This is a genomic window from Thermoproteota archaeon, from assembly GCA_030130125.1.
Lineage (GTDB): Archaea > Korarchaeota > Korarchaeia > Korarchaeales > Korarchaeaceae > Korarchaeum.
Window position 1 is genome coordinate 1 of sequence record JARZZM010000025.1, and the last position, 55,302, is coordinate 55,302.

At 52.5% G+C, this 55,302-nt stretch carries 57 protein-coding genes and 2 tRNA genes; 37 read left to right on the forward strand and 22 right to left on the reverse strand.

Annotated elements, in window-relative coordinates:
• The 3 genes from QI197_04940 to QI197_04950 all read left to right on the forward strand — a co-directional run.
• Positions 1–362, forward strand: a 362-nt coding sequence (locus QI197_04940; protein ID MDK2372705.1) for a hypothetical protein, incomplete at its 5' end; no start/stop codon positions are given.
• A 21-nt stretch (positions 363–383) separates the two neighbouring features.
• Positions 384–1,775: an FAD-dependent oxidoreductase gene (locus QI197_04945; protein MDK2372706.1), complete on the forward strand. Its 1,392-nt coding sequence runs from the start codon at positions 384–386 to the stop codon at positions 1,773–1,775.
• Positions 1,753–2,538, forward strand: a complete 786-nt coding sequence (locus tag QI197_04950) for a radical SAM protein (protein ID MDK2372707.1) — start codon at positions 1,753–1,755, stop codon at positions 2,536–2,538. The genes QI197_04945 and QI197_04950 overlap by 23 nt, the downstream gene beginning before the upstream one ends.
• A 214-nt stretch (positions 2,539–2,752) precedes the next feature.
• Here the strand turns inward: QI197_04950 and QI197_04955 are convergent, their stop codons facing one another.
• The 6 genes from QI197_04955 to QI197_04980 all read right to left on the reverse strand — a co-directional run bounded on the left by QI197_04955 (position 2,753) and on the right by QI197_04980 (position 8,242).
• The gene (locus tag QI197_04955; protein ID MDK2372708.1) at positions 2,753–3,046 is read right to left on the reverse strand and encodes a hypothetical protein; all 294 of its coding nucleotides are present in this window, start codon (positions 3,044–3,046) and stop codon (positions 2,753–2,755) included.
• Between the two features lie 116 nt (positions 3,047–3,162).
• Entirely contained in the window at positions 3,163–3,762 is a 600-nt protein-coding gene (locus QI197_04960; protein ID MDK2372709.1) for a FumA C-terminus/TtdB family hydratase beta subunit, read from the reverse strand.
• A 12-nt stretch (positions 3,763–3,774) separates the two neighbouring features.
• Entirely contained in the window at positions 3,775–4,653 is an 879-nt protein-coding gene (locus QI197_04965) for a fumarate hydratase (GenBank protein ID MDK2372710.1), read from the reverse strand.
• 99 nt (positions 4,654–4,752) lie between these two features.
• Positions 4,753–6,042 carry a PLP-dependent aminotransferase family protein gene (locus QI197_04970; GenBank protein MDK2372711.1) on the reverse strand — a complete coding sequence of 430 codons (1,290 nt, stop codon included), beginning with the start codon at positions 6,040–6,042 and terminating at the stop codon, positions 4,753–4,755.
• A gap of 134 nt (positions 6,043–6,176) precedes the next feature.
• The gene (locus tag QI197_04975; GenBank protein ID MDK2372712.1) at positions 6,177–7,292 is read right to left on the reverse strand and encodes a hypothetical protein; all 1,116 of its coding nucleotides are present in this window, start codon (positions 7,290–7,292) and stop codon (positions 6,177–6,179) included.
• 515 nt (positions 7,293–7,807) lie between these two features.
• Positions 7,808–8,242, reverse strand: coding sequence for a single-stranded DNA-binding protein (locus tag QI197_04980; GenBank protein ID MDK2372713.1), 435 nt, complete (start codon positions 8,240–8,242; stop codon positions 7,808–7,810).
• A gap of 261 nt (positions 8,243–8,503) precedes the next feature.
• Here QI197_04980 and QI197_04985 point away from each other — a divergent pair, with 261 nt between their 5' ends.
• The gene (locus tag QI197_04985) at positions 8,504–9,967 is read left to right on the forward strand and encodes a radical SAM protein (protein ID MDK2372714.1); all 1,464 of its coding nucleotides are present in this window, start codon (positions 8,504–8,506) and stop codon (positions 9,965–9,967) included.
• Between the two features lie 120 nt (positions 9,968–10,087).
• On the opposite strand, the gene QI197_04990 is transcribed toward QI197_04985, so the two are convergent.
• Positions 10,088–11,356 carry a Glu/Leu/Phe/Val dehydrogenase gene (locus tag QI197_04990; protein MDK2372715.1) on the reverse strand — a complete coding sequence of 423 codons (1,269 nt, stop codon included), beginning with the start codon at positions 11,354–11,356 and terminating at the stop codon, positions 10,088–10,090.
• Positions 11,357–11,503: 147 nt separating this feature from the next.
• On the opposite strand from QI197_04990, the gene QI197_04995 reads away from it, so the two are divergent.
• A complete protein-coding gene (locus QI197_04995; protein ID MDK2372716.1) occupies positions 11,504–11,932 on the forward strand; it encodes a hypothetical protein in 429 nt (142 codons plus the stop codon).
• Between the two features lie 9 nt (positions 11,933–11,941).
• Entirely contained in the window at positions 11,942–12,982 is a 1,041-nt protein-coding gene (locus tag QI197_05000) for a Mur ligase family protein (GenBank protein ID MDK2372717.1), read from the forward strand.
• Here QI197_05000 and QI197_05005 read toward each other — a convergent pair.
• Positions 12,969–14,048: a branched-chain amino acid ABC transporter permease gene (locus tag QI197_05005; protein MDK2372718.1), complete on the reverse strand. Its 1,080-nt coding sequence runs from the start codon at positions 14,046–14,048 to the stop codon at positions 12,969–12,971. The two genes, QI197_05000 and QI197_05005, sit on opposite strands and share 14 nt — an antisense overlap.
• 5 nt (positions 14,049–14,053) lie before the next feature.
• A complete protein-coding gene (locus QI197_05010; protein MDK2372719.1) occupies positions 14,054–15,019 on the reverse strand; it encodes a branched-chain amino acid ABC transporter permease in 966 nt (321 codons plus the stop codon).
• A gap of 298 nt (positions 15,020–15,317) precedes the next feature.
• Here QI197_05010 and QI197_05015 point away from each other — a divergent pair, with 298 nt between their 5' ends.
• The 8 genes from QI197_05015 (at position 15,318) to speD (QI197_05050) (ending at position 23,986) form a co-directional block, all read left to right on the forward strand.
• A complete protein-coding gene (locus QI197_05015) occupies positions 15,318–16,709 on the forward strand; it encodes an ABC transporter substrate-binding protein (protein MDK2372720.1) in 1,392 nt (463 codons plus the stop codon).
• Between the two features lie 102 nt (positions 16,710–16,811).
• Entirely contained in the window at positions 16,812–17,579 is a 768-nt protein-coding gene (locus QI197_05020; GenBank protein MDK2372721.1) for an ABC transporter ATP-binding protein, read from the forward strand.
• A 15-nt stretch (positions 17,580–17,594) separates the two neighbouring features.
• Positions 17,595–18,311, forward strand: a complete 717-nt coding sequence (locus QI197_05025; protein ID MDK2372722.1) for an ABC transporter ATP-binding protein — start codon at positions 17,595–17,597, stop codon at positions 18,309–18,311.
• Between the two features lie 91 nt (positions 18,312–18,402).
• Positions 18,403–19,680: an aspartate aminotransferase family protein gene (locus QI197_05030; GenBank protein MDK2372723.1), complete on the forward strand. Its 1,278-nt coding sequence runs from the start codon at positions 18,403–18,405 to the stop codon at positions 19,678–19,680.
• Positions 19,681–19,730: 50 nt separating this feature from the next.
• Positions 19,731–20,657, forward strand: a complete 927-nt coding sequence (locus QI197_05035; GenBank protein MDK2372724.1) for an NAD-dependent epimerase/dehydratase family protein — start codon at positions 19,731–19,733, stop codon at positions 20,655–20,657.
• Positions 20,658–20,831: 174 nt separating this feature from the next.
• Positions 20,832–22,076: a histidinol dehydrogenase gene (hisD, locus tag QI197_05040; protein ID MDK2372725.1), complete on the forward strand. Its 1,245-nt coding sequence runs from the start codon at positions 20,832–20,834 to the stop codon at positions 22,074–22,076.
• Between the two features lie 75 nt (positions 22,077–22,151).
• A complete protein-coding gene (locus tag QI197_05045) occupies positions 22,152–23,186 on the forward strand; it encodes a hypothetical protein (GenBank protein MDK2372726.1) in 1,035 nt (344 codons plus the stop codon).
• 407 nt (positions 23,187–23,593) lie between these two features.
• Positions 23,594–23,986, forward strand: a complete 393-nt coding sequence (gene speD, locus QI197_05050) for an adenosylmethionine decarboxylase (GenBank protein ID MDK2372727.1) — start codon at positions 23,594–23,596, stop codon at positions 23,984–23,986.
• A 4-nt stretch (positions 23,987–23,990) separates the two neighbouring features.
• On the opposite strand, the gene cas6 is transcribed toward speD (QI197_05050), so the two are convergent.
• Entirely contained in the window at positions 23,991–24,806 is an 816-nt protein-coding gene (gene cas6 / locus QI197_05055) for a CRISPR-associated endoribonuclease Cas6 (protein ID MDK2372728.1), read from the reverse strand.
• A gap of 112 nt (positions 24,807–24,918) precedes the next feature.
• On the opposite strand from cas6, the gene QI197_05060 reads away from it, so the two are divergent.
• The gene (locus QI197_05060) at positions 24,919–25,488 is read left to right on the forward strand and encodes an AAA family ATPase (GenBank protein MDK2372729.1); all 570 of its coding nucleotides are present in this window, start codon (positions 24,919–24,921) and stop codon (positions 25,486–25,488) included.
• On the opposite strand, the gene QI197_05065 is transcribed toward QI197_05060, so the two are convergent.
• On the reverse strand, positions 25,481–26,548 hold the full coding sequence (locus QI197_05065) for a radical SAM protein (protein ID MDK2372730.1): 1,068 nt from the start codon (positions 26,546–26,548) through the stop codon (positions 25,481–25,483). The two genes, QI197_05060 and QI197_05065, sit on opposite strands and share 8 nt — an antisense overlap.
• Positions 26,549–26,829: 281 nt before the next feature.
• On the opposite strand from QI197_05065, the gene QI197_05070 reads away from it, so the two are divergent.
• From QI197_05070 to QI197_05105, 8 genes are all read left to right on the forward strand, one after another.
• A complete protein-coding gene (locus QI197_05070) occupies positions 26,830–27,672 on the forward strand; it encodes a TIM barrel protein (GenBank protein ID MDK2372731.1) in 843 nt (280 codons plus the stop codon).
• Positions 27,673–27,708: 36 nt separating this feature from the next.
• Positions 27,709–27,785 (forward strand) — tRNA-Asp (locus QI197_05075).
• A 19-nt stretch (positions 27,786–27,804) separates the two neighbouring features.
• Entirely contained in the window at positions 27,805–28,329 is a 525-nt protein-coding gene (locus QI197_05080; protein MDK2372732.1) for an RNA-binding protein, read from the forward strand.
• A 17-nt stretch (positions 28,330–28,346) separates the two neighbouring features.
• The gene (locus QI197_05085) at positions 28,347–29,645 is read left to right on the forward strand and encodes a CoA-binding protein (GenBank protein MDK2372733.1); all 1,299 of its coding nucleotides are present in this window, start codon (positions 28,347–28,349) and stop codon (positions 29,643–29,645) included.
• A gap of 151 nt (positions 29,646–29,796) precedes the next feature.
• A complete protein-coding gene (iorA, locus tag QI197_05090; GenBank protein MDK2372734.1) occupies positions 29,797–31,692 on the forward strand; it encodes an indolepyruvate ferredoxin oxidoreductase subunit alpha in 1,896 nt (631 codons plus the stop codon).
• A gap of 4 nt (positions 31,693–31,696) precedes the next feature.
• Positions 31,697–32,305, forward strand: a complete 609-nt coding sequence (locus QI197_05095; protein ID MDK2372735.1) for an indolepyruvate oxidoreductase subunit beta — start codon at positions 31,697–31,699, stop codon at positions 32,303–32,305.
• A 4-nt stretch (positions 32,306–32,309) separates the two neighbouring features.
• Positions 32,310–34,088 (forward strand): ribosome biogenesis/translation initiation ATPase RLI, encoded by a 1,779-nt coding sequence (locus tag QI197_05100; protein ID MDK2372736.1) that lies wholly within the window; start codon positions 32,310–32,312, stop codon positions 34,086–34,088.
• Positions 34,085–34,762, forward strand: a complete 678-nt coding sequence (locus QI197_05105; protein MDK2372737.1) for a hypothetical protein — start codon at positions 34,085–34,087, stop codon at positions 34,760–34,762. The genes QI197_05100 and QI197_05105 overlap by 4 nt, the downstream gene beginning before the upstream one ends.
• Here the strand turns inward: QI197_05105 and QI197_05110 are convergent.
• A complete protein-coding gene (locus tag QI197_05110; protein ID MDK2372738.1) occupies positions 34,737–35,834 on the reverse strand; it encodes a sn-glycerol-1-phosphate dehydrogenase in 1,098 nt (365 codons plus the stop codon). The genes QI197_05105 and QI197_05110 overlap by 26 nt on opposite strands.
• A gap of 86 nt (positions 35,835–35,920) precedes the next feature.
• Between QI197_05110 and QI197_05115 the strand changes: the two genes are divergently transcribed.
• Positions 35,921–36,625, forward strand: a complete 705-nt coding sequence (locus QI197_05115; protein ID MDK2372739.1) for a hypothetical protein — start codon at positions 35,921–35,923, stop codon at positions 36,623–36,625.
• On the opposite strand, the gene metG is transcribed toward QI197_05115, so the two are convergent.
• Positions 36,626–38,305 (reverse strand): methionine--tRNA ligase, encoded by a 1,680-nt coding sequence (metG, locus tag QI197_05120; GenBank protein MDK2372740.1) that lies wholly within the window; start codon positions 38,303–38,305, stop codon positions 36,626–36,628. It lies immediately after the preceding gene.
• 64 nt (positions 38,306–38,369) lie between these two features.
• On the opposite strand from metG, the gene QI197_05125 reads away from it, so the two are divergent.
• Positions 38,370–38,834, forward strand: coding sequence for a hypothetical protein (locus QI197_05125; protein MDK2372741.1), 465 nt, complete (start codon positions 38,370–38,372; stop codon positions 38,832–38,834).
• Here the strand turns inward: QI197_05125 and QI197_05130 are convergent.
• Entirely contained in the window at positions 38,790–39,257 is a 468-nt protein-coding gene (locus QI197_05130; GenBank protein MDK2372742.1) for an FAD synthase, read from the reverse strand. The genes QI197_05125 and QI197_05130 overlap by 45 nt on opposite strands.
• Positions 39,258–39,334: 77 nt before the next feature.
• Here QI197_05130 and QI197_05135 point away from each other — a divergent pair, with 77 nt between their 5' ends.
• The 3 genes from QI197_05135 (at position 39,335) to thpR (ending at position 41,281) form a co-directional block, all read left to right on the forward strand.
• Complete coding sequence (locus tag QI197_05135; GenBank protein ID MDK2372743.1) at positions 39,335–40,222, forward strand: DHHA1 domain-containing protein; 888 nt, start codon at positions 39,335–39,337, stop codon at positions 40,220–40,222.
• Between the two features lie 104 nt (positions 40,223–40,326).
• On the forward strand, positions 40,327–40,683 hold the full coding sequence (locus tag QI197_05140; protein MDK2372744.1) for a cupin domain-containing protein: 357 nt from the start codon (positions 40,327–40,329) through the stop codon (positions 40,681–40,683).
• 13 nt (positions 40,684–40,696) lie between these two features.
• Positions 40,697–41,281: an RNA 2',3'-cyclic phosphodiesterase gene (thpR, locus tag QI197_05145; protein ID MDK2372745.1), complete on the forward strand. Its 585-nt coding sequence runs from the start codon at positions 40,697–40,699 to the stop codon at positions 41,279–41,281.
• Here thpR and QI197_05150 read toward each other — a convergent pair.
• Positions 41,250–41,450 (reverse strand): hypothetical protein, encoded by a 201-nt coding sequence (locus QI197_05150; GenBank protein ID MDK2372746.1) that lies wholly within the window; start codon positions 41,448–41,450, stop codon positions 41,250–41,252. The genes thpR and QI197_05150 overlap by 32 nt on opposite strands.
• A 53-nt stretch (positions 41,451–41,503) precedes the next feature.
• Between QI197_05150 and QI197_05155 the strand changes: the two genes are divergently transcribed.
• The 3 genes from QI197_05155 to QI197_05165 are packed head-to-tail and all read left to right on the forward strand — an operon-like array spanning position 41,504 to position 45,040.
• On the forward strand, positions 41,504–42,274 hold the full coding sequence (locus tag QI197_05155) for an SAM-dependent chlorinase/fluorinase (protein ID MDK2372747.1): 771 nt from the start codon (positions 41,504–41,506) through the stop codon (positions 42,272–42,274).
• Positions 42,275–42,278: 4 nt separating this feature from the next.
• A complete protein-coding gene (locus QI197_05160) occupies positions 42,279–43,943 on the forward strand; it encodes a PEP/pyruvate-binding domain-containing protein (GenBank protein ID MDK2372748.1) in 1,665 nt (554 codons plus the stop codon).
• A complete protein-coding gene (locus QI197_05165) occupies positions 43,940–45,040 on the forward strand; it encodes a hypothetical protein (GenBank protein MDK2372749.1) in 1,101 nt (366 codons plus the stop codon). Before QI197_05160 ends, QI197_05165 begins: the two co-directional genes overlap by 4 nt.
• Here QI197_05165 and QI197_05170 read toward each other — a convergent pair.
• Together QI197_05170 and QI197_05175 are read right to left on the reverse strand one after the other, a co-directional pair.
• A complete protein-coding gene (locus QI197_05170) occupies positions 44,973–46,121 on the reverse strand; it encodes an NAD(P)/FAD-dependent oxidoreductase (GenBank protein MDK2372750.1) in 1,149 nt (382 codons plus the stop codon). The two genes, QI197_05165 and QI197_05170, sit on opposite strands and share 68 nt — an antisense overlap.
• A 15-nt stretch (positions 46,122–46,136) precedes the next feature.
• The gene (locus tag QI197_05175; protein ID MDK2372751.1) at positions 46,137–47,879 is read right to left on the reverse strand and encodes a radical SAM protein; all 1,743 of its coding nucleotides are present in this window, start codon (positions 47,877–47,879) and stop codon (positions 46,137–46,139) included.
• 146 nt (positions 47,880–48,025) lie between these two features.
• On the opposite strand from QI197_05175, the gene QI197_05180 reads away from it, so the two are divergent.
• The 3 genes from QI197_05180 to speD (QI197_05190) are packed head-to-tail and all read left to right on the forward strand — an operon-like array spanning position 48,026 to position 49,668.
• Positions 48,026–48,598 carry a HEAT repeat domain-containing protein gene (locus QI197_05180; GenBank protein MDK2372752.1) on the forward strand — a complete coding sequence of 191 codons (573 nt, stop codon included), beginning with the start codon at positions 48,026–48,028 and terminating at the stop codon, positions 48,596–48,598.
• Positions 48,599–48,638: 40 nt separating this feature from the next.
• Positions 48,639–49,310, forward strand: a complete 672-nt coding sequence (locus QI197_05185; GenBank protein MDK2372753.1) for a metal-dependent hydrolase — start codon at positions 48,639–48,641, stop codon at positions 49,308–49,310.
• Positions 49,300–49,668: an adenosylmethionine decarboxylase gene (gene speD / locus QI197_05190; GenBank protein ID MDK2372754.1), complete on the forward strand. Its 369-nt coding sequence runs from the start codon at positions 49,300–49,302 to the stop codon at positions 49,666–49,668. Before QI197_05185 ends, speD (QI197_05190) begins: the two co-directional genes overlap by 11 nt.
• Positions 49,669–49,695: 27 nt before the next feature.
• On the opposite strand, the gene QI197_05195 is transcribed toward speD (QI197_05190), so the two are convergent.
• Genes QI197_05195 through QI197_05210 form a run of 4 tightly spaced genes read right to left on the reverse strand, consistent with a single transcriptional unit; the run spans position 49,696 to position 52,539 of the window.
• Entirely contained in the window at positions 49,696–51,048 is a 1,353-nt protein-coding gene (locus QI197_05195; protein ID MDK2372755.1) for a tRNA (N(6)-L-threonylcarbamoyladenosine(37)-C(2))-methylthiotransferase, read from the reverse strand.
• Positions 51,011–51,325 carry a DUF211 domain-containing protein gene (locus tag QI197_05200; protein ID MDK2372756.1) on the reverse strand — a complete coding sequence of 105 codons (315 nt, stop codon included), beginning with the start codon at positions 51,323–51,325 and terminating at the stop codon, positions 51,011–51,013. The genes QI197_05195 and QI197_05200 overlap by 38 nt, the downstream gene beginning before the upstream one ends.
• Positions 51,326–51,365: 40 nt before the next feature.
• Entirely contained in the window at positions 51,366–51,728 is a 363-nt protein-coding gene (locus QI197_05205; GenBank protein MDK2372757.1) for a hypothetical protein, read from the reverse strand.
• Positions 51,685–52,539, reverse strand: a complete 855-nt coding sequence (locus QI197_05210; protein MDK2372758.1) for a D-aminoacyl-tRNA deacylase — start codon at positions 52,537–52,539, stop codon at positions 51,685–51,687. Before QI197_05210 ends, QI197_05205 begins: the two co-directional genes overlap by 44 nt.
• Before the next feature lie 51 nt (positions 52,540–52,590).
• Between QI197_05210 and QI197_05215 the strand changes: the two genes are divergently transcribed.
• Entirely contained in the window at positions 52,591–53,157 is a 567-nt protein-coding gene (locus QI197_05215; GenBank protein MDK2372759.1) for a hypothetical protein, read from the forward strand.
• On the opposite strand, the gene QI197_05220 is transcribed toward QI197_05215, so the two are convergent.
• Complete coding sequence (locus QI197_05220) at positions 53,134–53,934, reverse strand: sugar phosphate isomerase/epimerase (GenBank protein MDK2372760.1); 801 nt, start codon at positions 53,932–53,934, stop codon at positions 53,134–53,136. The genes QI197_05215 and QI197_05220 overlap by 24 nt on opposite strands.
• Before the next feature lie 46 nt (positions 53,935–53,980).
• On the opposite strand from QI197_05220, the gene QI197_05225 reads away from it, so the two are divergent.
• Complete coding sequence (locus QI197_05225; protein ID MDK2372761.1) at positions 53,981–55,168, forward strand: DedA family protein; 1,188 nt, start codon at positions 53,981–53,983, stop codon at positions 55,166–55,168.
• 42 nt (positions 55,169–55,210) lie between these two features.
• A tRNA-Arg gene (locus QI197_05230) sits at positions 55,211–55,285 on the forward strand.
• Positions 55,286–55,302 lie beyond the last annotated feature (17 nt).

Sequence of the window (55,302 nt, forward strand, 5' to 3'; positions counted from 1 at the left end):
GCATCCCTCTAGATGGGATATGGGTGTTCCACGGTCACGCCCTCCCTCTGCCCGAATCATCAAAGTACGAGTTCGGGGTGATGGGACATGTTCACCCAGCCATTCCGATCAAAGGCCTCGGCAAGGTGCCTGTCTGGTTGATAGCCGAGACCGCCTGCGACCACCTCCCACGAACCTTGGTGGTGGTTCCCGCTTTTAACGACATGCTGGGCTACGGGGATCTGCTTAGGATGAGGGAGAGGGGTCCCGTGTTTCCCAAGTGCATAGACCCCGAAGCGACGGATGTGCTCACGCTTGAAGGCGGCTACCTAGGGACCCTCTCCTATCTCTCTAGGGAGAAGGATTTATTATCACTCACCTGACGGGAACCGAAAGGGAAACTGTTGAGCGATTGGGATGTCATCATAGTGGGCGCGGGGCCGACCGGTCTCTTCGCCGCCATGGAGATAAAGAGGCTCGCTCCAGAGTCTAGCGTACTCGTGGTTGAACTTGGCAAGGATTTGGAGGGTAGAAAGTGTCCCTTAAAGAACATAGGGAAGTGCCTGGCCTGCCCTGTCTGCGACATAGTGTCAGGATTTGGGGGGGCAGGAACCTTCAGCGATGGCAAGCTCAACCTCACCAAGGACATAGGCGGTGACTTGGCCAGCGTCATAGGAGAAAAGGCTGTATGGGAGCTGATAGACTATGTAGATAGAGTATTCTTGGATTTAGGAGCTCCGAAGAAGGTGTATGGTGAGGATAGAGAAGCCATTGAGAGGCTAAAGAGCAAGGCACTGAGGGCCGGGCTCCTGTTGATCCCCTTCAGGATAAGGCACATGGGGAGCGATGGCGGCTACAAAGTCCTCATGAACTTTAGAAAGAGGCTCTTGGAGATGGGAGTCGTCTTCAGATTCGGTATCGCGGTCGACAGCATTCTAGTGGAGAACGGCGAGGTCAGGGGGGTGAAGCTATCCAATGGTGAGGAGCTCTTATCCAAGTACGTGGTTGTGGCCCCGGGCAGGGTGGGTGCTAGCTGGCTCGTCAGAGAGGCAAGGAGATTGGGCATAAAGGTGGAGGGTGGCAAGGTGGATCTCGGTGTTAGGGTAGAGGTGCCCTACGAGGTCATGGAGGAGTTCACCGAGGTTCTGTACGAGCCGAAGCTGATCTACTACAGCGAGACCTTCGATGACAGGGTGAGGGTCTTCTGCGTGAATCCGGGTGGGGAGGTAGTCACTGAATCCTATTGGGGAATTGTAACCGTGAATGGGGTAGCTAGGGAGAATTTCAAGACAGATAACACGAACTTCGCAGTTCTGGTCACGACCAAGTTCACGGAGCCCTATAAAGACACGATATCCTACGCCCTCAGCATAGCTAGGATGGCCAACAACATAGCGGGGAACCAGCCCATCATCCAGAGGTTCGGCGACCTCAAGAGGGGGAGGAGATCCACTCCATCCAGGTTGAGCCGCAGCGTAGTAAAGCCTACGCTCCCCTCAGCCATTCCCGGAGATTTGAGCTTCGTCCTTCCCTATCGCTACTTGAAGGATATACTGGAGATGCTGCATGCAATGAACGAGATAATGCCTGGGATAGCGTCAGATCATACCTTACTCTACGGCATAGAGGTGAAGCTCCACACGGCCAAGCTGGATCTCAAGGAGAATTTAGAGACCAAGGCCATTGAAGGGCTTTACGCGGGTGGCGATGGCGTCGGCGTCTCTAGGGGACTGGTCCAAGCATCTGCCTCGGGAGCGTGGATCGGGAGGGACATTGCCAAGAGACTCTCTCGTTGATAGGGGGTATGATCCCCTAGCCCTCTCGAGGATCGTCGAGGAGAAGGTTACTAAGCCTTCGTTGGAGGGGCAGCTCAGGAGATACTATAGATTCCGCCCCTCCAGATTTTACGGCGGCATCTTCACCGCCGATGCCGTTGGGTGCAACTTGAGATGTATCTTTTGCTGGAGCTTCCGCCATGCCGTCAATGCGGAATCAGGCAGGTTTTACTCAGCTAGAGAAGTGGCTAAGATCCTGATAGATGGAGCTAAGAGACGTGGATTCTCGAAGGTGAGGGTCAGCGGTGCTGAACCTACCATAGGGAGGGACCACCTCATCGAACTGATCGAGGAATTGGAGGGAAGTGGCCTCCTCTTCATATTAGAGACGAACGCCATACTCTTATCAGACAAGAGTTATGCTAGGGATCTGACGAGAGATCACGTTCATGTGAGGGTCTCTCTAAAGGGAACAACCCCTGATCAGTTCTCTAAACTGACGGGCGCCAAGAAGGAGGGGTTTTACCTTCAACTGGCTGGATTGAGGAACCTGTTGGAGAGCGGAGCCAGCGTACACGTATCAGCAGTGATAAGCTTTTCAAAAGAGGAAGAGGTCTCTCAACTTCTAGAGAGGCTTAGGGAGCTAGATCCAGTTCTAGAAAGGGGTTTCGAGCCTGAGCTAGTGGTTTTGTATCCCAGCGTCAGGGAGAGGTTAAGAAAGGCAAGGATAACTCCGGAAATCGCCGTTATGCCAGATGGTTCGTTAGTTAGCGGGAAAATTTGAAAAAAGAGGACGGCCTAGATATTGTTTATTAGTTATACGTTCTTTTTATATCGCAGGATCAAATTGCCGCTAGGAATGAGGGAGGAAAGGGCGTTCAGAAGAGCATATATTCGCTATCTGAGAACGCTGGAGGAAATGAATTTTGAGAATCCAGAGGACATAGCTTCTATATTAGCGACCGCCGAACTCCTCATCTCATCAAAGAGAGCGAAGATCAGAGCATAGGTCCCCAAGCGAGCAGGTCGTTCAGGCCCCTTGGTTTAAGTCCCTTGGGAGGTTTCCCGAGCTCGAAGCTCATCCTGACCAAAAGCTCTCCTCCTTCCCTAGATACCTCCAAGGCCACCCTCCTAGCCTTCAGGTCCCTCCTCACCTTAGATAGAGCGCTAGTGAAGTCTCCTTCTGGTGCTTTGAGTATGACCTCCACCCGTCCTCTGTCTATCCTCCAGTAGAGCACTTTGAATCCCATAGATTCGAGCGAGAAAATGGATGATTCGACCAAGCTGGCCATATCTACCTCCACATATATCTGAAGGGAAGGATATGTAAACATTGTTGCCAAAAATGTTCTAGAACGTTTCAATACGTTCCAAAAAAGAAGAGAGGAGGTTTTATCATATGGGAAGCTCAGAACTTGGCCTTTATCTCCTCTGCCACCTTCTTGGCCTTGCTCAGCACATCGGTGTAGAGGTTATTGCCGTGGGAATCTATGGCGACCATGGTGGGACCAAAGTTCTCGACTTCAACGACCCACATCGCCTCGGGCGTACCCAGATCCAGCCAGTGAACGTCAACTACTCTTTTCACCGCACTGGTAGCCACAGCCGAAGTTCCACCGGGATAGGCCAAGTAGGCGGCGCCATACTCCTTCATTCCCTGCGTGGTCCTCTCGAACATTCCTCCCTTACCTATTATCAGCCTCACCTTGAACTCCCTGATGAAGTCAGCCTCGACGCTCTCCATCCTGGCGCTGGTCGTCGGGCCAAACCCGAATATCCTCCACTCGTCATCTATCTTCTTGACTATGGGGCCGCAGTGATAGAGGGCCATTCCCTCCAAGTCAACCGGGACCTTGTCCTTCTCTCCCTTAGCTGCAAGCTCCAAGGCCCTTCTGTGTACCTGATCCCTCCCGGTTATAATTATCCCGTCTAGGTAGACGATATCGCCAACCTTGAGCTTCCTAACATCCTCCTCAGATACAGGAGTCTCCAACCTGTACTCGGCCATAAGATCACCTCCTCACGGGGGAACCAGCAACTTCATGTTCCCGTTGCTGTCAAACACTGCCTCGGATCTCCTGAACGCCCAGCACTGAGTGTTTATTCCAACGGGAAGGCTGGCTGGATGCTTGTGAGCCCACTCTATCTTGACGCCTAAAGCGTAGGTCTTCCCTCCCAAGCCCATGGGCCCCAGCCCGAGGGAGTTTATCTTCTCCAGCAGTTCCTGCTCTATTTCAGCCAGCTTGGGGTCAGGGTTGGGCTCGTCAAGCCTCCTGAAGGTCGCCTTCTTAGCGAGCTTCAGGGCCATGTCCGCGCTGCCGCCCACGCCAACGCCCACCACTATGGGTGGGCAGGGCTTCGGACCGGCATCAACCATCGCATCTATGACTGCCCTCTTTATTCCCTTCAAACCCAGAACCGGGCTCAGCATGTAAAGCTTGGATGTGTTCTCACTCCCTCCTCCCTTAGCTAGGTAGATTACCTTCATCTCCGAACCCGGAACCAGCTCCAAGTGGATGATCGGCACGTACCTCCCGGTGTTGTCACCGGAGTTCTTATAGGTCCATGGATCTACCGCGTTGGGCCTGAGGGGGATCTCGCCCGTGGCGATCCTGACCGCTTCCTCTATTAAGGGCCTGAGTTCAGATTTCAGCGGAAAGTCCTCTCCCAGCTCAATGAAGAAGGTCGGAGTTCCAGTATCCTGACACATAGGGAGCTTGGTCTTCCCGGAGACCTCTATGTTCCTGAGGATTGCCTCCAAGTTGGCCTTGGCCACAGGGTTGTCTTCAATCTCATATGCCCTCTGAAGGGCCTCCTTTACATCTCTTGGGACGTTAAAAGCAGCCTCCCTCATCATGGTCACGATACCACTCTTGATGGATTCCTTCAAATCCGGCATAGGGGAAACCCCCGCCAAGGGAGCGGGAGGCAAATTATTTAACACTTTGTGAACGCCGTCATGTCCCTGTAAAGGAAAAATAGTGAGGAAAGACCTCCTCTAGGAGAGATAATCCTTCAGAAGGGATCCCAGCTTCCTTATGCCCTCTTCAATCACCTCAGGCTCCATGTAGGAATAGCTCAGTCTAAGGGCGTTGGTCGGGCTGTTCGATGCATCCACCAAGTCTCCGCTCTCGGGATGGAATATGTATCCCTTAAGCGGGTAGAAGGCCTGTCCGGGAACGTACAGCACATCGTTGGGTATGGCTACCTCCTCCAAGAACTTCTTGGAGTCGAAATCTTTCTTAAGAGCCTCCCACCATATGAAGAACCCGCCGGTGGGATCAGTCCTCTCGCCATCCGGGAAGTCCTCGTCTATCGCCTTTGCCATGGCCTCGTACCTCTTCCTGTAACCTTCCCTCACCCTCTCTATGAACTGTGAGAAATACCTCTCGTAGTACACTTTGGCGATCTTCTGGGTTATTGTGGGGGTGCAGAGGTCGTTGTAGCCCTTGGCCTTGACGACCTCTTCTCTTACCTCTGGAGGCATGAGGTTGTACCCGACCCTGAGCACAGCGACCTCCTTGCTGGTGGTTCTCATGTATATTACGGTGCTCCCATCCTCGTCGAGGGCTCTTATGGGCTTGAGTCTCTCCCCTCTAAACTGTATCTCCCTGTAGGCCGCGTCCTCTACCAAATACAGCCCCTTATCCTTCGCAACATCTAGGAGAGCTCTCCTCCTGTTCTCCGGCATTGTCGTTCCGGACGGGTTGTCAGAATCGGCCACTACATATATTAGCTTGGGTTTCCTCCCGAACTTGTTGATGGCCCTATCTATAGCCTTGTCCACGTACTCCGGGATCATCCCCTGCTTATCTCCAGGTACGGCTATCACTTGCCCCCTGAACTTGGTAACCACGTTCACAAATCCGAGGTAGACGGGAGCGGGTACTATCACCAGATCATCTGGGTTGAGTAGGACGTCCAGTACCAGATGGATGGATTGCTGTGAACCTGTGGTTATCAGGACCTCCTTCCATCCCTCCTCGGGGTCTAGATCTATACCGTCCCTCTCCCTCATCATGTTGGCCATTACCTTCCTTACCTCTGGAAGGCCGTCGGTCGGTCCGTAGTTGTAGTCCTCTATCACCTCGACCTCCCTTCCGGAAAATATGCTCTCAAGCTCTTGGAGGGCCAAGGTGTTTAGTATCATCGGAAAGGCACCGAGGGGTAGGACTCCCGGTTTGCCCCCAGCGAAATAGTACCTCACCTTATACTTCAGTAACCTCCTTATCTCTGACTCTGGGATGAGCCTAGTCCAAGCTGAGAATTCGACCTTAGGTCCAGTCAAATGATCACCTTGCTTCTTTCCAAGAGGAAAATTTAACGATTGTTGGGGCGATAGGTTCGATATCCAATTTAATTTGTTAAATTTCTTATCTCATAAGGTAAGATGTAATGAAAAAGAGTGCGGTGTAGGGGGCGTTACCTCCTCCTGATCAGCAGGAAGGTTGCCAGTAGAAGTACAATTACAATTATTCCCAGTGCTACTGTGAGAGAGCTTAAGCTGCGCGGCTTGGTCATAGTCTTGGTGATTGTTATCGCTGTTTTACTTGTGGGTTGCGGGGTTAACGAATCTCCCTGAGGTCCGCTAGTCGATCCAGTTCCCGTCTCCGTGAACTCTGTGGTAGATGTCTCAATGGTTGACTGAGTAGTTGTTCCGATCTCGGATGTCTGTGTTGGAGGTGTTCCAGTTTCGGTTTGAGACTCAGGAGTTGATGTGGTCTCAGTTTCCTTTTCTCCTGAAACGGTGACGGTGAGGTTGATCCTCCCCCATTCGACCACATCCGACCCATATCCGAAGGTATCAGGATAGAACTCTATCACATACTTCCCTAGGGGTTCGTATTTGCCAGCTTCCACCTTTACATTGGCGGAGAACCCTAGTTCCTTGATATAATTGGATATAGTAATCTTGAGCGGACCCACTTTTAGACCCGGGGCCTCCACAACCCTGTATCCAAGTCCAACACTTCCAAGGAAGGTTCCGCTTTCCATTAGAGTTACTTCAGCACTCCCTCCCCTTTCTAGAGTTACCTTATCCTTAGATATGTTCAGAATCGCTGTTGGTTTGACGAACTCGACGTAAAGTGTAGGGACATATTTGCTCTTGTGCTCCCTAGCAGCACCTTCACTGCTGTAGAAGTCGACATATAAACCCATGTGCGACGATGATCCGAAATCTGAGACTTCCACCTTGCCGACATCCGGTCTTATTATCAATCTGTAGTCCTCTATTTGGCCACTCAGGTCCCTCCTAACGTAGTCCGCTACCAAGAAACCGACGGACCTTCCTTCGGAGAGGGTCTCGTCTATCCTAATCTTAGTAAGATAGTCTGGTTCGGCGTATCCTCCAGGGGTCTTCCATCGAGCCCTGCTAGTCCTGTAAATCCATGTAGTCTCCGTGTCATTGAACTTCTCCCTTAGAACATAAAGTAGAAGTTTTAGACCGCCCTCAGGAGGTTCCTTAACGTAAAGCCAGAGCCTAGCAAGCTTTATTTCAGCTCCAAGCGGTATCTCGGATAGGTTGAACTTGATCAACGAGCTATAGGGGCCCTTAAGGATCACCTTATACTCTACATGAGAGAGAACGAAAGGATTTCTTTCTTTAATAGCTTCCATACCCACCCTGAGTTCACTTTCATTGAACATCCTACAATCCCTACATTCCTTGTAAATGTAGGTATCGCTCGTGGGTTTCAGATACAGTTTGGCATCCTCTAGTGAGGAAAGCGCGTATAACGGAGAAAGTAAGAACAGAAACGCCAGAAGAGAAAGCCAATATTACATAGCTAGATCTCATGAGCGTGCATCAGCTCCAACTAGATTTTGCTTTAACAATTATTTAAATTATCATCAAGTTAAAATTTCAAGCGAGCGCAATCACTGAGACAGATTGGTTAATGCGACTGAATGAAAGCATACAGTACAGCATTATTAAATGATATAATTTCACTTCTTTTTATAGGTATGTGTATAAGAAGAGAGTGGATAGGATTATAGCGTGAGAAACTGATTTTGTGTATTGTAATAAAATATTGAAGTTAGGTGGGACCTTACCACCTAGGCCTGCCCCTGTAGCTGTTATCCCTTCCGTACCCTCCGTAGCTCCTCCTTCTCCTAGGAGGCCTGTAATCCTCGGGGGCCTCTGGAACATCCTCTGGTATCTGATCAGCTGGAACAACGTCTGAATTTTCTGCCTCGGCTATGCTGCCTAGGTTACCCAAGTTAAGCTGTACCTTTCCCCTATAGACGGTGGTGAAGGCATTCTGGAGCTCAACAACCTGTCCCTCGGACAGCTTTCCAGCGTGGTCTCCCCACAAAGTCAAGGTGACCCTACCGGTCTCATCCCCAACAGTAGCCTCCGAAAGAGTTCGGGGGCCCTTCCTAGTCTCTACAACGCGGGGTTCGCCCGCTTCGATGACCCGGACCTTCACGTTGACGCTATTATCTCCGGGTCTTAGCTCGGATACTTTCTTGCTGGTCGACATACTACTCGCCTCAGGAGGCGTTGGCCTAGCTCCTTTGATGGCTTTATAAACATTCCCATCCGACACGATATTCCATTAATCGGAATAATCTTTCCGTTGACGAGGCCTCGTTATCCTTACGTAGCTGCAACCACCATCTTTTTCCAAAAATTAGTTAATATATGCGGAGTTTTATTTATTAGAATTTTATATACCGTCTGTCATGGAAAAAATAGAAAGCATTTTATTCGAAGTCTGTGATATACCATGTTTGGACCTAGCATGGAGGAGCGGGCGAGTGGAGTGGAGGTCAACGATCTGATCTACTTCCTGAGGAGGCTCCTTGGCAATCCACTAACTCGCTCGGTTATAAGGAGGTTAGGCCCTCCTAAGAACATCGTTAAGCTTCTGGGAATATACGCGGGAGTGGAGGAGCCTACTAACTTGAGGGAGAGGACCCTTTCCTCCACGCTCACTTTAATACTATCCAAGGCAGCGTCCAGATTCGGTGTAGAGGAGGAATCCCTGAGGAATGGTCTGAAAGATGCCTACATGAGGAGGGGAGTCGCCAACGTTCTCCTAGGCATAGCTTACTATGGTATCACCAGGCCCCAGAGACTTTACGCTCCCTTCATGGTCGTGTGGGACTTTACCAAGAGGTGCAATCTCAGGTGTAGGCACTGTTATGCTAACGCGGGACCCTTCCCAGCTCCTGATGAGCTCACCCTAGATAAGAAGCTCGAGGTGCTCAGGCAACTCGACGAGGCTGGAGTGGCCGCACTCTCCTTTTCTGGAGGGGAGCCTCTTATGAGCCCAGATTTCTGGATTGTGGCCAGAAAGGCGGCTGAAACCGGGATGTACGTCAGTGTGGCGACAAATGGGACCCTGATAAGGCCGGATGTCGCTGAGAGGTTGAAGCAGATAGGGGTGAGGTATGTCGAGGTGAGCCTAGATTCTCCGTACCCAGAGGACCACGACAGGTTCCGTGGGGTGAGGGGAGCATGGGAGAGGTCAGTGCAGGGCATCAAGAACGCGAAAAGCGCGGGTCTGGAGGTGGGCATCGCTACGACCGTCACTAAGATGAACTACAGGCAGCTCCCGGAGATGATAGAATTAGCGAAGGAGCTGAAGGTCGATCGCTTCATAGCCTTCAACTTCATACCGACTGGTAGAGGGAAGGAGATCGTTGAGATGGACCTGTCCCCGAGGGAGAGGTATGAAATACTTGAGTTACTTTACGAAGAGCTGACCTCAGGGGAACTACAAGCCTTCTCCACAAGTCCCATCTACGCCGTGGTCTCCTTGAAGGGAGTTGATAAAGGAGGAAAGCTCGCTCCAACTCACTTCGCCGACCTGAATATACCTGACGAGTACATGGCGGCCGGCTTCGCTCTCGGGGAGTTTCTGGGGGGATGCGGTGCAGGGAGGATATACTGCTCCATAGAGCATAACGGAGATATACAACCGTGCGTCTTCATGCCCATTGTCGTAGGCAACGTCCTGAGGGATGGTTTCCTAAACGTATGGCAGAACAACGAGCTGTTCAACAAGTTGAGGGATAGGGATTCCCATTACTGCTCCTTCTGCCCCTACAGGTACATATGTGGAGGATGCAGGGCGAGGGCGTATGCCTACTACGGAGATCCCCTTGGACCAGATCCCAGCTGCGAGTTCAACGAGAGGCTGTGGGAGGAATTGGTCTCTGAGGTCGAATCCGCTCATGAGGTGGGGATCCTCCAGAGATAACTGGATCTAGTCACTGAATGGGACTTTCTTTCCCTCTCTCTTTCTACCCGCATTTCTTGGCTAATCCAGCTGGGGGTGATATTATTGAAGTCCGAATCTGAATAAAAAGGAAGAGAGGGTTCAGGGCCAAATGCCCCTGATCTCCATGGCCTTGGCCACTCTGCCGACAGCGAGTACCAGAGCAGCAGTCCTCATGTCTATGTTCATTTCCTTGTGCTTGTTGTAGACATCCCTGAAGGCCTTGGTCATCTTGGCCCTGAGTTTCTGCCTGACGGTATCTATGTCCCACCACTCTCTAGTCCTAGCCTGCACCCACTCGAAGTAGCTGACGGTCACACCTCCGGCGTTGGCGAGGATATCGGGTATGACAAGCACGCCCTTCTGGAACAGTATCTCATCAGCCTCGGGCGTGGTCGGACCGTTAGCGGCCTCGGCCACTATCTTGGCCTTCACATTGTCAGCGTTCTCCTTAGTTATCACATTCTCTATGGCGGCAGGGATCAGTACATCCACATCAAGCTCGAGTAGCTTCTTGTTACCCTCTACAGGATCGGCAGCTATCGGGGTGGAGCCAGGGAAGTCCTTAACGCTGCCGGTCTTCTTCTTGTGCTCGAGCACGGCATCGGGATCGAGGCCGTCGGGGTTATAGATCGCACCCCTAGTGTCGCTCACGGCCACGACCTTCATACCGAGCTCGTGCATGAACTTGGCTGAGAAGTAGCCGGCGTTACCGTACCCCTGCACGGCAGCGGTGGCTCCCTTCGGATCTATACCGAGGACCTTGAGGGCCTCCTCGACGGTGTACTGCAGACCCCTAGCGGTGGCCTCCACCCTGCCCTCGCTGCCACCTACCTCGAGTGGTTTGCCGGTTATTATGCCGGGTTCGGGGTAGCCCTTGAGCATGCTGTAGGTGTCCATTATCCAAGCCATTTCCCTAGGTGAGGTGTACACGTCGGGAGCGGGGATGTCAGCGTCCACACTTATTATGGGAGCTATTGCGTAGGCGTATCTCCTAGTGAGCCTCTCCAGCTCGGCTAGGCTGAGCTTGTGGGGATCTACCTGGATTCCTCCCTTGGCACCGCCGAAGGGCACATCAACGACGGCGGTCTTCCAAGTCATCCACATGGCTAGGGCCTTGACTTCATTCACATCGGTGTTGGGGTGGTACCTTATACCTCCCTTGTGGGGCCCCCTAGCATCGTTGTGCTGGACCCTCCACCCGGTGAAGACCTTTATGGATCCGTCATCCATCTTGACGGGGAGGGCCACCTCGAGGACCCTCTTGGGCTTGGCCAAAATCGCATGTAGTCCGGGATCGAGATTCATAACCTTAGCAGCCTTATCAAGCTGCTTAAGGGCAACTTCCCATGGATTGAGTTCAGTAGACATAGGATATCCCCCCTTGAAGGGTCTTGGATATGAAGGTCCGAAAGCTATTAAATACTAAGGTCTTTAACATCACGATTCGAATTTCGCCTTTTGACATAAACTGTTATTTGTGATTCGGAGGCTCTAGCGGAGATGGAAGGAGTAATGATGGCTTATGCATCGTTGATCGTTGCGCTTTCTATTGTATGGGTTGCGTATGAAAGGTTCGGCTTCAGGGCTGTGTCCCTGTCCATTCCTTTGCTGGCTTCTTTCTCCTCGCTAATGCCCGAATCGATTCCGGTGATCATCGTAAGTTCTATAACGTCGTATTTAGTGGGGGAGCTGGCATACAGGAAATTCTTGTTCTATGGAATGAGGATGTTCTTTCTTCAGAGCATCATCAGCTCCGTCACCGTTCTCATTACGACTCTCAACTCCTTGAGTATCGAGTATCTCTTGATTTCCACGCTTCCTGGACTGTTATCCTATGACATACATACATCGCGAGAACCGGTATTGACAGCTGCTTTTTCGGCAATATTCTTTACTTTACAGCTGTTCGTGACCTCTATTTTAGTTAATTTTCTAAAGGTGTGAGGGGATCGAATGGGCGACCCGCCTTGGAGGATAGCTGATAAGAGGATCTCCGTCCAAGGGACTAGGGGGAAGACAAGCTTATCCATTTCGTTGCACAGTGAGGTAGTCTACAGGGAGAAGACCTCCTTCTGCAAGGTCACTGGTACGCTTCCTCTCCTTTGTATCGGGAAGGACGTCAAGATCCTGAGGCGTAGAGGATCCACTAGGCTTTATGAGAACCTCCTTAACGTCCCACATTCGGATTATTGCGTTCTAGAGAATCAGGGGGTGTCCCCCTACACGATGAGGGTGTTCAACGATCTCTTTGTTAAACCACAAATCGTTGCTGTGACCAATGTAAGGCTAGATCACGTGGAGGAGATGGGCAGGACTAGGGAGAAAATAGCTAGATCCATTGCCTCTTCCTTTGGAGAAGCAGAAATAGTGTTCAGTGGTGAGATGAACGACCACTTAAATGATATAATGAGTAGAAAAGCTAAGAAGCTCGTAAGGGTCAGACCTGCTCACCCCCACCTGCCGGGTGCTGAGATCCCCGCTCTTCTGAACGAAATCTTGGAATTTCTCGGGTTAGGAAGTGCGAACATCGATGCTTATCTTGAGGCAATCAGGAAGAAGCTTAGGTGGAGGGAGATTAACGGGATAGTTTATTTCAACGCATCTAAAGTTAATGATCCGGATAGCGCGACCCTTTTGGTGAGATGGTTAGGTGAAAGACCTTTCATCTTCATTCAGCTCAGAAGGGACAGACCCGGGAGGACGTGGGCCTTTCTCAAAATGATGAGGGAGAGATGGGTCGACTATTCTAAGGTTGCCGTGGCTGGAGAGTGGTCATACGAGTTTTCCAAGAGAGTCGGAGGGATGTACCTCCCCGACTCCTGCGAAGGGACGGACCTTCTCCTAGATGAGGTCAGAAGGAGTGGATCCCCTCTATTCATAACGGGAAATAGGAGGGGTAGTTTAGTGAGGTGCTTGCTCCCCAGACTAGGTGTCAAGGACGAAGTTCCCACGTTGATGGGAAAAAGTGGGGATGGGGTACTCAGTCTCCCTTAGCGAGGGAGGCCCTTATGCTCTCGATCTTCTTCCTCGACAGCGGTAGCTCTGGCTTCTCTGGAAGTATTCCTTGAGGTCTGAATAGAGCAATTGCGATTATTATGACGCCTATCAGGAGGTATTCAAGCCAATTTGGATTTATTGGTATGAATGCTGTCAGTTCGGTCTTGTATGCATAGATCAGACTTCTGACAGTGGAGAATACCAAGGTACCGAGGACTATCCCGAGGTTATTTCCGGTGCCTCCTAACATCATGAACGCCCAAGGCCAGAAGGTCCAAGTAAGCCTGTTGTAGGTGAGGGCTTTGAAGCTTCCGGTGTAAAGGGTCCAGAGGGCTCCTCCCATCCCAGCAAGCGCGCCTCCTATGATTAAGGTCTTGGCCCTCAAATTTACAATGTCCTTGCCGTATACCTTAGCAGCGAGCTCATTATCTCTCATAGCCTTGAGGGCCCTGCCGAAGGGCGATCTAGCTAAACTTTGGACATACAAGTATACCAAGATAGCTATACCCAGTATTATCAATGTGCTGCTGAGGAACCTTATCTCTCCTGTCCCCACGAACCTGAAGACGTCGGGAACTACTATTCCCGCCGTTCCACCTGCTAAGGGATCGTAATACATTCCCACTATTTGGAGTGCGTCGCCAAAAGCCAACAAGGTAATGCCTAAGTAGGCTTCTTTCAACCTTATCGCTGGATAGGATGCTAGATAGCCCATTATACCTCCCATTACCGCCGCTACAGCCAAGCTCAGAATGAGAGCCCCTATCGATAGGAGAGGATTTGATTCCAAGGCTTTATTCAACTCTCCTACAATCACGAAGTTCTGATCCCCTACGTATTCGATACCTGCGGGTAATCCCATCATCGCTGCCATCATCCTTCCCGCTATCGCACCTGCACCTATAGCCCCAGCTATGACTGCTAACACCCTACCGAACTGTGGAATGCCCGCAAATCCGGTTTCTAAGTTGAGGCTTAAGGTAACTATGAGGAATACAGCCATGTTTACTAGGATACTCAGTACAAGAGGGTTGTAGAGGTACTCGAGTATGCCCTCCATCATAACTATCACCTCCTGCTAGATTTCGATCTCGAGAAGATCCTCCTCCAATCTATGCCAGCGAGACCCTCTGGGTAGAGCAGAAGCGTCGCAGCCATTATGAGCAGAGGTATGATGGGCTCGTAAACCACTATGTTGCCTCCCAGTACGCTTCCCAACCAGTTTATTATCAGCTTCTGACTGAGACCAATTAGGAATCCTCCAACTAGCCCACCGTATATCGAGTAGAGGCCTCCTACTATTGATGCGGCGAATTCTGGTACGATCACAGTGTTCCCGACGGTAGGTGTACCGCTGATCACAAGAGACAATATGGCTCCACCCAGCCCAGCCATCGCTCCTCCCATGAACCACGCGAAGAGGTAAATAGTTTCCGTATTTATCCCCAGTATCGAGGCTAGAGCCGGATTCTCTACCGTTATCCTGAAGGCTATTCCGAACTTGGTTCTGTTCAGGAGTAGGTAGAAGAATAGGGCCATCCCCACGACTATCACGACCGAGATTATCGTTATTGCCTTAAAAGGGAAGGTACCTATCTTACCTAATATTATATCCTCAGTGGTCAAGACGATCAATCTTGTGTTGACCTTATATGTGGCTGTCAGGTAGTCCGCGAATATGTTAATGAATGCAAAGAAGGCGAGATCGACGCCCAGTGTCGACATCATTAGGGTGACCATGTCAGCCCCTCTCTTCAATAGCCACCTGTTTACTACTAGATAGGTGATGACTCCCAGAAGACCGGAGAATATGAATGCCACTGGGAAGTATAAGTAGGGATTCCCCCCTAGCAGAACCTTGTACAATGAGAATACTATGTAGAATCCCCATGCAGTCATAGAGGCATGAGCGAAATTGAAGGTGCCTGTGGTCATATATATTAGAGTTATTCCAGCGGCAGCCAAGGCCAGCCCGCCTGAGAAGCCTATTGCTGTCATAAGGATCTGTACTATCGGCCCAGCGAGAATCTGCATTAGGATCACCCCAACTTAACCCACTCTTCTCAACTCCCTTCAGGATTGTTAAAAACATAATTGCTGTAGGCTGCGCCGAGGGCGCATCCGGGTCCCTTTGCAGAGATTGGGTGAATTGAAGCTGAGCTTCTCTTATCGACTTCAAGCCTCCCTAGATACAATTACTGTCAAAGGGAGCACCTCTCTTCAATATAATTCGCCATGTCCAATAGCTTATTGCTGCTATGCGGCCATAATCATTTTAAAATAAAAGGGATGATATGACCCTCAGCGGGGTTTAAACCCCGAGGTGATGAATATGTCAGACAAGACAGCATACGCCCTCATGTTGATACTCCTGATTATAGGGATAGGCATCGGATGGGCTGCAGGTGGGGCAGGAGGAGGCGTTAAGACCGTCACCACGACTGTAACCGCTGGAGCTCCTGGAGCTAAGACTGTAACCATAACCCAGACGATAACTAAGGCAGGAGCAGCTGCCGCAGGGCTCAAGGGTGAGGTCCCGATAGGGGCCTTGCTGGCCCTCACCGGTGGTCTCTCCTCATACGGAGAGAACAGCAAGGCCGCTCTTGAGTTGGCCGAGAAGGAGATAAATGACTGGCTCGCTGCTAGGGGAGAGGACTGGCGCATAAAAGTGTACTATGAGGACACTGCAACCGATCCAAAGACCGCACTGGATAAGGTGCAGGCTCTCCACTCTAGGGGAGTCAAGATATTCATAGGGCCTATGAGCAGTGCCGAGGTCAAGGAACTCAAGAACTATGTGGACTCCAACAAACTGCTCCTGATATCTCAGTCCTCCACGTCTCCGAGGCTCGCCATATCCGGAGATATGATCTACAGGTACTGTCCTACCGATGAGATACAGGGTCCTGCTAGTGCTACGGCTCTCTATCAGCTGGGAGTTAGGTACCTGGTACAAGTCTGGAGGGGTGATGAGTGGGGAACTGCTTTAGCTGAGAAGATAGATGAGGAGTTCGATAAGATACTGAAGGCCCACGGTGAGACCGGAGAGATTTGGGGCGCCAAGAACGGCAAGGGTATAAGGTATGATCCTCAGGCTACTGAGTTCTCCGCCGTAGTGTCGCAGCTCGATTCCATAGTGAGCCAGTTAATTCAGAAGTATGGGGCTGACAAGGTGGGCGTCTCCTTCATAGGATTCAACGAATACGTGCAGTTCGCCGCCGTGGCTGCTCAGTACGACTCACTCAAGAAGGTTCCTTGGGTCGGATCCGACGGAACCGCTCTGCTCAGCGAGATAACTGACAACTCTGATGCGGCTAAGTTCGCCTACGAGACCAAGTTCGTGAGTCCCATATTCGGAGCCGCTACCAAGATCAAGGAGAAGGTGAAGAACTATGTGATGAAGACCCTAGGAAGGGAGCCCGATAGCTATGCCTACGCTGCTTACGATGCCCTGTGGACGGTCGCCGTGGCACTTGACTTGGTGGACTCCTATGACCCGGTCGCCGTTGCTAAGGCGCTGCCTACCATAGGGGAGCACTGGTACGGTGCCTCCGGTATAATAGTGCTCAATGAGAACGGAGACAGGGCTAGCGCCGACTACTTCTTCTACATGCCTACCCAAGAAGGCGGCAAGTGGGTCTGGAAGCTCGCTGGTACCTACCACGCTGATTCTGGAAAGATAACTTGGAACGACTGGTTCCTCCAGCTCTTAGGCAAGAGCTAATCCCTCTCAAACCTTTTCTCCTTTTTTACGACTAACATCTCGCACTTTAGACTTGGTAAAGCATTTATTTTAATCAGATGGCCGGGATGAGTGGTGGTGCTCTTGGCTGAAAGTAAGGAGGAGTACGTACTGATCACTGAGAACCTCACCAAGAGGTTCGGTGGTCTCATAGCAGTAAACAACGTCTCCCTAAAAGTCAAAAGAAATTCCATGACCATGCTCATGGGTCCGAATGGTGCCGGTAAATCTACTTTCGTCAACACATGTACTGGTGTGCTAAAGCCTGATGGAGGTAAGGTAATATTCGATGGCGTTGATATAACGGGCTGGCCCCCGCACAAAGTTTACAGGGCTGGTTTCGTTAGGACCTTCCAGATCCCCGCTCCCTTCTTGGGGCTCACCGTCCTAGAGAACGTACTTGCGGCTATGAGCCACTCAGGGGAGAGTCCGCTGAAGGCTCCTATAAAATCTCTATGGATAGAAGAGGAAGAGGAGAAGGTGAAGAAGGCATTTGAGATATTGAGGCACGTGGGACTAGAGGATCACTGGGATAAGCTCGCTGTCACCTTGGGAGGAGGTCAGCTTAAGATGCTAGAGGTATCTAGGGCCCTCGCAACGGGAGCTAAGCTAATAGCCCTCGATGAGCCAATAGGCGGAGTGGATCCTGCCTACGCTGGTGAGATCCTGACTTACGTAAGCAACCTCAGGAAGCAGTGGGATGTCAGCTTCCTCCTGATAGAGCACAGGATAGATATAGCCCTGCCCTTCGCTGATTACGTGTACGTCCTTGATAGGGGGACTTTAATCGCAGAGGGACTGCCTGACGAGGTCGCGAATAACCCCAAGGTAATCGAGATATACATAGGATGAGGGTTGGGTGATCTTATGGCTATACTGGAGACGAAGGGTTTGTATTCTGGATATGGAAAGTTAGAAGTACTGTTCGACATAAACTTCGAAGTGAGAGAGGGAGAGATAACTGTGGTTGTTGGGCCTAACGGCGCGGGCAAGACCACTCTCCTTAACAGCATAATGGGGATAGCCACCATTCACAAGGGCCAAGTACTTTTCGAGGGACAGGATGTCACTAAGGTCCCGGCCTATAAGAAGGCTAGAATGGGTATAGCGTACCTGCCCCAGCTGGGGAATGTGGCCTCGGGATTGAGCGTCGAGGAGAACTTGAAGATAGCGGGCTACCTTCTACCTAGGGAAGAGGTTCCTGAGAGGATCGAGGAGATTCTTGACATGTTCCCTAGGCTGAGGGAGTTCAGGAAGAGGAAAGCAGGAACCTTGAGTGGTGGAGAAAGGAGAATGCTTGCAATAGGGATGGCCCTTATGAGAAGGCCCAAAGTACTCATGTTGGACGAGATGACTACCGACCTAGCTCCCATCCTAGTGAAGCAGGTCCTTAACAAGGTGGTTGAGCTAAGAGATGAATATCACCAGACCATAGTTATGGTCGAGCAGCACGCAAAGAGAGCGCTGGAGGTCGGGGATAGGGGATACCTTCTAGTAAGCGGGACTATGAGATATGAAGGGGAAGCCAAAGAACTACTGGAGCATCCTCAGTTCGCTAAGCTGTACTTAGGCATAATCAAGTGATGAGGACCCTATTCCTCCACCCTTTTTGCGAGATCATAAGGCTAGAGGTTAGGTTTATCACTAATTCCAATGGGCTTTCTCAGGTGATATCTTGAGTGTTGAGGATGGGAGGGCCTACCTCCAGAGTGCATACCCAATAATATACCCTATTGTGTTAGAAAGGGCCAAGGGAATTGAAATCTGGGATGTCGATGGGAACAAGTATCTCGACTTCTTCTCGGGATTCGGAGTTATTAACTACGGTCATTCGCATCCTAAGATAGTCAACGCCGTTAAGGAGCAGATGGAGAAGATCGCCCACATAGGCATGATCTATTACAACGTTCCCGCTCTCGAGCTTGCCAAGAAGCTCGCGGAAATAGCTCCTGGGGACCTCAAAAAGACGTATTATGCTAACAGCGGTACTGAGGCTGTGGAGGGTGCAATAAAGTTGGCCAAGAAGTACTCGGTGAAGGTTCAGGGTAAGACCGGCGCCTATGTCATAGCTTTCGATTTCGCGTTCCACGGTAGGGGGGCTCTGACCCTCACGCTCACCCATGAGAGAAAGTATAAGAGGCATTTGGGTCACTTCGCTAACTATCCCGGTGTTGTGCACCTCCCCTCCCCCTACTGCTTCCGGTTCCCGGGAGATGTGGAGACCTGTAAGAGCTACACCTTAGAGAAGGTAGACGAGTACATAAGGTACCATCTGGGATCAGAGAACGTGGCCGCAATAATAATGGAGCCGGTGATGGGTGAGGGAGGGATAATAGTCCCACCCGATGGCTGGTTAAAGGAACTCGAGAAGATCGCTAGGGAGAACGATGTCCTCCTCATAATGGACGAGGTGCAGAGCGGCTTCGGGAGGACCGGTAAGATCTTCGCCCACGAGTGGGAGGATGTCAGAGCCGATATAATGACCATGGGCAAGGCTTTGGGAGCGGGACTTCCACTTGCCGGCACTATGACGACGGAGGAGGTGGACAAGGCCTGGGAGCCCGGAGATCACAATGTGACGTTCTCTGGTAACCCGGTAGCATGCGCAGCGGGACTCGCTGGGGTAGAGGTCATGTTAGAGGAGAAGCTGCATGAGAACGCCCATAAGGTGGGAGAGTTCATAATGGAGAAGCTCAGGGACTCCGCCCTCCCAGCCATAGGAGAGGTGAGGGGGAGAGGTCTCTTCATAGGGATTGAGCTCGTCAAGAACGGGAAGAAGCCGAATCCGGAGCTCACGAAGAAGGTAAAAGAGGGAATGTTCAAGAGGGGATACATAATAGGGACCGGCGGCATGTTTGGAAACGTGGTGAGGATCGAGCCTCCACTCACAGTCACCATGGATCAGGCCGACAAGATGACTGATGACCTCATTGAGGTAATCAAGTCCTCTTGAACACCTCTCACATTATTATTTTATCGCTGGGTGGAATCCGGGTGCTTCGATTGAGAGCTGTTGTGACTGGAGGAGCAGGGTTTATAGGCAGCAACTTGACGGCGAAGCTCCTGAAGGATGGAGCCGAGGTAGTCGTTATCGATAACTTCATGACCGGATCGAGGGAGGTGGCCAACCTCCTCAAGGAAAGGGGCGCGACACTTTTGGAGGGGACCTCCTCCTCCGTCAGGAAATTGATGCCCGTAGATGTAGTCTTCCACTTAGGCATTCCCTCTTCGAGCCCGATGTATCGAGAGAATCCTGATCTCCTCTCGCTTGCGGTGAGGGATGCCGTCGCCATATTCGAATATGCCAAGGAGTCGGGTGCAAAGGTCGTTTACGCGTCAACATCCTCCCTATATAACGGGAATGATCCTCCGTTCACCGAGGATATGCCCGTTTTCCCGACCGACTTCTACACTGAGGGGAGGTACTGGATAGAGAGATTGGCTAAGGTCTACCATGAGCTGTACGGGGTGGAAAGCGTGGGACTGAGGCTGTTCAGCGTTTATGGGCCTAATGAAAGGCCTAAGGGTTCCTTCGCTAATGTGGCCTCTCAGATGGTATGGGCCGCGCTGGAGGGCAGATCCTTCGTCATATACGGTGATGGGAAGCAGACTAGAGATTTCATCTACGTAACAGACGTTGTCAGGGCCTTCCTGATGGCTTGGGAGAGGGGTGAAGATTACGAGGTCTATAACGTTGGTACCGGAAAGGAGACCTCGTTTAATGAGTTAGCTGAGCTGATAAGGAGTTTGGGTCTCGATCTGATGCTGGAGTACAGGGAGAACCCGATAAAGAACTATGTTTACAGGACGCTCGCTGACACGAGGAAGGCTGAGCGGGATCTGGGGTTCAAGTATGAGGTGGAGCTGGAAGAAGGTTTGATGAAGGTCATAAGAGCCTATAGGGAGAAAGGCTTGATCCTTGCGTACTGACAAGCGATATTTCAGCCCGTATCATGCCCTATAGGTGGGGGTCGATTACCCCTGGGTAAATCATTTTTAAAGTCCCCTCATTCTGGGATGGCTATCTCATCCCCCCTTAGGTAGAGGGCGCCCATCATTTTAAGGATAGCCCGATCATAAGGCAGGGTGATACCCCTGCGCATTTTGAAAGGTAAGGATGCGTGGAAATTCCTAGTCGAACTGGAATCCCGTGAGATAGATCTGGCTGTTTTCAGGGAATCGGTGAAGCCCATTATAGAGCAGATCAAGTTGAGAGAGGACGAGGCCGTATCCGAGTTCACTGAGAGGCTTTATGGCGTTAAACTCTCACCGGAGGAGTTTCAGGTAAGTGAAGATGCTATGGATGAGGCCCTCTCCCAGATCGGCCGAGACCTAGACACCATCGAGGAGCTTGTGGAAAGAGTTAGAGAGTTCTACTCGATGCAAAGGGTGGAGGACTTCGTGGTGAGGAGAAATGAGAGTGAGTACGGCGTCAGGTGGATTCCCCTTGAGAGGATAGGAATTCATGTTCCGGAAGGCGAGGGGTTCTCTTACTTCTCCACCTTGATATACACCGCCGTACCCGCGAAAGTGGCTGGCGTCCATCAGATCTACGTATTCACCCCACCTCTTGCTGGCGGTCAGGTCAGTCCCTATCTCCTAGCTGCCGCGAAGCTCTCAGGCGTCAAGAAGATGTACAGGATCGGGGGTCCCGTGGCGGTCGCCGCCATGGCTTACGGAACTACGACGATACAGGAGGTCCAGAAGATATTCGGAACAGGGGATCTGCTCTTCATGGTAGCCAAGAGAATGGTCTCCCCAGATGTAGCGGTGGACTTCCCATCTTCTCCTGTCGAACACGTGGTCGTCGTCGGAAGGGGAGTTGACGCCGAGAGGGTGGCTTGGGAGTTGGTGTCTCAAGCCGAGCACGGACTAGATACATTCCTAATGGTGCTAACGGTGGATGAGGCTCTCGCCAATGATATCGCGAAGGAGATAGAGGAGATACTGGATGGCCTCTCCATGCCCGCCGTCGATGACGCCAGTGTCCTAGTGCTAGGTAGCTGGAGGGAAGTAGAGGAGGCCGTAGATGTTATATCTCCGGCCAGAGTGCTCGTGCTCGGAGATCCTGGTGAGGAGCTGAGGTTCACCAATGTTGGAGCTGTGATTTGGGACACTCCATCTCCCCTAGCGGATTATGCCCTCGGTGTACCCCAGAGACTACCCTCATCCAGGTATAGCAGGTTCAGAGGTCCTCTAACCCTGTTCGACTTCATGAAGTCGGTCCTGACGGTTAGGGGGAGTGATGAACTGGTGAAGGAGTTCGGAGACCTATCTGTCAGGATAGCTAAGTTGGAGGGTATGGATTTCCACGCGAGGTACATAGAGAGGTTTATGAGGGGCCAGTAGCTTGGGTGATGGTTATATAGTCCTCATCGGAAGGTATGTTGAGACCCGGGGGGTGCCGGGTGGTTAATGTCCTGCATGCTTGAAAGGGAGAAGTACGCTGACTACCTCGCCAGCGCCATAAAGGAGGAGTCCCCTTGGATAATTGAGATGAGGGCGGGTGTGTCCCTTCTGGCCACCAGAGAATATGAGGTGGACGGAAAGAGCGTCCGCTCCGGTTTCATTGTTAACCTGATCCCATCTCCTGACAGGCCTAGGGTCGGTAGGGTTGATCCCCTAGTCCTAATCGATGATGGGGGAGATTGGAGGGTTGTGGACTCCCTGTGGACCTTGGGCAGGCTGGCCGGTGGTAGTACGGCGTCCGCCTTCGCGCAAAATCCCATAATAATGCTGGATGCTTCGTCGGGTCCGGCCATAATCAGGAGGATGCTTCCTAGGACCAAAGAACTCGCGTCTATTTCCTCTGAATACCCTGAGATCCTCACTAGAGCGTCGGACAACTCATCAGTCATAGGGGAGAAGCCCCTCGAGGAGATTCACTCCATTCTCTCCAATCTGATACCCTACCTCTACGACATGAATATGGACATAAGGGGTAAGATCAACATTCTACTCGGAAGCTGGGGAGTAGAGGAGTTCAGGAAGCAGTTCTCAATGAGCCTAGAGGCCATCAGGGTTATTGAGGATGAGGCTCAGAGCACCTACGACAACCTCAGTCAGCTTGTCAGGGTTGACGAGTTCGTAGCTTTGAGAGAGGAGGAGTTCTCCATAGTAGGCGACAGTGCCGAGATAACCCAGAGGATATCATTGGGTTGGATCTTCTATTCACTAGGTAGGAGACCTACGGGTGAGGCCTACACCAAGGAGTTCTATAACGAGCTTGGAAAGAGAGACCTAGATGAGTGGATAGACCCTGAAGACATGTCCCGCTGGAAGGAAGTCATGATAGAGGCCATCAAAGAAGTCTTGAGGAAGTGGGTCGAAGAAAGGGCGAACAAATTGAGCGAAGAGCCGGAACTGGATAGCAGGAGCTCCACGCTTGAGAGGATGGTCAGGGGATTCTCTGAGGAGGAAGAGCGCAAGATAAGCGGGAGCTTGGAGAGATTCTTCTGAGGACGATTGAAGGATCGCTTGAGGGAACCCGAGAGGGGTGGGGGAACCGAGATCGGTGGCTATATAAACCCCCCCCCCCCCCTCCCCCCCCCTCCTAGCCAATCGAGTCCTCATAAATTGGATGAGAAGCGTTCTGATATGAAAAGAGCATTTTTAGTGATCTTTACAAACTAAAATAGTTATAAGAACCGCTTAAAGCTTGAGAAAACAGGTGAGAACTTGAAATTGAGAGTTTAACAATATCTTTTTCGATTTAGTTATCCTAGCTCATTAGGGAACCCTTCTAGACGCTATAAACCCGGATATAAACGCTCTATCCCTCCTCTAAAGCTTCCAGATCTCTTTTCATAATATTTTTAAAGAGCTAGAGCGGTCTCACCATGAGATGGGGGTGGAGGTGCGGTAAAATGGTGAAGGCCTTTGAGTTCCATGTGGTCGGTGAGCTCCTCGATGTGGAACCCGAGATGCTCGATGACGTGGAATTCGTCCAGAGCGCGCTGGTTGAGGCGGTTCTGAGATCCGGTCTCACACTATTCGACGTGTTAAGTCAGAGGAGGCCGGAGGGAGGCGTCCTGAGCATAGCAATTATAGGGGAATCGCACGCAGCCGTGCACACGTGGCCCGATCGCGGACTGGTCACTGTGGCGATATCTTCCTGTAAGGACGCTGAGAGCACCTGGCAGGTATTCATCGAGCTGAAGAGAATCTTCAGGGCTAAGAGGCACAAGGCTATAGAGATGAGGAGCGGTATCCCGCTCATGGAAAGGATAGAGGGACTCCCCGTGGAGGCCCTCGCCTGACAAGCTACCTCCTCTTCACCTCGAACCTTATCTTACCGAATCCCGCATTTCTCATGTATCCGACTCCCACCAATTCCGCGAACCTCAGGTAGGTGTTGAGCCACGTGGCCATCTCCTCATGGGAGCCTGAGTGCCATTCTGGATGATCCACCACCTTGTAATTTACCCAGCCCATGAAGCCAACCAACGTCCTGCCCTCACTTATCTCGACAGGTTTCGTTGTGCACAACTCATATCCGGTCTCCACGACACTCAAATCGGCCCACATGGACATTATCCTAGTCTCCGGCCCTTTCTTAGGTGACAGCGCATTCCAGACCGCGGATGCTGACGAGACCACCATCTTGGAGTTAGGATATAGGTAGCAGTATGGGGTCGACGTCCTCCTGAAGCATGTGGGAGTGAGGAACCTTATCCTGAAGTTCTTGCAAGGCTGATCCTGTATGAAGTCCTCTATATCTATCTCTTGGTAAGAGTACCCCACCACCTTAAATAGCACATCCCTTATCTTTATGGTGGGTTTCTTGTAAATCCATCCCTTCACGGCTTCTGCGAGAGTCTTATCGTCGAATATGATGACCGATCCCCTGTATTCAGATCCCGAATATACGAGATCATCTTGGAAGCCGCAAGGTAGCTGCCTCCTGTCCCTGAGGAAGGCCTCGATGAATATCTTGTTGGAGGACATCTCTAAAGCCTTTGCCAGTAGAGGGTTCTGAGATGATAGAGCTTTAAACAGAGCACGCCTCAGAGGAGGCCCCGTGAAGGGAACTATACCCTCACCCTGACTTACAGCCTCTATCTCTATCACTGAGATCATTTTTTAGATCCCCGTTTCCCGTAAATGCTCTTCTTTAAAACCACTCTCCCCGGATGAACCCTGACGTTGTGTGGGCTGATCTTTATATGGATGCCGGGATCCCGCCCCCTAGATGGGAAAGATCAGTGGGAAAATAGTCCTGATAGTGGGGCTTCCCGGAAGCGGGAAAGATGCAGCAGCCAAGGCAATCGAGGAGGAACTGGGGTTCAGGGTTTTGAGGATGAGCGATGAATTGCTGGACGAGCTCAGGAAAAGAGGGCTCCCAGTAACTAGGGAGAACATGAGAAAGGTGGGGATTGAGCTTAGAAGTAAGATGGGCCCTTCGGCAATCGCTAAGTTGGTGATAAAAAGGATAGAGGGGTTGGACGGGGAGAAGGGATTTGTAGTGAATGGCATAAGGAACTTGGAGGAGATAGAAGAGTTCGAACGCAGGTTCAGCGACAAGGTGGTGACGATAGCGATACTGGCATCCAAGAACCTGAGATTCCTGAGGCAACTGAAGAGGAGGAGGGTGGGGTTTGACAAGGAAAGTTATGAGGAGTTCCTAAGTGAGGATAGGGAGGAGATAAGGGCCTTCCATCTGGGGGACGCCATCGCGGCAGCAGACTACTTCGTCCTGAATGAGGGGAGCTTAGAGGACTTGAGATGGAAGATCGTCAGGCTCCTGCTCACGATCAGCTGACAGATCTCCATTTCAGGCCCAGCTCATCAGCTAGCCGATAGGCCCTCGTCATCTCCTCAGTAGTCACCCTCCTGTTTATCTCGTCAAACTTGCTGGCCCTGTACTCGGGCCTGTACTGATCCATTATGTTCACCAATATGTCGGGGATGTTATCGGAGATCCACCTCAGGATGGGTTCCGTGCAGCAGTTCAAGTGCCCAGGAAGGACCAAGTGCCTCAGCACCATCTCCCCGGGCGGATAGTCGTACGCCATTTTCAAGTTCCTAGTTACGGTCTCCCTGGAGCGAGGGATCTCGCTGTACTTCCTAGCACACTCATCGTTCCAGTACTTGAAGTCCGGCAGCCAGAGATCCACCAGACCGAGCAGGAGCTTCATAGCCTCTTCGCTCATATACATGTTGGAATTCCACACGACGGGGAAGTCCTCCCTGACGAGGTTGAGGGACGAGATTATCAAGGGGAGGTTGGGTGTGGGCTCTCCTCCGACCAGATTAATGTTCCTGGCGCCCTGCCTCCTCAGCTCGTCCATAATAGACGCAAGTTCCCGTTCGTCCACACGCCTGCCTGATTCGGGGAATTGAGATATATCCCAGTTCTGACAAAAGATGCATCTGAAGTTGCATCCGGTGAAGAATATAGTTCCAGAGGGGGTTATAGGGGCCTCCTCTCCCATGTGAATGAAGGCGCTCGCCACCCGTGAGTCCCGGACCCTGCAGACGCCTATCTTCCCTTCAAGTCTGTTCACACCGCACTTCCACTCGCACAGCCTGCACTCCCGGAGCAGATCCTTGGCCAGGAGTGCCTTGAGTTCGAGCAAGGAGGTTCTCCCATCTCTCTTCTCATTAGGGCATCCTCCCTCTAACACGCATTTCGAGAGTATCTGGAGTCCCTCGTCGTGAGTGGCCCAAGGATCGTCGCCCACATCCAAGAATATCCTCTGAGTCAGTCTGAAGAGGGGAGGTTCCTTCCTCCTCACTACTCTTACGTACCTCGGTATCGTGTCCCTTATCTCCTCGTTCTCGAAGGCCGAGAAAGCATCAGGCCTCAGGAACCATGCCATGCTATCACCGAAGGAGGTGGAGGTGCGGGGAGTCGCCCGGCACGGTGTCCGGAGGGAGGCGTCCTGAGGACGCCCGAGATCGGGGCCAATTTAGGGCCCCTTCCACTTCGGTGGTAGGCCATAGCCCGCACATCGGGCTAAGCCCGCCAAGGGCCGGGCGACCCCACTATATAGAACCGGAAGGGGTATATAACCCTTCCACCCTATATCAACACTTTTAACAGTAAAAGGAGAAGAGGGGGGCGTAAGGATAATGTCTTACATGGGAGATCGAGGAAGGGATGGACATCGATAGAACCCGGTTTGGGCCAGCTGGTTACCCACTGGATGCCCCTAAGGAGGAGGCATTCACGTATCTGAGGAGCATAGGGCTGGACGGGATGGAATACCAAGCCGTCAGGTCGGTTCCGAAGAACAAAGAACTGCTTAAATGGATAAGGGAGCAGTCAGAGGAGAACGGCGTAATGCTCTCACTTCACGCACCCTATGCCATAAATTTGGCATCCGAGGATCCCAAAAAGAGGGAAGCAAGCATTGAGAGAATCTTATCCGCGGCCGTGGCTGCCCATAGAATGGGCGCAAGGCACATCACATTCCACCCAGGATACTACGGTAAGTTCGGGAGAGATGAGGCCTTGAAGATAGCAATAAATTCTTTGGAGCGTCTCAACAGCGTGATAAAGGGCAGAGGACTCCAAGTCGAGCTCGGCCCGGAGACCACGGGGAAGCCCTCGCAACTAGGTTCCCTAGACGACGTGCTCGCTATGGCCGAGAGTGTTGATGGTGTCGTACCGACTGTGGACTTCGCCCATATACACGTGAGGGATGGAGGCGTGATCAAGGGCAGGAAAGACTACGAGAGGATCCTAGATGAGATAGAGGGCAGGTTAGGCACGTTAGACGGTCTCATCGTGCATTTCACTGAGGTGGAGCCCACCAAGTCGGGTTACGGGGAGAGGATGCACCACGAACTGGGATCTGGCTATGGCCCCGAGTTCGAGCCCTTAGCTCAGCTCATGGTGGAAAAAGATGTCCGGTGGCTGGTGATCTCCGAGTCCCCCCTGTTAGAGAGGGACGCCCTGAAGATGAAGCTGGTCTACGAGCGCTTGAGGCGGAAACGGTGAAATATTTATAATGATGGTTGCCTCCTCTACTTCGGTGCCCGGGTGGTGTAGCCCGGTTAGCATAGGGGCCTGTCGAGCCCCAGACCCGGGTTCAAATCCCGGCCCGGGCGCCATTTCACTATATTCGCAAAGGTGAGGGCAATTCCGGGGAGGAAATACGCGATCACAGTAAAGCAGAGTAAGGCCATCATAGACAGGGCGGTCAAGGAGATAAGGAGCATGAGCAACGTCTTCAGGAGGAGGAAGATCTCCCTCCAAGTGCTCGAGGTTCCATGGAAGGGGAAGGTGGCCAAGGTCTATTACTACGAGGGAGAACCCGTGCTCGTCGAGCTCCCCACTGAGGATAATGACCTCGTACCCTTCCTCACGGCCGTCGAGAAGTTCGGTCTCAATCTACCTAGGGTGGTGGTGGACTTGGGGGCGGTTAAACCGATAGCCAGCGGAGCCCACGTCATGGGACCGGGCATCAAGGAGGTCATGGGGAACTTCGACGAGGGAGACTTGGTAGTCGTGGTCGACGAGAGGTTGGGGGCAACCATAGCCATAGGCAGGGCTCTCAGACCACCGGATCAGATAAAGGAGAGGGGAAGATCCGTGAAGAATCTGCATCACGCCGGAGATGCGATCTGGAGGGCAGTTGCCGCTGACTCAGGTTGAGGGAGGTGATTTCCTTCGTGGAGGAAGATACACTGAGGACGCTCTTTGAGCCCAGATCCATTGCGGTTATAGGCGTGTCCAAGACTCCCGGCAAGATGGGTTACGAGGTCCTCACCAACTTGGTTAAGTACGGTTTCCCTGGGCCCATATTCCCCGTGAATCCCAAGTACGCGGAGATACACGATATCAGATGCTATAAGACGGTTCTGGATGTGACGGAGGACATAGATCTCGCAATTCTGGTGTCGCCCGTTGAGAGGATCCCGAAGATCATGGGGGAGCTCGGCGCCAAGGGCGTTAAGGTCGCCGTGGTCATTTCTGGGAAGAGAGGTGACCCCTCCTCCTACGACGTATACGAGTCAGCCCAGAAACACGGGATAAGGATCCTGGGCCCGTCCTCTATGGGTATATTCCACATCAAGAGCCGACTTAACGCCACACTGGGTCCCATGGAGGTGCTTGAGGGAGGAGTTGGCCTCGTCACGGAGTCCCGTACCTTAGGAATGGCACTCATGGGCCTAGCCACTGTCCAAGGTGTCGGACTCTCAGCGGTGATAGGGCTGGGCGACAAGCTAGATATCAGCGAGAGGGAAGTTCTGAGTTATCTAGCCGAAGATAGGAGCACCCGATCCTTGGTGCTGCATACCGAGAGCGTTAAGGATGGCGGTTCTTTGAAGGCCGCAGTCGAAGAGGTAGCCCGAAGGAAGCCCTTAGTTATCCTCACGGCTTCAGATCAGGTGAAAGAGGAGTTGAAGGGACTTCAGGATAGTCTACCGATAACTGATGATGTGATCACAGCCTTGGACATGGCCTTGGTACTTTCCGGTAAGAGGATCAAAGGTAGATCCTTCATCGCCGTGACCAACAGCGGGGGAGCGGGAAAGCTCCTTAAGGGGATGGCTTCTGATTCCATTCTTGACTTACCCGAGCCCAGCAATGATCTGATTGAGGAGATGAGGCAGTTCGTACCGGAAGGTGGGAATTTTTCCACCAATCCTGTGGACATAACAGGTAGAGCTGGGACCGATGTTTACAGGGGCGTGCTGGATGTGCTTATGTCTAGGAGGGATGTAGATGGTGTCATTGCCCTGCACTGTGAGACTGCTCTCTCTGATCCCATGAGGTTCGCCAGCATGATATACGACCTCTGGGATCTTTATGATAAGCCGATAATCCCGGTGATAATGGGTGGAACGAGGGCCTTTGAGGCGGTCCTCTCCTTGAGGAGGAAGGGCATACCCGCTTATCCCACCCCGTGCCGTGCGCTGAGATCGGCCGACTCGCTGGTAAGATGGTCACTATTTTCAACCTCCTAAAAGGCTGGATTGGGTAGAAAATTTTCCTGTATTCCACAAGATTGTCGTCGGTTTGATTGTATTCCGAGGTTATATTCACTTCGACTCTGATGTGTGAGGCTATTCGCACAATTATAAGTTACCTCAGCGCCTAATGCATGGGGTTGCTTTTATGGGAGATCTGCTCGCCCCAGCCAACACCCTAGAGGTGCTACTCGGAAACGAAGCCGTCGCAAGAGGGGCCTTGGAGGCAGGCCTGAACGTCGCCGCGGCCTATCCTGGTACACCAAGCACGGAGATAGGTGAGGCCCTAGCCAAAGTAGCCAAGCTCGTGGGCATATACTTCGAGTGGTCGGCCAACGAGAAGGTCGCCACGGAGGTTGCGATGGGGGCGGCGTGGTCCGGTCTCAAGGCCCTGACCATGATGAAGCACGTAGGCTTCAACGTTGCCTCCGATGCTATCTTCACCCTAGCTTACGCGGGAGTGACCGGCGCCATGGTCATAGTATCAGCGGACGACCCCCATGCTCACAGTAGCCAGAACGAGCAGGACAACAGGCATTACAGCGAGTCAGTTGGATTACCTATGTTGGAGCCATCCAACCCTCAGGAAGCCAAGGACTTAACGAAGGAAGCCTTCGAGCTGTCCAGCAAGTACAAGATACCCGTAATGGTGAGGACGACGACTAGGATCAGCCATCAGAGAGGTCCCGTTCGCTTAGGAGAGATAACGGCTGGCTTCTCCAAGGGCAAGTTTGTTCCTCCAGAGCCCGATAGGTACCTCCAAGTGGGCGCCATAGCTAGGAAGCATCACGCGGAGCTTTTGGGTAAGCTCAAGGAGATATCCTTAGATGTAGCACCCTCCTACGCTAAAGTAGAGGGAGCTTCCGATGCGGAGTTCGGGGTCATAACCTCAGGTGTCGCCTACGCCCATGCTAAGGAGGCGCTGAAGCTCGTTAACGTGAACGCCAAGATCCTGAAGCTGGGAATGACTTTCCCACTCCCCGAGAAGGACATAGGAGAGTTCCTCTCCTCCGTGAACACCGTGCTGATAGTGGAGGAGCTGGATCCTTACCTAGAAATGAGGGTGAAGGCCATAGCCAAGGACTACGCGCCTGAGGTCGAGGTCCTAGGTAAGTTGACCGGCCACATGCCTAGGGTCGGAGAGTACACCATGAGAACCGTGTTAGAGGGACTGTCGAAGGCGTTGGGAGTTGTCCTTCCCGTTAACTTCGCCGAAATAGATAGTAGAAGCTCAGAAATACTTAAGAAAGTCCCTCCGAGGCCTCCAATCCTGTGCCCTGCATGCCCCCACAGGTCTACGGGGTACGCCCTCAGAAGGGCCGCGGGCAGGGCCGCGTTTATGGGCGATATAGGTTGCTACGCCCTGCTTTTCCAGAAGCCGTTTAGAGTGGAACACGTCACTCACGCGATGGGCTCTTCCATAGGTTTGGCTAATGGGATAGATGTGGCCACAGATCAGGACGTGGTCGCGTTGATAGGTGATTCCACTTTCTTCCACGCTGGCATACCGGCGCTGATAAATGCGGTCCACAATAAGAGGAAGATGACCGTGGTGATAATGGACAACAGGATAACGGCCATGACAGGCCACCAGCCGCACCCGGGTACGGAGGTCAATGCGGTGGGTGATGAGGCTCCTGCCATAGATATAGAGAAGATCGTTCGATCCATAGGCATCGATTACGTCAAGGTAGTAGATCCCTACGATCATGCTGCCACTGAAAAGGTGATAAGGGACGCACTGAAGCATGATGGCGTCTCTGTGGTGATAACCAAGAGGGAGTGCGCCCTACTTACAGTGGCTAGGCTTAGGAGACAGGGGCAGAAGATAGTCCCGTATAGGGTGAACCCCGACAAGTGCACTTACTGCAGGGTCTGCATAAACACCTTCGCCTGCCCGGCCTTCGTTGACACCGGCTCTTTGGTAGAAATAGATCCAACAGTGTGCTTCGGCTGCGGAGCCTGCGTTCCTGTCTGTCCGTACGGAGCTTTCGAACCTCAGGAGGGATCACTCAATTGGAGGGAGCAGAAGATAGGGGTGTGAGAGCATGAGCGTGCGCGAGTTCAACGTGATAGTTGCTGGAGTCGGTGGGCAAGGCATCCTGTTCACCACCAACGTGATGGCTAGGGCCGCGCTCAAGCTAGGCCTAAACTTCGCCCAGAGCGAGGTTCACGGTCTCTCTCAGAGGTACGGGTCTATAAGAACCGAGTTAAGAATTGGAAGCGATGTATCCAGTCCCCTCGTACTAGAGGGAACGCTTGACCTGCTAATAGCACTGGAACCGCTCGAAGGGCTAAGGCAAGCACCCTACATCTCGGAAAGGACCACGGTGGTCATGAACAACCACGTGATACCCCCGGTGGGGGCGTACTTGGAGAGGTTTCCCATACCCAGCTTCGATGAGATCTTGGAGCTCATGAGGAGCCTCAATCCCAAGCAGATAATGGTGCTGAATGCATACGACATAGCGAAGAGGGCTGGCGATTACATAGTCGCGAATACCGTGATGCTCGGAGCCGCTCAGGCCACCGGAGTGCTGCCCTTCCCGGAAGGTGTCCTCAGGGAAGCCTTGGAGGAGGTCTCTCCCTCCAGATATAGGGATTTAAATTTGAGAGCCTTCGACCTCGGGAGGGAATCTGTATCCCCCCCGAGGTGATTTTTTGCCCGCTAGGAGGATAGCTGTAGTAGATAGGGATAGGTGTAACCCGCGCAAGTGCGGCTTGGAGTGCATAAAGTACTGTCCAGAGGTCAGAATGGGTGTCGAGGAGACCATCAGGTTGGAGGATGATCTCCTAGTCATAGATGAGGAGCTGTGCACGGGATGTGGGATATGCGTCAAGAAGTGCCCGTTCTCCGCCATCTCTGTCGTTAACCTACCTGCCCCAGTGGAGGGTGAGGAGGTACACAGGTACGGGGTGAATGGGTTCACCCTCTTCAGGCTACCTATAGTGAGGCCCGGCGGGATCGTGGGTCTTGTGGGTCCGAACGGTGTGGGCAAGACCACCTCCATATCCATTCTGTCGGGTAGGATAAAGCCCAACCTAGGCAGGGTGGACGATGAACCGGATTGGGATGAGGTGATAAGACATTTCAGGGGTTCTGAACTCCAAGATTATCTGAAGAGACTCGCTGATGGTCAGATAAAGGTCGTGAACAAGCCCGAGAGGATAGATAAGATACCTCAAGTCGTGAAGGGGCGGGTCATCGAAGTCCTCGAGAAGGTGGATGAAAGGGGGGTCCTAGATGAAGCAATGGGCTTTCTAGGATTGGGTAAGCTCAAGGATAGGAGAGTAGGGGAGCTGAGCGGTGGTGAGCTCCAGAGACTAGCTTTAGCGGCGGCCTACGTGAGGGATGCTGATGTCTACGTGTTGGACGAGCCAACTAACTACTTGGATGTCTATCAGAGGATGAGGGCCGCTAAGCTGATAAAGAGGCTCCAAGATGACGGTAAATCCATTATGCTGGTGGAGCATGACCTAGCGGTGCTGGATTACCTCAGCGACTACGTTCACATACTTTACGGGGAGCCCGGGGTTTACGGGGTGGTCAGTCATCCCCACTCCACTAGGGAGGGGATAAACATCTTCTTGGACGGGTACCTCCCGGATGACAACGTCAGATTCAGGGAAGAGCCCATCTCCTTCTTGTCTAGGGTGGGCAGCCCCGAGATCTCGGAGAACCCCGTTGTAGTGTACACCAGTTTGGAGAAGAGATTGAATGGATTCAGTCTACATGTTGAGGAGGGGGAAGTCTACGCCGGAGAGGTGGTCGTGGCGGTTGGCCCCAATGGAATAGGGAAGACCACCTTCGTGAGGATGCTAGCGGGCGAGCTCAGTCCTGATCAGGGTACCGTAATGACCGAGGGCATAAAGGTCTCTTACAAGCCTCAGCACGTGAAACCCACGTATGAGGGCACCGTGGAGTCCCTCCTACGCAAGGTGGCTGGATCTAGCTACTCAAGCCCATACTTCAGAGCGGAGGTGGTCAGGAGGTTGGGAATAGAGAGGCTGCTGGACAGGTACTTGGATGAGCTCAGCGGTGGAGAGCTTCAGAAGGTCGCCATCGCAGTTTGCTTGGGTAGAGAGGCCGATATCTACCTGATAGACGAGCCCAGCGCGTTCTTAGATGTAGAAGCTAGGTTCGCGGCAGCGAAGGCTATCAGGAGGAGGATTCAGGGAGAGAATAAGGCTGTAATCGTCGTGGAGCATGACCTCCTCACAATAGAAGCGGTGGTTGATAGGATTATGGTCTTCTCCGGGCAACCTGGAGTTGAAGGTCACGCCAGCAAGCCCATGGATCCCAGAGAAGGACTTAACGAGTTCCTGAAGGACGTCGACGTTACCTTCAGGCGCGATCCCGACACAGGCAGACCTAGAGTCAACAAACCCGGCTCCAAGATGGACCAACTGGCGAGGGCAACTGGGAGGTACTACCCATGAATCTGCTCGGGTTCCTGCTAGGCAAGAGGGATGAGCTGAGGGATCTTGGATTAAACGCCAGCTTACTGCCGGCAACCGTCTCTCTCCTCCTCTTCTTAATTGTGGATGCCTTAGCTCTCTCGACGCTGGGGGTGAGGATAGCCTGCTCTTCCTCTGTCATGACGGAGAGGGTGGCGATGTTCATTCATGTGAAACAGCTCCTGCTCCTCTACATGTGGGTCATAACGGCAGTGAGCTGGGGGATATCTTCGGTCGTCTCGGGGATCTCCGTAGCTAGGAGGGCTAGGATGAGGCTCAGGAAATACCACTACCTGATGGCCCTCTGCTCCCTTCCGCTCACCATTGTGGGGGTCCTCAATACGTTGGTGCTGATGATATCACCGGGCAGGGTCATCTCATGCGAGGGTTCCACTTGGAGAGGTCTTCTATTAACCGTATTTTCAGAGATATTCTCGTATCTTGTGTCTTTCCCGCCTATAATCTCCTTAATATTGGCCCTAGCATCCCTCGGCTGGTTCACCTACCTCTCCTACAGAGTGCATGCCGTGACCATCGGGCTGGATAGGGAGGACGCCCTCAAGTACTCGCTAAAGTTCACCTCGACCTTCGTGGGTTCCATAATTCTGATAAGCGTCCTGATCTCTATCATTATCGTATTACCCCAGTTGCTCTAGCCAGCTTTTCGGCCGCGGTTGGGGTGAGCCCTGTCACCCCGAGTATGGTGTACCTGTCTCTTATCTTGTGAGCCACTGTCAGGGCCTTTACCACGAGATCGGGTCTTAAGCCAGCTTCCTCCGCTGTTGTTGGTACGCCTGCCTCTCTGAGCTTTTCCTTTATCCATTTCCAATCCTGACCTTGGAGGTAGGCCATCATTATCGTTCCCAAGGCCACCTGTATCCCGTGAGGTGCGGGTTTGACGCCCTCCTCGACAGCTATCGCATCTAAGGCGTGGCTGAACATGTGCTCACTACCGCTGGCAGGCCTCGAGCTCCCGGCTATGCTTATGGCCACGCCGCTGCCTATCAATGCCTTTACCAAGATCCTAGTGGACTCCTCCAATCCCGATTTTATCTCAGAGGCGTGATCTGTCGCTATCTTGGCGCTGAGCAGCGACATCGAGGCGGCATACTCGCTATACGGTTCATCCTTCAGCTTATGAGCTAACTCCCAATCCCTCACGGCCGTGAACTTGGCCACCAAGTCGCCGAATCCGGATTTGAATGTCTCAGGTGGGGCTTTATTTATCACCCGGGTGTCGGCAATAACCGCTGTGGGTGCTTCCATCCCTCTAACCCCACCGAATCTGGTTTCAGCCTGCTTTGACAGGGAGAAATTCACCGCAGGCGATGCGATTCCGTCGTGACTCGCTGAGGTGGGGACCACGGCGTACCTGACCCCGAGCTTAGCTGCAGCTAGCTTAGTGACATCTAGGGGTTTACCGCCTCCCACCCCTATTAGGAAGTCGGCGTTCCTCTCTTCCGCCTCCTTGATAACCTCGAGGACATCATCTATACCTCCCTGACGGGCTACGACGTGGTAAACCTTCATATCACTCTCCAACATGTCGATAAGGTCCCTAGCCACATTGGCCGTCAAGCTGGATCCGCTGACCACCACGGCCGTCCCGATGAGACCCAAGCTATGCAGTATCTCAGCTGTCCTTCCCAGAGCATTCGGACCGAAAATGATGTATCTTGGGCTCTCTATCTTTTCCAGTCCTTTGCCTGAGATCAGTTCACCACGCACCTAGGTGAAACGGCTGGAGGAAAATAAAAGTTCGTGGGAACGATAATCATTAATTAAGGGAGGTTTCCCTACCATGGGACCGAGGAATGGAGACCAAGACCAAGATAGTTCTACTGCTAAATCTCGTCTTCGTGGCTCTGCTCCTATCTTGGCCGGTGGTAACGGCACCTAAGTTCAAGATCTCTCTTAACAAGGATACGGTCCCCTTAGGGGGAGAACTCCGGTTCACAGTGTCTTTTCCCAGCCCTCCGTCATCCGTAAGAGTGGATGTCGTGGACCTCGAGAGGAACATGACCATAGAGTCCAAGAGCCTGCAACCAAGCAAAGTAGTGAGCGCTACCATCCCGATCGATGAAGGAAGGTACAGAATAGGCCACTATTCGCTGAGGGTGGTGGCAAATCTCGGTAGCACCGTCGAGGAAGATGCCTATTTCAACGTGTTCGGGGGCGCTCCTCTGAACATTACCCTAGAGACGGAGGAAAACCTGTCCGCCTTCATCAATGTGACGGCTGAGAAGCAGTACACCACCGTCTCCAGTAAGGTGTATGCTACCGTAACGATGGAGGGGAAGCCCGTCAAGGGGGCCAAGCTCATAGCCCTCACCATGGGACCCAACGCCACCGTGACCTCCGTGACTCATACTGATTCTGAGGGCAAGGCCGTCTTGGATTGGAGCGCTAATGTGACCGAGGACACCACCTACGTAGTAGTGGTGCAGGCGCTGAAGCCGGGACATCCCATAGCCTCTGGAGAGGTCGAGATAAGGGTGAGGGTTGAGAAGGGGAGCTAATCATTCTCTAGCCGAGAGAACCTCTCCCCTCTCTCGGACTTCCTCCAGCTTTTCCTGCAACTCCTCCTTATTGACCTTGTGGAACAGGGGTTCCACTTCCCCCAGCTGGACTCCGGTTACGATGTTGAATGCTTCAGAGAAGGGCGCGGGTTCACCGTCAAGACCCATCATCCTCCACAGCTTCTCAGCCGAGAAGGGCATGAATATATGCATGTAGGAGGCCATAGCCTTCAGCAGATTGAATGAGGCGATCACGGTGGAGTCAGCGCGTGGTTTGTTCTTCCTTATATCCCTCCAAGGCTCCCTGCTGTTGAAGAACCTGTTTCCGAGCCGCGCCATCTCTAGGAATTCCTTGAGGGCGTCCCTCAACCTGACCCTCTCTAAGTTGTCCTCTACCCTTTCAGCTATCTCCTTAGCTTCCTTCAGCATTTTCTCCGACTCCTCGTCGAGCTGGGCATCTGGAACGATCCCATTGTACCTCGACTTGATGAAGGAGAGCACTCTGTGGATCAAATTGCCTAAGGTATCGTTCAGCTCGTCGTTGATCTTGGCCACCATGTCGTCCCAAGCGAAGTTGGCGTCCTTTGTCTCGGGCCTTATGTATATCATGTAGAAACGCCAGTAATCGGCGGGAAGCAGGGCTAGGGCCTCGTCTAGCCATATACCTATCCTCTCCCTCTTGGAGAATTTCTCCCCCTCGAAGAGAAGGAATTCCGTGGAGGCCACGTTGTAGGGCAGGACGTACCCTTCCTCACTAGCCATTAGCAGCGCTGGGAATATCAGGGTGTGGAAGGGTATGTTGTCCTTCCCTATGAAGTAGATCGATTTGGTGTCCTTCCCCTTCCAGAACTCGTTGAACTCCTCAGGTTTGCCGAGTCTCTCGAAGTGCTCCTTCACCGCTGAGACGTAGCCCAAAACCGCTTCCATCCACACGTAGATCGTCTTCCCCTCGGCCCCGGGGAAGGGAGCTGGGATACCCCACTTGTTATCCCTAGTTATTGATCTGGGTTTCAGGCCGTCCTCTATCATTGAGAGGGACATGGACCTCGCGTTATCTGGAAGCTGCTCGTTCGACTCTACGTACTCCTTGAGTTTACCGGAGAATTTGGGTAGATCGAAGAACCAGTGCTTCGTCCTCCTGAGTTCCGGTTCAGCACCGCATATGGCACACCTCGGGTTGATCAGATCTGTCGGGTTCAGGAGCCTCCCGCACCTATCGCACTGGTCGCCGTGGGCCTTCTCGTACCCGCAGTAGGGGCACGTCCCGATCACGAACCTATCGGGCAGGAACATCTTGTCGTTGGGGCAGTAAAGCTGTTCCGTCTCCTTCTCGAATAGGTGCCCGTTCTCGTAGATCCTCATGTAGAACTCCTGAACGAACTTCACATGGGTGGGGCTCTCCGTTCTCGTGTAGTTGTCGTAGCTTATTCCGAACCTATTGAAGAGATCCGAGACGTAAGAATGCATCTTGTCAGTGAGCTCCTTAGGACTTATCCCTTTCCTTATCGCCTCTATTTCTATGGGAGTTCCATGCTCGTCGGAACCTGATACAAAGACCACCGAGTCCCCTTTCTTCCTCCTGTACCTAGCGTACACATCGGAGGAGAGTACTTGTATGAGGGTGCCCAGATGGGGCACAGCATTTATGTAGGGCCATGCCGAGGCCACTATCCACCTCATCTTCGCTCCCGCAAATGGCGCTATCAAGAATTTTAAGCCTGTGCTCAATTCAGCATGGATCACTATGGTTGAAGATGTGAACTCCTGCATCTATGAGGTGAACGAGGAGTTCCTCTCCTGCGTCGAGGACCTCTTGAGGGAGGAGGATCCGAAGGAGAGGGTGAGAAAGCTAAGCAGGGCCGAGGGTTATCTCAGGTATCTGTTCTTCGAGCTAGTAGGTCACCTGAAGGATTGGAAGGGTGGTGATCTCAGGACATTGGTGTGCGGCCTGTCTTACCTGATACCGCTGGGAGTCAGGTTATGTTACGACACGGAAGATGGAGTTCAGGAGACCGCCTGTGGAATAGTTAGGGATCTCATAGATCTCGCCTTCTCACTCATGAGGAGGTGGAGGGGGAGTGAGGAGGTCAAGGAAATCGGGGCGGAGCTGTGGACCAAGCTGGATGTGGAAAATGGTTTGATCGACAGGGGAGAAGCAGAAGCTCTAGCTCTTAGACTCTCCTCCGCCATTTCGAGGCTCCTTGTCTGAACAGAACAGTCTCACTATCTTATCGATTATCGAGGAACTTGAGCTGTCCCCGAACCTCGGAAGCCTCACCACTTCGATCTCCATACCTCTCTTCCTCAGCTCTTCCCTAAGCCATCTCTCCTCGGCCCATTGATCGTATCCTAGGGCTATTACGTCCGGTCTTATCTTCACTATGGAGTCTAAGGGTTCTTTCTCACCCAGAACGACTCGATCGACCGGTTTCAGGTTTTTCACTATGTAGGCCCTAGACGACTCTCTTATCACTGGGAATCTTCCCTTGAACCTCATCACATTATCGTCTCTCGCGATGACCACCACGAGCTCCCCATCCTTGCCGGCGAGTTTCTTAGCTTCCCATAGCATCTTGATATGACCCTCGTGGATCAGGTCGAATGTGCCAGCCACCAAGACCCTGCGTCCCATCACTCTCTACGCACTCACCCTGTTAATGTTTTAAAGTCGATACGCGCGATGGATCTGAGAAGGGGAGAGCCGGTGGAATGTTCGAGCTGGTCTCGAAGGGTGGAAAGATCAAGGTAGCTAGCCACGGGGAGGACCTAGATGGTCTATTCTCAGCCTCCCTCATGGCATTGATACATCCGGAGGACCTCGAGATCCACTTCTCCGCGCCCTACGAGATAAGGGAGTCGCTAGAGAGCTTCGATATAGTCCTAGACCTGCCTCCCCCGAGGGGCGGTACTAGAATACTCGTGGATCATCACGAGTCCAACCTCACCCTCCTTGACAGGGTGGGAACGGCCTTTCTCAGGCCGGAGTATCCGTCCACGGCGAGGCTCCTGTATGACATACTGAGGGAGTGCGAACCTCAAGTGGAGGATCTCTCTCGTACCGTAGATCTAGTTGATCAGACAGATACGGGTAACCTAGATATGTCCTCCGCCCTCTTCACGGCCGCCATCAGGAAGATCTTCAAGAGAAAGAGGCCTTATCTCATCAAAGTTGCGAGGGATCTCTTGCTACACCCTCCCACGACAAGTGATGAGCTGATTGACCTTCCTGCGGTGAGGAGGGAAGTGGATCTCATATGGAGGGAGTACGGGGACCGATTGAGGGAGTTACTATCTCTGGAGGGAGGGGAAGCTCTCTTGGTGAGGATAGAGAGCCTCCCATCCTACTTAGTGCCCGTCATACAACTAGCGGCTAAGAGATACAAGTTCTTCGGGACCATCACCACCGGATCGGATGGGGCCCTGAGGCTCTCCTTAAGGAGTCGAGAAGATTCCCCGCTCTCGGCCCTAGAAGTGGCTGAGAGATTAGGAGGGGGCGGCCACAGAAACGCCGCCGGTGCGTTGATAATGCCCTCGGGGATGGAGGACCTGCTCGCCATAGTAAGGTCTAAGATGAAGTTCGAGTTAATAACGGTTTGATGCCCATTAGATGGGGCGATGATGTCGGAGGTGATCTATGAGGGGTGATTATACGCTTTAGGACTGAGCCCCCATCTTTATACGTTGCACCGACCCTGAGGCATATGTCCCGGCCCGTTATCAAGGATGTCGATTCCATCCCGTTCCAACCGGTCCCTCAAGCTGAGAAGACCTACATCAGGTGGGTGTTCTCCCCTAAGGACGGGACACCCAACTTCTCGATGAGGATGTTCAGGGTGGAGGCTGGAGGGCACATACCTGAGCACAGCCACCCATGGGAGCACGAGATCCTTGTACTGAAGGGGAGGGGGAAGATAAGGATCGGGGATCAGGAATTCGAAGTCAAGGAAGGGAATGCTATATACGTACCTCCCGATCTTCCTCACGAGTATTTCGCGTACGAGGAGATCCTGTTTCTCTGTATGATACCTAACGAGGGCGTACCTCCAGAGCTCAGGTGAAGGAGGGAAGATAGTGGGGATACGCAGCTTCATCGCCATAGATGTCGAGGATCCCGAGATAGTGTCCAAGATAGTCAGGGTCCAGGAGGAGATCCTCTCCTCGAGCGCCAGGCTGAGACCCGTGGAAAGGCAGAACCTCCACTTAACCTTGAAGTTCTTGGGTAATGTCGAGGAATCGAGGATAGAACTGGTGGCTTCCACCATGAGAGAGGTGCTCGAATCCTTTGAACCCTTTCCCATGCACCTCAAGGGGGTTGGCGCCTTTCCCAGGGTGAGCAGGCCGAACGTCGTGTGGATAGGCGTGGATGAGGGGAGAGATATCTTCATTGAGATGGCCAAGGAGCTCGACAGGTCTCTAGCCAAGTTAGGCTTTAAGAGGGAGACCAAGGGTTTCGAGCCCCATCTAACCATCGCTAGGGTCAAAGGCTACTCCGGCGATTTGCCTGAGATAATAAGGAGGATCTCGGATTTTGATATAGGATTCATAGATGTCGATGAGGTGAGGCTTAAGAAAAGCACCCTAACTTCGCAGGGACCGATATACGAGACGTTGTACAGCATCAAGCTTAGGCAGCGGGAGGAGGTGGGGAGAGAGTAAGCAGCTTCTTAGCGATTATGAGGAGCAGAACTCCTACTCCTAACAGGGAAACGAATGATAGACATCTCAATATCAATAAGAGAGTAGACTCATCGGCAACTAGCGTGAACAGGGATAGGAGGAGCGCTAGAGATCCAGCAAGCCAGAACAGCAGACCCTTTAGGCTCATAGCACTCCGTCAATCCATATCATAATTAAAAAGGATGGTACCCCTTCTAATCGATGACCTCGATATACCTCATCACTGATTTCGGTACCGAGGACTATTACGTAGGGGCAATGAAGGGAGTGATCCGTACCCAGTGCCCCAAGGTCGATCTAGTCGATATATCTCACGGGATCAGGAAGTTCAACATAAAGCACGGAGCATTCGTCCTCTGGCAGGCGTACCGTTGGATAGAGAAGGGATCCATCGTCTTGGGAGTTGTGGATCCCGGGGTGGGAACTGCTAGGGACCCAATAATAGTGAAGGCCGGTCCTCTCACCTTTGTGGGTCCGGATAACGGTCTCTTTTGGCCAGTGGTCCAAGAGATGGGAGAGTACGAGATCTTCAAGATAGATATAATGGGGACCGGTCTCGCCGAGAGGAGGACGGGCACCTTCGATGGGAGAGATGTTTTCGCTCCCGTGTCTGCTATGTTAGCATGCGGCAAATCTCCAGACGACTTGGGATTCAGGAAGAGATCCATGGAGGTTTTGGATCTGTGGAAGGTAGAGGAGGGAGACGGATACCTTAAGGGGGAAGTACTCAACGTGGATGGCTTCGGGAACGTGATAACTAACATGAGATGGGGCAAGGTGGGCGCGGAGAAGATAGAAGTGATTACACCGCATTCGTGGGCCAAGGCTGTGATATCCGCCCATTACGGGGGTAAAGGCCTCCTAATGATTAGAGGGAGCACGGATCTGCTGGAGCTCTCGTTAGCTAGGGGCAGCGCCGCCGACTTCCTCGGGGTCGATGTGGGTGACAGTATTGAGTTCAGGTGGAGGTGATGTCTTGCTAATCGGTTTGGATGATGTTCCCAAGCACACCGAGATGGAGGTGGGATTGAAGGCTTGGAACTTATCCAAGGTGAAGACCGCTGGTGCTAGGGTTCCTTTCACCGTCATAATACCCAGCGATGTGATATCCCAGTTGATGTCGGAGTCCGGGATAAGGCACGACATCTTCAAGCTATCTAGGATAGTAATGGACTCGGACAGTCCGGAGAAGGCCTTTGAGCTTGAGAAGGAGGTCAGATCCAAGATAAACTCTCTATCGATTCCTGAGGACCTGTTGGATGGGATAATGGACTCCATTGCCGGTAATGTCGAGAAAATGATAGTCGCTAGACCGTCTCCATACGCATCCGAGCTTGTTGACGGGGACCTCAAGGGCAGGATGGGCGTGTGGTATGATGAGCCAACGAAAAAGGGGGTCGTGAGATCCATTCAGAGGGTGTTGGGCGGCTCCTTCTCACTCAAGGCCATAGCTAGGATGATGGATCTCGGAGTATATCCGGAGGATCTGGACCTAGCGATAATGATACAGAAGGTCATCTTTCCGAGATCGAGTGGGATCGCCATCTGCTGCCCCGCCAGGAGGAGAAATGAGATCCTAATTGAGTCGACTTGGGGATCGATGAATGGAGTTCCGAAGGACAGGTTCAGGATCAGCATGGATCTCATGGAGGTCGTGGAGAGCGAGCTGAGTGAGAAGAAGGTTAAGCTCTTACCCAGCCCCCAAGGCATACGCGAGGTGGAGGTCCCCCATCACCTGTGGATGGAGCCCTCGGTGAAGGGAGGGGAGGTAGAGGAGATAGCTAGAACCTCCTCCGATCTCTCACTGACCTTAGGGACCCCCACTCTTATGGAGTGGATAATTCAGGAGGGCACGGACGTTCTATTCGTGATACAGGCCCACAAGGAGCCGGAGAGGCCGCCTATTAAGCCGTTGGAGAGGAAGGTCATGAATTGGTTGGAGGAGAGGAGGGAAGTCAGGGAAATTAAGGAGGAGAGATCAAAGGAGGCGACGAAGGAGGTAGAGCTCCTCACTCGCCCAAGAAAGGTAGCTCCGAGGGAGGTTAGGGTCTCTCCGGTCGCGTTGGTGGCCTCTAAGATCTACGTCAGGTACCCTGTGGAACTCTCGAGGGGGTTGGTGGACGGCAGGATTGTGGAAGTGGACGAGCTGAGCAAATTGGGCCCCGGAGATCATATCGTTATCTTGAGGGATCCCTCAAATATAGGGGATTTGGGTGAGGTTAAGGTGTTAGTATTAGCGGATAACCCTAAGGAAGCCAAAGAAAAGCTATTTTCTATTGCAGCGTCTTCTCCGAGCTCTGAGTTCCTAATCTACTTAGGAAAGGCAGAATTGGTGCTGATGTCTGATGAGCTGTCTGACATCTACGATGGCGCTGTACTGCCAGTGAATCTCGAGGGGCTCAGTGCATCCCTCTCCCTAGCCTCCCGCTTCGACCATCTCATGGTAGATCTGAATGAGGAGGTTCCTTCGGTTGATCTGATACGTGAGGCCCTGTCCGCTGGGGTGGAGGGCTTCCTGCTGGGCGTTGAGTCTGTAGAGGGACAAATGAGGGTCATCCACCGGGCTGAGATGAGGTATCTCCTCGAGAAACTCAGATACCTAGAGCTACTTCTATCCGAGTGGGGAGAGTTAGAGGTGTGATCTCCTTACTCTCCCTTTTCAAGAGGGTCTTCAGGGGGCCTGTAGGTGTGCTATCCCTACTACTCCTGATACTCGGATTCTTGTTCCTCTCTGTGGAGATTGCGAAGATATGGCCTGTGAGGATGCCTCAAAGATTGATCAACATCTCCATAGCTAGTATTCTCTTCTATTTGGGTTTCAGGATCAGAGGTAACGTTGATCTGAGGTACTACGTCCCTCTAGCCTTGGGGTCACTAATATTCCCCCCATTGCTGCTGCTCACCTTCATCTCCTCGATGTCAATCTCTAGGGATGAGGTGAGGGAAGAGGACGAGCGTCAGAGTGAGCAGGACCTGTTATCTCTCTCGTTCAAGTCGGTACTAACTGTCTGCAAATCCGTAGGTCTGGCAAGTTCCCTAGCGATATCACTGGCCTCCCTCATCTCCACCAATAGGAGGGTGATCTTGGTCGACTGGAGCGGTGACGCTGCTGATAGGCTGAAAAACGCTGAAATCAAGATCGCTAGGCCGGAAGATCTCAGATTCAGCCGTGCAGGTGGTCTCGGGCCATCCTATTACATGACGGCATCTCTCCTCCTCTCTTACCTGAGCGGAGTGAATCCCTCCGTTATAAGTGGGGTCCTGAAGACGGGTGACATCTCACTGCTTGATGACATGAGGATCCCGGAGCCAGGGAGATCTCTGCTGAGACAGCTGTTCGGTGAGGATGGATCTCTACTGCATGAGGCGCTGCCCGAAGTGGCGGGCGTCCTGATAATAGATGTCTCAGGGCTATCGACTGCGGGCAAGGCTGCCACCTCCTTGATTATCTTGCTCCAATCAGTCACCTATGAGAGGAGGGATTTCGTGGTTATAACTCCCTTGCTCAGTCCTCTCACGGAGGAGAGAGCACCGTACCAGATAAAGGACGAGATCAGATGGCTCATCTCTTCCTTGAGGAGGGGAGGGGGGATAATCACATCGATTGAGGGTTCTCTGGCATATTCCAGCGAGTTCGATGTAGTCCTAGTATGTGATGAGTGCGAGGATCCTATCTACAGGCTGGATAGCTACCGACTTTGCCCCTTACTTGTCCGTAGAGCGAGGAAAGGAGTTTGAGCAGGGGATAATAGGGCCCGTGCTCCACCCTTATCACTTCCTCGACCAAGGAGTGGGGTAGAAACCTCAGGGTCCTCCATAGGAGGCCAGTCCTCAGCAAGAAGTCGGCAGCCCTCCTGTGGGTGAGGCCCGTGTCCACCATCGGCCTAACTAACCTGTCAACGGAGGGCACGTATTTCTCCGGCCTGTCATCCGCCAGCGATCTGGTTAGGAGGTATGCGGCTATTATGCCCGTATGCATGCCCCCACCGTTGGAGGGAACCGTCATGCCGGCCGCATCTCCTGCGAGGAAAATTCCCCCTTCTTGGACCTTGCCTAGCATGCCCCCGGCCGGGACGTATCTACCCCTGAGCTCAGGTTCGACCGTTACATTCAGCTTGGCAAGATGTTCCTTAAGAGCCCTCTTGGGGTCAAACCCGTTGATCATATTGAGCCTGACACCAACCCCAACGTTCGCAGTGTTCTCGGATCTAGGGATAACCCAAGCGTAGGTACCTGGGGCCAATGACTCGCTTATCACTAACCTCATCACATCAGGATCATTCATCTCCATCGTGACCTCAGCGGAGAAGGCTAGCGCAAGATCGTCGCACCTGAGTGTTGTACTCCCGTTTATCAGCTTGGCAACTCTGCTATCGAATCCATCCGCCCCCACCAAGTACCTCGCCCTGTACCTGTCCTTGGATGTCCTCACCTCGTAAGCATCATCCACGGACCGGGCCGTGATGAACGCCTCTCCAGTTTTGAGGATGGCTCCCTCCGCCAAGGACTCCTCTAGCCTAGAGACGATCATCTCCCTCCTATCGACGGAGTATCCCGCATAATTGGTCTCGAATTCCCTGTTCCCTATCTCCATCACTATCCTTTCCATTCTGTGCACGATGAACGGTTCGAAAAAGTCCAAATAGGCCGAGGCGACCTCTCCCTCCAACTTGAGTGAACTTGGATCTGGCAGATACTCGCCACAGATGGTTCTAATCCCAGGCTGTGGATCCTTCTCTATGACGAGTACCGTGAACCCCTTAGAGGACAGGAAATGAGATAGGGCGGCCCCAGTAGGGCCGGCACCCACCACAGCCACGTCGTACAATTTGACTCACTGGGATTTCCTCACTATAGCGGGGAGCCTTCTGAACTTGTGGAAGAAGGGCTCGTAGGTTCTTACGTATATCTCGGTATTCTCCAGCTTTGGAATGTCCCTCCTGTACTTACTCTCAGCGCCTATCAATCCCTTTCCGTACTTGCGCTCGTATTCCTCGAAGCTCATCGAGTACTCCTTGATTATCTTGTCCCTGTAGAGGTCGGAGAGTACGTTGTACGTGCAGAAGGGTATTACCCTGCCATCGGGAGAGAGGTAGTGTATGTCACACCTCATCACCCTCTGGACATCGTAGTTGTACAGGTCCATGAAGTGCATCATTCCCAAGAAGAGCGACTTGTAGTGGAACTCCCCTAGCGCCTTATAGCTCCTCTGGAGTATTATCTTCCTGAGTATTCCGATGAGGTTAATGCCCGGGGGTTGCTTGTCCTTCTCAATGAAACTTGGGAGTTTAGCGATCACCTTGAGGAGAGTGAGCCATTTATTCTTGCGCTTCTCCTTGATCTCCCTAGCCTTTTCCTTAAGGAACTGATAGAATCCATCTACATCGACGAAGTCCGTTATCGGGATGAATCTAGTTACCCTCTTCTTACCATCGACCCTCTCGAACACTGGGAAGACGTAGGTGGCCATCCCGCAGGCCGGGTGATTGGTCATCATGAGCTTGGGCTCGCCGGTCACGGCCTCGATGAACTCGCTCACGGCCACGGTGAACGGAACTGGATACCAAGCCTCCCTGTATATCTGTCCATCGGTCTGCTCCTCTATCTTCCTTATAACATCTGGGATAGTTATCCTATACTTCTCCCTCTCGGCCTTGGGCATCTGTCCGGTGAGGGAGACCGGCTGGTAATTCACTCCCCTGACGACATCTATATTGTAGGCGGCGAACCTGACCATGTCACCTACCTCGTGATCATTTATCCCCTTTATCACGGTGGGAACGAGTACTAAACTCGTCATGCCCGCCTTCCTGGCGGCCTCTAGTATGTACGGGATCTCCCAGTGGTTCTTGGGGTTGGCCTCAGGGGTGACCCCATCGAAGCTCATGTATATAGTGTTGACCCCCGCTTCTCTCAGCTCCCTCATGAGCCAAGGTTTCTCCACAAAGATGATGCCCTGGGTGTTGAGTTGTATGTGAGTGATGCCCTTCCTCCTGAGGAGCCTAACTATCTCAACCAGATCCTCCCTCAGGGTGGGCTCTCCGCCCGTTATCTGGATGGCATTCCCGTGGGCCGGCTTCTCCTTTATGAGGAGATCTACCATCTTATCTATCTCCTCCAAGGTGGGCTCATACACGTAACCGGCCTTCTCGGCGTAGAAAAAGCAGTACCAGCAATCGAGATTGCACCTGTTGGTCACCACCAAGTTCGCTAGGGCCGTCGTGTTCTGGTGGGCCGGGCATATGCCGCAGGAGAAGGGGCATGGGGCGAGGAGTTCGGTGTGGGGGGGATAGATCCCCCTTCCGGGGACCTCGAACTCCATGGCCCTCCTGAACATCTCAGCATCTCCCCAGTAGAGGTCTTCGAACTCTCCGTGCTCGGGGCACTCCTTCCTTATGTAGACGGCCCCATCCCTCTCGAATATGATCGCGGGCAGTAATCTATAGCAAACGGGACATAACGATGATGTATGTCTGAGTAATTTCTCCCCTTCCCTGAGCTTCGGCCGCGGACCGCCTATTGCAATCTTCCTACCATCGACTTCGATGAACCGCGGCGCCGGTATTTCCACAACCACCTTTTATCACCGCGGGATAGTGGGAGTCAACTTATAATAAACGCTTGCGCCAGTTAGGTCAGATGGCTTCAGAAAGGTTTGAGCACTACGTTCAAGTGTTGTATAATTTAATTTCACATTTGTTATCAGGAGATTTAGATAATGGGATGGATGTTATTCTGAAGATTATAAGAGAATGTGAGGGAGAAGGTGTCTGCGACGAGCGCGTGGCCTCCGAGATGCTCAGATTGGCTGAAGCCATCGAAGGATACATTACAAAGCAGTTAACTAAGGACGCTCTTCTCAATATACTGAGGAAACAGCTCGTCGATAGAGCCTTAGGGGACCTCGCTCTGCTGGTTCTCCGTGAGATATGTGATAGGGAGACCATTGAATTGTTGAGGAACTGGGCTGAGGATCCCAATCCTGAGGTGAGGGTGGCATACCTCAAGTGCGCTTCCAAGCTCTTCGACGAGGGGGAGGTTCCCTTAGAGCTGCTGAGGACATTCAGGGAGGACCCCTCACCTAAGGTCAGGGAGGCCCTCGTAACTTCCCTCTCGAAGAACGCGTCTGAGGATGGCGTCTTCGCCTTCCTAGCGGGGATGCTGAGGGTTGAGAAGAGGAGCTCCGTAAGGACTAAAATCCTCACGGCCCTCTCAAGGGTAGAGAGGGATACTAAGAGGGAAAGGAGAAGGGGCATCCTAGAGAGGCTGAAGCGCGTGATGGGTTGGCGGGAGTAAGAGTTATCTCTTTCCGTGGGACTCCCTGAGGGGTGGTAAGATGGTCAAGGTCACATTCTTGGGGCACTCGGCCTTCCTGCTGGAGGGTAGTAAGAGGGTGCTCATAGATCCATGGATAGAGGGCAACCCTCAGTCCCCTATATCAATAGGTCAGTGTAAGGGAGCTGACATCTACGTGGTGACGCACGCTCATGGGGATCACGGTCTCGACGATGCAGTTAAGCTTGCGAAGTCCCATGGGGGGACGATCGTGAGCATCTACGAGATCGCGATGGAGGCCGGAAACAGAGGTGTCGAGAAGACCGTGGGAGCTAACATAGGTGGATTCTTCGAGGTGGATGGAGTGAAGATGGCCCTGACGAACGCCATCCACAGCAGTCCCGTTGGAGCCCCTACTGGTGTCGTGGTGGAGTTAGACGGTAAGAGGATCTACCACGCTGGCGATACGGGCGTCTTCTACGACATGAAGTTAATAGGTGAGCTGTACAAGCCAGATCTGGCGCTTCTGCCCATAGGTGGTCACTTCGTGATGGGACCCCTCGAGGCAGCCAAGGCTATCGAGCTTCTCGGAGTTAAGAAGGTTATCCCCATGCACTACGAGACATTCCCGGTCCTCAAGGGCAGACCGGAGGAACTGAGGGAGTTGCTCAGGGAGAAGGGTCTGGACTGCGAAGTGATAGCCCTGAAACCGGGAGAGAGCTATGAACTCTGAAGTGGAGCCTAAGGAGACGCAGGTGATCGCGGAGCTCTACGATGTGGAGGATAGGGAGATACTGGATTCCCCCTCTCTCATGGAAGAGATGCTGAGGAGGTTAGCTGAGGAGGTCGGAGAGGAGAGCGTACACGTACACGTACACGAGTTCGAGCCGTACGGCGTAAGCGGCTTCCTCATGATGAGGAAGGGTTATGTAGCCATACACACATGGCCGGAGCATTCCTACGCTACTGTCAATGTGGTAGGGTTCTCAGATGAGACGTGGGCTTGGAATGTGTACAAGGCCCTAGTTAAGCTGTTTAAGCCCAAGCAGCAGAATGCGGTGGAGGTGAAGAGCGGGTTAGACAGGTCTTGATCCCCTCATCTACCTTTTTCACGGGACTTATCCATACGGGCACTCCTCGACTTTAACTTCCAAGCCGAGGCCCGCCCTCCCGAGTCTCCTTACAACCCGCCCTAGCAAGTAGTTGCCCCTGAAGCCCTCGATTACGACCTCATAGAAGTATCCGGGTTCGACCTGCCCCAAGGCCACAGGTTTGTATGAAGGAGTCCTACCCTGAGTCCCCTTAGGGGTGATCTCTGAGGCGAGTACCACCAGATCCCTCCCCAAAAACCCCTCGTTCCTCCTCTCTTTTATCTCCTCTATCAGTTTCATCGCCACCTTGCTTCTCCTCTTGATCACGCTAGCGGGGAGTTGGGGTAATGAGGCGGCCTTCGTCTTGGGTCTGGGCCCGAACCTGCTCAGGTTCACTACATCCGGCTCTATCTCCTCTAAGAGCCTCAGGGTCCGCTGGAAGTCTTCCTCCGTTTCCCCCGGGAATCCAACTATGATGTCAGTGCTTATGGTAGAGTCCTCGTACCGCTCCCTTATGCGCTTCACTAGGGAGATGAACTCCTCTACCGTGTAGTCCCTCCCCATCAATCTGAGGATCCTGTTTGAGCCACTCTGAATCGGTAAATGGAAGAATTTGTACAGTTTAGGGCTCTCGAATGAGCCGAGCAGCCTATCAACTATCCTCAGGGCGGAGTTAGGGGTCATCATTCCAACCCTGATCCTGAACTCCCCCTTAAGCGAGGTGATACCGTCCAACAGATCCGGTAGATCGGTCCCGATATCCCAACCATACACTCCGGTGTCCTCGGCGGTCAACCAGATCTCCACCGCACCCTTGTTCAGGAAGTCCCGGACCCTGTCGATGATGCTCTCTTTGGAGAAGCTCGTCAGCCTCCCCCTAGCCAGCTTAGTTATGCAGTAAGTGCAGGAACCTAGACAGCCCTCGGCGATGGGAACTATTCCGATTAGATCCGCGGGATCCCTGTCATATGAGGCCTTATCCAGCCTCTTCCACTCCAAGAACTCCCCCTCTTTCCCCTCTAGAGCTAAGAATGCGGCCTCTACAATGCTATCTATGGATCTGGGCGCCACCAAGACCTTAGAGTAGGGCCTGAGCAGCGCGGGTTGAGACTTAGCCATGCATCCTGCCGCTATGAGGGGACCGTACTTATATAGTACCTTGGCCCTGTGAAGCATCCTCTGCTCTGTGGGCGTCTTCACGTTGCAAGTGTTCAGAATGAGAATGTCAGCTCTCTCTGGTCTATCCACTCTAGTCCAGCCCGCTCTCCTGAGTAGACTCTCCATTATTTGAGAGTCTGATCTGTTCATTGAGCAGCCGTGGGTCTCCAGATAGAACCTGAACTCACTCCGATCCAGACTCGGTCTCGACCGTGACCCCATCGAGGCTCGCCACATTCCCCCCGTAGTACCTGATCACCTTCACTATCTCGTCGTAGTCTAGGTCGTCTCCCTCCAAGATTATCTTCAGTCTCTCAATCGTGGAGTCGTAATCCTTCACCTCTATATCCACCTTCTTGACTCCCTTCAGCTCGGAGAGCCCCTCGGCCATGTCGACTATGTTAGGGTTGTGTGGCTTTACTACATCCAATACGAGTCTCCTGACTACGATACGTCTACTTTCACCTTCCTCATCCTCGGAAGGCCGGAAACTCAGCAATTCCCTATATCCTCCCCGAGTTCAATGGGTCACCGGTTTATTAATTCTTTTCCCTAGAAGCGAGCTCCATAAATAAAAGAGCTAGAATCTTATTTATGGTTTTCTTTCTTCCACCTTTAAGCCTAATTAGTTTTATTTTATTTTCGTATTCAGGTGGAATGGTAATTCTCCTTGAAAATGTGATGTACAGTCTTATCCCCCTAGCCACGCAGTAATCTAGTATCTCCCTTATATCCCTATTCCTGCCCTTAACCGCGCTTCTTGGTTGCCAGACAGCTCCGTATCCTAGATAGTTCAGTCTTCTCTGAATGGAGAAGTAGAGGTCTCTAGGAACCGTTCTATCGAAGAAGAAGGGGGTTCTATACCTCTTCCTCCTGACCCCCCTGCGCTTCCCCGACCTCAATTCCCTCCCTCAGGAGTTTCTTTACCCTGACCATCCTCAGCCCGATCTCCCTTAAGGCCGTCTCTATCCTCTCCCGATCCTCTCCCTTCAAACCCTTGTTATCGACTATGGCTATTTCGGGCGGTTCCCCGTTCCTCTCGATCGCCTGCCTCACCATGGTGACATCGACCCAGCTGGCATCTAGCTTCCTCGCTGTGTGGCCGATCGCATACTTCGTCGTGAGTTCCACCCTAGTGAAGTGGTTGTTCACGTGTGGGCCACCAAAAGCTATTGTCGGGATGTATTTACCCGCGGTCCAGTTCTCCAGCGCCTCTATTACGGATTCCGCTGCCATTCTTGTTCCATTAGGATCGTTCCAAGCTTTCTCATCGCAGCCTATCTCCAAGAAGGCTATGGGCTTTTCGATGGTGGGACCATGGTGGGTCGGCTCGAATCCCACAGAATATCCCGTCCCGTCCACCCTCTTAGAGGCGGCCATCAAGTACTCCTTCATGAGGGAGGGTATTGCTATCCCCAGCTTGAAGGACTCGCCCCCATACCTAGCCCGACCAAAGTTCCCAGGGACATGAGCAGTAAGTATGGGTCTGTGAGGGGTACCGCTATGCCTAGAGAGGACCACCACGTAGTCAAAATCGGAGGCTCCAAGCTCCTCACAGCTTCTTACGTAGAGAATCTCCCTCTCGAAGCTGACCAACTCTATGCCCTTGCCTCTCAGATCGAATTGCTCTCCCAACCTCTCACTTATCTCGGATGCCATGTTCCTGCCTGCTGGATCTCTCAGTGAGTAAAGGAGGGAAACTCTCGTTTTCATAGGTTTTAAGCGGGGAAACTCTTTTTTAAATCAACCTAGGATTGGCCACCGATGGACACTCACAGAGCCATAGCCCTGCTGCTGTCACCGGTGACCATAGCAGCCATCTCGTCTCTAGTAGTCTATGCCATGTACCCAGATCTCTTGAGCCTCATAGTGTCCTTCCTGTTGATAGTCATCTGTCCCGTGGCCAATGTCGTGAAGAAGTCCCTCTCAGGGGAGATGGACATCCTCGTCCCGGATAGGTACGCTAGAGGCCCCTTCTTCGCTCAGGCCATAGCCTGCTATTCCGTAGCCACTGTATTGCTTACATCATTGGGCTCATGCCCGATGGCCGTTCTCTCCCTATCTTATCTGGCGGTCACCCTAGCAATAGCCGTGATCAATCACTGCGCCACCAAGGTGAGTGTTCACATGGCGGGCCTAGCTGGTCCGGCCACCTTCTTAATGATCTTAGGGAATTATCCCCTAGGAGCGCTGCTGATGGCCTTGGTCCCCGTTTTAGCTTGGTCTAGATGGAGATCGGGCTCCCACACACTGGGTCAGATCCTGCTGGGCATGGTGGTCTCTGTCCTGATAACCTCTGCCACATGTTTAGTGGCTTGGAGACTCAAGTAAGGATGAGAGTTTATCCCTAGATATCCTTAAGTAGTCAATGTCCGATACGTGGGGCTCCAATGTCACCGTACCCTTGTATCCCCAAGACCTGATCTCCTCAACAGCCTCATTCCATGGTATCCTGCCAGCCCCTATGGGGAGGTGAAGATCCCTATTGAGGTCATTGTCATGGGCGTGTAGGTGCATGATCTCGCTGCCGAGCTTGTTTATGTAGGATTTGAGCTTATCCACACCTCCATTGAGGAAGGTGTGTCCGATATCAAGGGTGACAAACAGCTCTGGAACGTTATCCACTAGGTACCTTATATCGGAGGGCGACCTGAAGGCACCATGATCCACGTTCTCGACCAGTACCTGAACCCCCTTCTCCTTGGAATATGCAACCAGCTCCCTGAAACCCGCTACATTGAACTCCCTAGCCTTCTCCCTGATGGCGGCTAGCCATCCGGGGGTGAAGGGGTGAAAGGTTGCGTAGGGGGATTCCAGTCTGGCGGCGATATCTAAGACCTTGAAAGCCTCCTTGAGGGCCCCCTTCCTAACCTCATCGTATGGATGGCCTATCTCCAAGTACCAAGGGGAATGTATCAGGTAAAAGGAGTCGTGAGAACTGGCCAGATCATCCAGCTCGACTATATGATTGAGAATCGTGTCGACCCATGAGTAGGGCCATTCGACCGTTATTTCCACGTAATCCAAACCGAGCTCCAAGATGGATTCTATCTCCTCCATCAGGTCTCTATGGGGGTTATTCATCCCCCCGTATGTGAAGTCGACCATCAAGCCACCAGCCACTATTAATATTTGAAACTTAACCATCCTACATATGCTAGAGTACGCCGCCGGGCTCCTAGAGTGGATACCCGTATGGCCCCTTCCCTCGGGACACCTTGCCGGAATACCAGGAATATATCTAGCCAGGGAGGGGTTGGAGCCTAAGGCGGCGGTATCTGCACTGATGACCTCCTCGCTACTAACCTTCATACTGAGAGTGTGGCTCAACCACGTCGATCCCACTATAGGAGGGTTAATAGTAGCTGGTCTCTCATTAATCGGACTTTTAGCTGTAGCTTTCCTCAGGTGGGGGCTTCTCGCGGTAGAAGAAGGCCGAAATCCTGATGCTATGGATGGTTTCGTGTCTGGATTCGCTCAAGGCGTGAGCTCGATAGGGTTCGGGGGGAGTGGCCTTTCCATGGCCTTGCTGACCTCATCTGGGGTCTCCATTAGGGGAGCCATAACGATCTCCTCGATAGCCTCCCTACCCCCCGTACTGGCTCAACTGACTACTGGACCCCCTTCTCCATTTTGGGGACTCTACTTGCTGGAGGGATTAGCGGTCGCTATTCTCCTGAGTAAACTGAATATGAGGCCCAGCAGCTTTGGCTTCCTCATTTCCTCAGCCCTTCTCGGCAATGTGTACCAAGTCAGGTTCATAGGAGAGCATCTGGGGCATTACCAAGCCATGGCAGAGGAGATCTCTTCTTTCGTCAGGAGATATGGCGCAATAGGTCTCTTCGCTGCGATGGTCCTCCAAGCTGTGATCTCACCCATACCTGCAGATGCTGTCCTAGTCGCCGCTGGGGCTTTGGGCATGAGTCCTGTTGAGGTGGGGATATATGGTGGTATGGGGATAGCTGTAGGCTCGATCATCAACTACTTCATTGCTAGGGCTTTGGGGAAGAGGATCCTAGAGTACTACATAAGGGAGGACCTGTTGAGGAAGGTCTACTTGTGGTTCGACAGGTGGGGCGGCTGGCTGGTCTTCATAACTAGGCTTATCCCGTTCCTTCCCTTAGATGTCACCTCCTACATGGCCGGAGCTGTCGGGATGAATTTCCTCATATTCGTATTGGCAAATATACTGGCAATCGTTCCAAGGGCTACATTCTTCGGTCTGGTCGGAGCCAAGCTGGCCGAGGGTGATTGGACCTTGCTCGTATTATCGGTGGTGATGCTGCTGATAGGGGCCTACTTCTTCAGTAGGCAGGTGATTAAGGGTGGGGAAGGGGAGTGACTAGGGGATACACTATTAAGCCCAAAGGATCCCTTCTCCTAGGGGCCCGTAGCTCAGCAAGGGTAGAGCGGCGGCCTTCGGCGCCGCGGGGCGGGGGATCAAGTGCCCCCGGGCCCGTTTCACAGTCAAACGAG

Bases quoted from the DNA above. Each gene is read 5' to 3' on its own strand.
- QI197_05150 (MDK2372746.1), bottom strand. From the start codon at position 41,450: ATGAGCCTAAAGGGTCTGCTGTTCTGGCTTGCTGGATCTCTAGCGCTC.
- QI197_05130 (MDK2372742.1), bottom strand. From the start codon at position 39,257: ATGGGACGCAGGGTCTTGGTGGCTGGCACATTCGACCTGATCCACGAG.
- speD (MDK2372727.1), top strand. From the start codon at position 23,594: ATGGTGAAGGCCTTTGAGTTCCATGTGGTCGGTGAGCTCCTCGATGTG.
- QI197_04985 (MDK2372714.1), top strand. From the start codon at position 8,504: ATGGAGGAGCGGGCGAGTGGAGTGGAGGTCAACGATCTGATCTACTTC.
- QI197_05225 (MDK2372761.1), top strand. From the start codon at position 53,981: ATGCTAGAGTACGCCGCCGGGCTCCTAGAGTGGATACCCGTATGGCCC.
- QI197_04960 (MDK2372709.1), bottom strand. From the start codon at position 3,762: ATGGCCGAGTACAGGTTGGAGACTCCTGTATCTGAGGAGGATGTTAGG.
- QI197_05155 (MDK2372747.1), top strand. From the start codon at position 41,504: ATGACCTCGATATACCTCATCACTGATTTCGGTACCGAGGACTATTAC.
- QI197_05065 (MDK2372730.1), bottom strand. From the start codon at position 26,548: ATGGCATGGTTCCTGAGGCCTGATGCTTTCTCGGCCTTCGAGAACGAG.
- QI197_04990 (MDK2372715.1), bottom strand. From the start codon at position 11,356: ATGTCTACTGAACTCAATCCATGGGAAGTTGCCCTTAAGCAGCTTGAT.
- metG (MDK2372740.1), bottom strand. From the start codon at position 38,305: ATGAGGTGGATAGTGGCCTCGGCATGGCCCTACATAAATGCTGTGCCC.
- QI197_05025 (MDK2372722.1), top strand. From the start codon at position 17,595: ATGGCTATACTGGAGACGAAGGGTTTGTATTCTGGATATGGAAAGTTA.
- QI197_05070 (MDK2372731.1), top strand. From the start codon at position 26,830: ATGGACATCGATAGAACCCGGTTTGGGCCAGCTGGTTACCCACTGGAT.
- QI197_05010 (MDK2372719.1), bottom strand. From the start codon at position 15,019: ATGCAGATTCTCGCTGGGCCGATAGTACAGATCCTTATGACAGCAATA.
- QI197_05005 (MDK2372718.1), bottom strand. From the start codon at position 14,048: ATGATGGAGGGCATACTCGAGTACCTCTACAACCCTCTTGTACTGAGT.
- QI197_05015 (MDK2372720.1), top strand. From the start codon at position 15,318: ATGTCAGACAAGACAGCATACGCCCTCATGTTGATACTCCTGATTATA.
- QI197_05220 (MDK2372760.1), bottom strand. From the start codon at position 53,934: ATGGTCGACTTCACATACGGGGGGATGAATAACCCCCATAGAGACCTG.
- QI197_05115 (MDK2372739.1), top strand. From the start codon at position 35,921: ATGGAGACCAAGACCAAGATAGTTCTACTGCTAAATCTCGTCTTCGTG.
- QI197_05135 (MDK2372743.1), top strand. From the start codon at position 39,335: ATGTTCGAGCTGGTCTCGAAGGGTGGAAAGATCAAGGTAGCTAGCCAC.
- cas6 (MDK2372728.1), bottom strand. From the start codon at position 24,806: ATGATCTCAGTGATAGAGATAGAGGCTGTAAGTCAGGGTGAGGGTATA.
- QI197_04980 (MDK2372713.1), bottom strand. From the start codon at position 8,242: ATGTCGACCAGCAAGAAAGTATCCGAGCTAAGACCCGGAGATAATAGC.
- QI197_05105 (MDK2372737.1), top strand. From the start codon at position 34,085: ATGAATCTGCTCGGGTTCCTGCTAGGCAAGAGGGATGAGCTGAGGGAT.
- QI197_05195 (MDK2372755.1), bottom strand. From the start codon at position 51,048: ATGGGGTCACGGTCGAGACCGAGTCTGGATCGGAGTGAGTTCAGGTTC.
- QI197_05125 (MDK2372741.1), top strand. From the start codon at position 38,370: ATGGTTGAAGATGTGAACTCCTGCATCTATGAGGTGAACGAGGAGTTC.
- iorA (MDK2372734.1), top strand. From the start codon at position 29,797: ATGGGAGATCTGCTCGCCCCAGCCAACACCCTAGAGGTGCTACTCGGA.
- QI197_04965 (MDK2372710.1), bottom strand. From the start codon at position 4,653: ATGCCGGATTTGAAGGAATCCATCAAGAGTGGTATCGTGACCATGATG.
- QI197_05215 (MDK2372759.1), top strand. From the start codon at position 52,591: ATGGACACTCACAGAGCCATAGCCCTGCTGCTGTCACCGGTGACCATA.
- QI197_05185 (MDK2372753.1), top strand. From the start codon at position 48,639: ATGGTCAAGGTCACATTCTTGGGGCACTCGGCCTTCCTGCTGGAGGGT.
- speD (MDK2372754.1), top strand. From the start codon at position 49,300: ATGAACTCTGAAGTGGAGCCTAAGGAGACGCAGGTGATCGCGGAGCTC.
- QI197_05060 (MDK2372729.1), top strand. From the start codon at position 24,919: ATGGGAAAGATCAGTGGGAAAATAGTCCTGATAGTGGGGCTTCCCGGA.
- QI197_05180 (MDK2372752.1), top strand. From the start codon at position 48,026: ATGGATGTTATTCTGAAGATTATAAGAGAATGTGAGGGAGAAGGTGTC.
- QI197_05045 (MDK2372726.1), top strand. From the start codon at position 22,152: ATGCTTGAAAGGGAGAAGTACGCTGACTACCTCGCCAGCGCCATAAAG.
- QI197_05140 (MDK2372744.1), top strand. From the start codon at position 40,327: ATGTCCCGGCCCGTTATCAAGGATGTCGATTCCATCCCGTTCCAACCG.
- QI197_04955 (MDK2372708.1), bottom strand. From the start codon at position 3,046: ATGGCCAGCTTGGTCGAATCATCCATTTTCTCGCTCGAATCTATGGGA.
- QI197_04995 (MDK2372716.1), top strand. From the start codon at position 11,504: ATGGCTTATGCATCGTTGATCGTTGCGCTTTCTATTGTATGGGTTGCG.
- QI197_05000 (MDK2372717.1), top strand. From the start codon at position 11,942: ATGGGCGACCCGCCTTGGAGGATAGCTGATAAGAGGATCTCCGTCCAA.
- QI197_05210 (MDK2372758.1), bottom strand. From the start codon at position 52,539: ATGAAAACGAGAGTTTCCCTCCTTTACTCACTGAGAGATCCAGCAGGC.
- QI197_05095 (MDK2372735.1), top strand. From the start codon at position 31,697: ATGAGCGTGCGCGAGTTCAACGTGATAGTTGCTGGAGTCGGTGGGCAA.